Consider the following 57,671-nt stretch of genomic DNA (forward strand, 5'->3'; position numbering starts at 1 on the left):
ACGGGCGGCTCAGCCGGGTGCTCGAACGCGGAATCACCTTCTTCGACGCCATGCCGGCGCTGGTCCAGGAGGGGCTGTACCGCAAGGACGCCCCGCTGGTGGAGGTGTACTTCAACTACATGCCGCCGCAGGCCGGGGCCGCCGAGGGCCTTCGCGTCCTGCCGGCGGGCACCGGCTACTCCGACCTGGACCTGATGGTCACGGTGATGCCGGGCCTCGGGAAGGTGGGACTGGAGTACAACACCGACGTCCTCGACGACGCGAACTGCGCGGCCCTGGCCGAGGGCGTCCTCGCCGTAGCGGCGCGACTGGCCGACGCACCCGGGACGGTGGTCGTGGAGCGCGCGGCAGGCGCGTCCGCCGCCGGTTCCACCACCGCCACGGCCGGCCCGGCACCCGACGGCACCGTCGCGACGCCCGGCCCCCACCCCGCGCCCGCCGAGGCGGCCGGGGAGGCCCCGCACGGCGCACCCGTCACCACGCAGGCCCCCGCTCCCACCGCACGGGACGGCGCCACGGCCGACGGCGGCCGCCCGGCCGGCCAGATCGCGGTGGCGGCCACCTTCGCCCTCGGCAACCTCCCGGCCCTGCTGACGGTCGCCCTGGAGGACACCGGCGTGGAGGGCGGTCCCTACGACGTCGCAGAGGCGCCGTACCACCAGGTCCTGGCCGCCCTGCACGACCCGGAAGGCGTCCTCGCCCAGCCGGCCACCGCCGCCGGCCTGATCCTGCTCCGCCCCGGCGACCTGACCCGCTTCGCCCCGCAGGACACCGATCTGCTCGGCCAGCTCGCCGAGGAGTACCCGGCCGCGCTGCGCGCCCTCGCCGACCGCACCCGCACCCCGCTCGTCGTCGCCTTCCTTCCGGAGCGGTCGCGGGACGAGCGGCTGCGTGCCTGGGAACGGCAGGTGACGGAGCGGCTGGCCGACCAGCCGGGCATCGCCGTCCTGTCCGCCGACTCCTGGGCCGCCGACCTGACCGTCGACGGCGGGACCGGCCCCGGCGAGACCGCACCCGGCACCTTCGACGGCATCTTCGACCAGCACACCGACGACATGGCCCATCTGCCGTTCCAGGAGGAGTTCCAGGCGGTGGTCGCGCTGCGCCTCGCCGATGTGATCTGGAAGATCCGCCGCCGCGCGCCGAAGGTCATCGTGGTCGACGGCGACGAGACGCTGTGGAGCGGCATCGCCGGCGAGACCGGGCCGGAGAACGTCGACCTGACCGGCCCCCGCGCGCTGCTCGCCCGCCGGCTGCTGCAGTGGCGGGCGGCCGGTGTGCTGCTCGCCCTGGTCTCCAACAACGACGAGGAGACCGTGCACAGCGTCCTCGACCGGCCCGACAGCCCGCTGCGCCGGGAGCACTTCGCGGCCATCTCCGCGGCCTGGGAACCGAAGTGGACCAGGATCGCACGGATCGCCGAGGACCTGAACCTCGGCCTGGACAGCTTCCTCTTCCTGGACGACAACCCGGTGGAGATCGCCGGCGTGCGCGCCCAACTGCCCGAGGTGCTCAGCCTGACCTGCCCGCCCGCCGCCGAACTCGCCGACTTCGTGACCCGGTTGTGGCCCATGGTGCCGCGCGCGGCCACCACGGAGGACGCCTCCCGCGCCGAGTTCTACCAGCAGGAGCGGGTGCGCGACGCGGCCCGCGCCCAGATGGGCTTCGCGGATTTCCTGGCCAACCTCAAACTGGAACTGGACATCGAGCCGGTCGGCACCGACACGGCCGAACGCACCATCCAGCTCAGCAGGCGCACCAACCAGTTCAACCTCCGGCCCCTGCCGTTGGACGCCGCCCGGCTCGAACGGCTGCGTCAGGAGGGCGAGGTCTGGACGGCGACCGCACGCGACCGGTTCGGCGCGTACGGACAGATCGGCGTCCTCGCCGTCCGGCCCGACGACGGCGTACTGGAGGTCGTCGCCTGGATGATGAGCTGCCGGGTCCTCGGCCGGGGTGTCGAGGACCGGCTGCTGGCCTGGCTCGCCGACCGCGCGGACGCCCTCGGGTGCACGGCGGTACGGCTCGTGGCCGAGAACACGCCACGCAACATTCCGGCACGTCGGCTCGTCTCCCGCCTGGGCGGCGGCGAGGTCGACGCACCCCGGCTGGAGACGGCCCTGGCGCCGGAGCAACTCCGGGAGTTCCGTTCCTGGGACCTCGGATCGGACATCGCAGCGGAGGTCAGCAATGCCTGAGGCGGGCGGCGGCACGAGCCGCGACCGCAGTGTCAGCCGTCGGCCCGACGAGGAGGTGATCGAACGGCGCGGCCCCGGCCGCGGCCAGGCGGCCGACCTGCTGGCCCGCTTCCGCAAGTCGGCGACCGGCCCGGCCCCCGCCACGCCCCAGGCACCCCCCGGCCCGGTGTCGCAGACGCCGCCCGGTCCGGCGGTGCCACAGCCGGCGCCGGCCGGGGCGCCGCCCACCGCCGCCGGGCCGCTCGCCACGGCCATCGCCGGCCTCGCCGGCCGCTTCCTGCCGGACGGCGTGGCCGACCTCGACACGGACCTGTTCGACGCCGGTCTGTCCTCCGTGGACGCGGTGGAACTCGTCGCGCTCATGGCCCGCGAACTCGACCTGAGCATGAGCCTGGACGACGTCTTCGCGGACGCCCGCCCCCGGCGCCTGGCCCAGCGCGCCACCGGCACCACCGCGACGGCCGCCGCACCCCTTCCCGCGGCCTCCACGACCCCGGCCGACGCCGACACCGCGCCGGACGAGGACGTGCGGACCATCCTCGCCGACCTCGCGCTGGCCGACCGCCTGCCCTTCAGCCGGCAGGCCGAGCGGGTCCGGCCGCGCCGGATCCTGCTCACCGGCGCCACCGGATTCCTCGGCAGCCATCTGCTGCTGGACCTGCTGCGCCAGAGCGACGCGGAGGTGGTGTGCCTGGTGCGCGCGGCCGACGACACCGCCGCCGCTAAACGCCTCGGCCAGGCCCTGGCGGGCTACGAGCAGCCGTGGACGTTCGAGGTACGGCGGCGGGTCACCGTACTCGCCGGGGACATCCGGCAGCCGCGGCTCGGCCTGGCACAGGAGCACTGGGACAGCCTCGCCCACGAGACCGACTCCATCGTCAACGTGGCCGCCGCCGTGGACTTCCTGCGCGGCTATCCCTCCCTGCGGCAGACCAACGTACTGGGCCCGCTGCACCTCGCGGAGCTGGCGATGACCGGCCGGCCCAAGCCGCTGCACCACATCTCGTCGGTCGCCGTCTTCAACGAGGTCGGCATCGCCACGATGGCCGAGGACGACCCGATCGCCCACCTCGACCGGCTGTTCGCGGGCTACGACAAGTCCAAGTGGGCCGCCGAGGCCGCGCTGCGCCGGGCCCGCGAACACGGGCTGACCGTGACCTTCCTGCGGCCGGGCGCGATCGGCGGACACAGCCGTACCGGCGTGTACAACCCGAGCGACCTGAGTACGGGCCTGATCGGGGCGATCTCCCGCTTCCGCACCGTACCGGCGTTCCGGTTCCTGAACCTGGCGCCGGTGGACTGGGTCAGCAAGGTCGCCGCCGCCGTCGTCTGCGACCCGCGGGCCTGGGGCCGCAACTACCACCTGACCGGCCGCGCGGAGACCCTGCCGGAACTGGTCAAGGACATGAAGCTGGCCGGGATGAACGTCCGCACCACGGGCTGGCAGCAGTGGCGCGAGGAACTGCTGCGCCGCCAGGAGACCGACCCGGTGCCCGAACTCGACTTTCTGGCCCGCATCCTGAGCAGCCCGACCGCCGTCAAACTCTTCGAGGCGCTGATGTTCGGCCCGGCGGCCGACGCCGAACGCACCGAGGAGTTCCTGGCCCGCAACCGGCTGCCCCTGCCCGAACGCTACGGCTCCGAGGCACAGTTGAAGGCGTTCGAGCGGATGGCACGCGACGGCGTGGCCCGGCTGCCCAGCCGCGAGGACCCGCCGTACCTGTCGTTCCGGGAACGGATGAAGGGCCAGGTCGGCCCGGTCGGCCAGGCCGCCGACACCACCTGCCGGATGGCGTTCACGCTGTCCATCGCGAGCATGTACCAGGTCGTCCGGCACCGCAGGGTCGACGTCCGCGGCCAGGTCTTCTGCGAGCGGCTGCACGCCGAGCCGCTGACCGTGCTGGACGGCGAGATCTGGGTCCGCCCCGACGAGGGCGTACCGCACCGCCACGGCAACGACCACCCGCTGCTGCGCTACCGCCTGACCCTGGAGGACCGGGACGGCGGCCGGTGGTGGCTGGAGGGCTGGAAGACGGCCCGGGCCCGGCGCGACTTCTGGGCGCAGACCCGCACGCTGGAGATCACCGTGGGCCGCGAGGGCGAGCCGGCGAGCCTCGCCGGTGTGGTCCGGGTCCCGGGCCGCAGCTATGTGCCGGACCAGATCGACGGCATCCGGGTCGACCCGCGCCTGTCGTCGCAGGAGCAGCGGCTGGCCAAGCTCAGCTGGCTGTCGTGGTTCTTCGTCCAGGTCGGCATGGGGCTGGCGGAGCCGTCGATGCGGGCCGCCGCCGAACTGCTGGACCTGCGGCGGGACGCGATCGACCGGGACAAGGACAAGCTGCGGCGCAAGTTCAGGAAGCTGATGATCCAGAAAGAGGAGATCCGATGACGCTGAGGCCCCTCCACCACGCTCTCGGCGCCCGGGTCGAGGACATCCCGTTCACCGCGTCCGACGGCACCCGGCTCGGACTGACCCGGGTCACGGCCGGTGACGGCGCCGACCGGCCGCCCGTCCTGGTCCTGCACGGACTGACGGCCTCCTCCGACATGTTCGTCCTGCCCGAGACCCGCAACCTGGTCGACGTCCTGCTGGACGCGGGCTACGAGCCGTGGCTGCTCGACTGGCGGGGCAGCTGCCGGCTGCCGTACAACGAGGGCCGGGTGCGCTACACCTTCGACGACGTCGCCCTCTACGACATCCCCGAGGCCGTCTCCCTGGTGCGGCAGCACACCGACGGCCGTCCGCTGCTGGTCGTCGCGCACTGCATCGGCGCCCTGTGCCTGTCGCTGAGCATGACGGCCGGGCTGGTGCCGGAACTGGCCGGCGTGGTCGCGCAAGGAGTGTTCCTCACGCCGAAGATGTCCTGGAAGACCCGGGCCCGTCTGCACTTCGGCGGAGAGCTGCTGCGGTCCCGGTTCGCGCACATCCCCACCGACATCAAGAAGGTGGGACTGTGGTCGAAGTACTCCCTGCTGTTCGCGGAGGTGTCCCTCGGCGCCGAGTGCAAGGACCCCAACTGCCAGATCCTGCACAACGATTCGTGGGGCGTGGGCGGTTCGCTGTTCGTGCACGACAACCTCGACCGGCGCACCCACGACCGCCTCGCCGACCTGTACGGCACCGTGCCCATGTGGATCCTGCCGCACCTGCGCGGCATCGAACTGGCCCACACCGTCATGCGGTTCAACGACGCCGACGGCCGCTACGACGTGCTGCCGAAGAACGCGCTGGACAACGCCGACCGCATCGACGCCCCGCTGATGCTGCTGTCCGGGGACGAGAACCGCTTCTGGTACGACTCCAACAAGCTGTGCCACGAGATCCTCGGCCGCCGGCATCCGCGGCTCGACGTCCGGTACGTGGAGGTGCCGGGCTACGGCCACCTGGACACGTTCATCGGCCGGGGCGCCGCGCTGGACGTGTTCGGGCACATCGTGGACTTCCTCGACGAGTGCCGGCGGGCCGGCGAGCGCCCGGAACTCGTCCCCTCCGCCGGCTCGCGCGCGTAGGGGAGCCCGGTGACCTCGGACGACATCCTGCGGGGCGGTGCGCGGACCGGGACCGGTGCGGTGCTGCCGGTCATCGTCCTCGCGGTGTTCACGGTCCCGCTGTCGGTGTCCGGCACGGCCGTGTCGCTGGGCGACATCGCCCGCGACCTCGGGTCCTCCTCCCTGGGGGAGCAGTGGGCGCTCAACGGGTTCACGCTGACCTTCGCCTGCTCCACGCTGGTGTGGGGCTCCGTCGCGGACGTCCTCGGCCGCTGGCGGTCGCTCCTGGCCGGGCTGGTGACGTTCGGCGCGGGGTCGGCCGCCGGCCTGGCCGCGACCGACTACTGGATGCTGGACTCCGCCCGGCTGCTGGCGGGCGCGGGCGCGGGAGCCGTGTTCTCGGTGGGGTCGGCGATGCTGTCGTCGGTGTACACCGGTGAACGCCGCACCCGTGCCTTCGCCGTGCTGGGCTCGGTCGCGGGCCTCTCCCTGGCCTTCGGCCCGACGCTGTGCGGTGTGCTCACCCAGCTCGTCGGCTGGCGCCTGGTCTACGCGACGCAGTTGTGCTGCCTGGCCGTCGCCTGCGCCGGCATGCCGCTGATCCGCCGGGCCACGGCGCACGAACGCCGCCGCGCGGCCCGTGTCGACGTCGCCGGCGCGGTGCTCTTCTGCGCGGCGACGACGCTGCTGCTCGGCGGTCTGGCACTCGGTTCGGCGACCGGCTGGACCTCCTCGCCGTTCCTCCTGTGCACGGCCGCCGGCCTCGCCTGCTACGGCCTCTTCGTCCGCCGCGAATCCACCGCGCCGGACCCCTTGCTGAGCCTGCGCACCCTGCGCGACCGCCGCTTCTCCGCGCTGACCCTCGTCGTCGCGGTCTCCTCGTTCACCTTCACCAACGCGGTCGCCTACCTGCCGGTGTTCTTCCAGGGCGCCTACGGCTCCTCGGCGGGCGCCAGCGGCGCGTTCCTGATGTTCCTGACCCTGCCCGTCCTCGCCACCCCGCTGGTCGCCGGCCGCCTGGTGGCGGGAGGCACGGCCGTGGACAGGATCCTGGTCGCGAGCATCGTCCTGCTCGTCGCGGGCCTGCTGGCGACGGGCGCGGCCGCTCCGCGGGGCATGGCCTGGATGGCGCTTCCCATGGCGGTCGTCGGCATCGGCTTCGGGCTCCAGGCCGGCCTGGTCGACGGCGAGGCGCTGGCCCGGCTCCCGGAGAACGAGGCGGGCATGGCGGCCGGCTGGATCAACACCGTCCGCCTCGGCAGCGAGGCGATCGGAGTGTCCCTGTTCGGCTCGCTGTTCGCCACCTTCTCCGGTGACACAACGCACGCCTCCCGCCCGGGCTTCGCCTGGATCACCATCGGCTCCACGGCCCTCGCGGCGGCGGCCGGCGCGGCATCGATCCCCCTCCTGCGCCACCCCCGTTCGCGATCACGGTGACCGGCCCGCTCACGCGTAGTAGTCCCCCTCGGGCACGGTTTCGCCCTCCGGGTAGCCGTACGCGGCGTGGACCGTCGTGAACAGCGCTTCGTGAACGGCCCGCGCGGCGCCGATGAGTTCGTTGAACAGGGCCTTCATCTGGTCCTCGGTGCTCGTGTACCAGGCGTCGAAGTCCGTCCGGTCGCGGGCGTTGCCCAGATCGGTGTTCCGCTTCACGTCCCGGGCCACCTGGTCGGTGATGGTCGTGATGAGGTTCTCCCGGAGGGCCACCAGGGCCGCTCCGTTGTTCCAGTTCGGCGTGCCGCAGTGGCGCAGCGCCTCCCTCACCTGCGTGACGAAGGCGCCGTAGCGGATGGAGTTGGGGTCGTTGCCCTGCGCGTCCAGCGGCTCTCCGCGCGACGCGGACCGGAAGCGCTCGTTGTCGCGCAGTTCCGCCGCCAGCGTCGCCGCGTCGTTCAGGCTCTGCTTGTGGACCTGGTAGTTCCAGGTCGTGGTCGCCCTGCGCACGTTCTGCTCGTGGGAGAGCTGTCCCTGACCGTCGAGCAGGCCGATGCGGTCCGTGACCCGGCGGCTCAGGGTCGTACCGGCTTCCTTGGCCAGCGCGTCGAGGGCGTTGAAGATGTGCTCGCCCTGCGCGTGGGCGCCTCCGGCCGCCTTGGCCCGCTGGACGGTCGCGCCCACGTCCCGGCCCGTGCCGGCGGTCGCGCGCTGTACGGGCTCGCTCTGCCGCGGGGCCGGCGCGGCGAGGACGCGCGTGGCGTTGGCCTCGGCCTCGCGCTCGAAGCGGTCCGAGGGGTCGGAGACGCGCAGCCCGGCGCCGTTGTCGGTGGCGGAGACCGGGCCCTGCCGCTGCTGGATGACGTGGGTGAGTTCGTGGGCGAGGGTGTGCCGGTCCGCGCCGCCGTCGCCGATGACGACATGGTTGCCGCTGGTGTAGGCGCGCGCGCCCACCTCGGCGGCGGACGCGCGGGCCGCGCTGCCCGTGTGGACGCGGACGTCGGAGAAGTCCGCGCCGAGCCGCGCCTCCATGTCGGTGCGGACGGAGTCGTCCAGCGGCCGGCCGGACGAGCGCAGCACGTCGTGCACGGTGGACCGCTGGACGGCCGGGACGTGGTCGTGACCCTGGTGGGTGTCGCGCTGCTCCTCGATCATCCGCGTCACCGCCGCGTTGCCGACGGCGCGTTGCAGGGTTCCGGCCGCCTGAGGGGACATGCCGGCGGCCGGCCGCGTCACCGCCGGTTCCTGTCGTGTCGGGTGCGGCAGGCGCCGCTGACCGGCGTTCTTCTCCGGCTGTTCCTTGGCGTGCATGTCGGGACGGCCCCTCTCTGATCTTGATCGCCCTCTACCCCTACAGAGCCGCAACCCCGGAGGGAAGGTACGAAGGGGCATCATCGGGTGCACGAGGGACCGTCCGGATGGCGGTGCCGTGCGGCACCATTCGCCATGTGGCGGGTGGCGCGCGGGCCGTCACCGTACGACGCGCCACCGGTTGTCGGCCGTGCCGTCGTCCGGGGCCTGGACCGCGAAGGCCCCGATCGCGGTGGAGCCGTTCTGGACGGCGAGCAGTTTCCCGCTGTGCACGTTGCGGATCTTGCAGGTGCCGTCGCCCTGGTCGAGCAGGGTCCACCGGTGGTCGGCGGTGCCGTTGTCCGACCACTGCAGTACGGTGGCGCCGTCGGCCGTGGACATGTCCAGCACGCCGAGCACCTTGCCGCTGTGGACGTTGCGGATGCGGAAGGCGTCGCCGTCGGCAAGCAGCTCCCAGTCGTGGTCGGCGGTGCCGGAGTCGGACCACAGCAGGGCCCGGCCGCCGTCGGCGGTGGACATGTCCTGGATGCCCAGCACCAGACCGCTGGCCGCGTTGGCGAGGCGGACGGTGGCCGCGCCGCCGGTGTTCCAGTAGACGGTGTAGTTGTGGCCGTGCGCGTCGTAGAACGGGCCCAGGCCGACGGTTCTGCCGTTCGCGGTGGCGGTGAAGGCGAGCGCGGTGGAGCTGGTCCGCCGGACCGAGGAGGCGTCCAGGGCGGGCAGCGAAGCGAGCGCGGTGTCGCCGTAGTCGCCGGACAGGACGACCGGGCCGTAGGTGAGGGTGGCGACGGCGGGGTTGTCGTTGGCCGGCCGCAGCACGGTGCGCATGGGCAGGCGCACGGTGACGGTGTCGCCGGACGCCCAGGCACGAGTCAGGACGGCGTAGCTGCCGGGGGTCGTGGCGATGTTCTGCGCGACGCCGTTGACGCTGACGGTGGCCCCGCTGGTCCAGCCGGGGACGCGGATGCGCATCGTCCAGGTGCCGCCGGCGTCTCCGGTGACGCGCAGGGTCGTGGTGTCGCTCGCCGGGTACGACGTGGTCTGGGTGACGGTGATGCCGCGCTGGGTCCAGGTGAGCACCGAGGGCACGAACAGGTTCACCGTCAGCGTGGTGCCCGCGTGGAAGTAGACGGAGTCCATCAGCCGGGTGTGCATCTCCAGGCCCGTGCCCTGGCAGCACCAGAAGGTGGTGTAGTCGGTGCTCCAGGTGCCGCCGCCCCAGGCCGGCCCGACGCCTCGGCGGCCTCCGGGGTTGAGCGGGGTGAAATAGGTGACATGGCCGTGCGGGTCGGCCGGATTCTGCTGGCCGATCATCTGGTTCAGCCACGCCTGCTCGTAGAAGTCGAACAATTCGGCCCGGTCCGGCGTCAGCGCGTACAACTCCCGCGTGAGCGTCAGCATGTTCACGGTGTTGCAGCTCTCGCACGTGTCCTGCCGCAGATAGGCGGCGATGGCGTCCGGCGCGCGGAAGTGCTCCGCCTGGCTGTTGCCGCCGATGGCGTAGGTGTGCGCGTGGACGCAGAAGTTCCAGGCGTTGGCGGCGATGTCCCGGTAACGCGTGGTGCCCGTGGCCTTGTACGCGCGGGCGGCCCCGATCCACTTGGGCACCTGGGTGTTGGCGTGCAGTCCGGACAGCCGGTCCTGGCCGGCCGCCAGCGGGTCGAACACCGCGGCGTGGTCGAACCGCTGGGCCGCGGTGAGCCATCGGGTGTCGCCGGTCTGCTGGTACAGGTCGGTCAGGACGGCGTTCATACCGCCGAACTCCGTGCCCAGCATGGCCTGCATCTGCGCGGTGCTCAGCCGGCCGGTGCGCCGGTCGACCCAGCCGGCCAGGGCCAGCAGCACATCGCGGGCCTGCGTGCTGCCGATGAGCCGCCACACGTCCAGCAGACCGGTCAGGGTCTTGTGGATGGTGTAGTACGGCACGTTCCCGTTGGACAGTGTGCGCGCCTCCAGGGCGGTGAAGTCGGACTCGGGATAGCCGCAGAGGTAGCCCTCGCCGAACCCGGCGGCACCGTTGTTCGCCTGGCACTTGGCCAGCTCGGCGACCATGTACAGGGCCTTGTCCCGGCAGACGGTGTCCCCGCTCACCGCGTACGCCTGCGCCCAGGCGGTGAGGAAGTGGCCCTGGACATGGCTGCGGAAGGGGAAGTCGGGCGCCTCCCAGCCTCCGGTGGCGGCCGCACCGCCGGTGGACAGACGGTGGTTGGCGCGGAAGTTGTACAGCAGCCGGTCGACGTCGACGAACCGCAGATAGCTCTGGGTCCGGCTCTGGTTGTCCAGCCATCTGCTCGCGGTCAGTTTGACCTCGCCGAGCGCGAACGGGAAGACCTGGGCTCCGATGTCGGTCCGGGCCGGGGGGACGGCGGCCTGGGCGGCGGAGCCGCCGAGGACGGGCCCCGCGGCGGACATCGCCGCGGTGACTCCGGCGAGCTGGAGGAGACGTCGTCTGCTGACGGAGGGGGACATGGGTGCACCCTTTCGGTGAGGGCCCGTGCCGGTGGAAAGGCGCGGGTCCGCCGGCCTGGTAGGTGTCGAGCGACGCGCGTACCGCCTGCCGGCGGCGTGCGGGGAGTACCTCGTGAGCGGCGCCTCGGACGCCGCCCTGCCGAGCCGTTCACTGACCTCGCTGTTCGTGATATCGAACGCCGTTCGCGGAGTCGACGAGACCATAGTTGCGTGGCTGATGGGCCGTCAATGCGGCGGACGTCCCCAATCGCGCGTCCCTTCACGGCGGTCGCGGCCGAAGGGCGACGCGGGGCCGGCCGCCGGACGAAAGGAGGCGGCGAGGCGTCCGTGGCGCGCGTTCGGGCCGGCACGGCCATTGACGCGCCTCCGGGAACGCCTTACGGTCTGACCGGTTTCCCGAACCATGTTCGGCATACCGGGCCGACGTCTCCCTCGGTGCCCGGCCCGCCCGTGCCGACGTCACGTTCTCCGTCGGCTGCCGGCCGGGCCCGCATCCGTCACGTCGCGGTGCGGCCGCCCGGAACGCGGCACCGGCTCCCGAGCGGCACGGGCGGCACCGCGTCCGCCGCGGGGAGCCGGGGCGCAGGGGTGTGCGCCCGCGTCACCATCGGTGGTGGATGTGGGTGCGCAGGCGCCGGTCGTACAGCTCTTCGAGCGCGTGGAGCGTGGTGCCGGGCAGGGCGGGAAGGTGTGCGGCGGCGGCGTTGGCGCGGGCCTGGGCGGGGGTGCGGGCGCCGGGGATGACGGTGGTGACGGCGGGCTGCTGGATGATCCAGCGCAGCGCCGTCTGCGCCGGCGTGGCACCCTCGGGCGCGAGTCCGGCGAATTCGGCCGCGGCCGCGACACCGGTGTCGTAGTCGACGCCGGAGAAGGTCTCGCCGACGTCGAAGGACCGGCCGTGGCGGTTGTACGTGCGGTGGTCGTCTGCGGGGAACACCGTGTCGCGGCGGTAGCGGCCGGAGAGCAGTCCGGAGGCGAGGGGGACACGGGCGATGATGCCGACGCCGGCCCGCGCCGCCGCGGGCAGCACGCGCTCCAGCGGCTTGCGGCGGAAGACGTTCAGGATGATCTGCACGCAGGCCACGTTCGGACGGGCGATGGCGGTCAGCGCCTGCTCGCACGTCTCGACGCTGACGCCGTAGGCCGTGACGCGCTTCTCCTCCACCAGCGTGTCCAGGGCGTCGTACACCGCGTCGCTGGAGAACACGGGGGTGGGAGGGCAGTGCAGTTGTACCAGGTCCAGGGTGTCGACACCGAGGTTGGCGCGTGAACGGTCGGTCCAGGCGCGGAAGTTGTCGAGCGTGAACTCCTCGGGGACCTGAGGGGCGCGGCGGCCCGTCTTCGTCGCCACGAGGACCGCTTCCGCCCGCCTCGGGCCCAGCTCGCGCAGGAAGCGGCCGATGAGGCGTTCACTGCGGCCGTCGCCGTAGACGTCGGCGGTGTCGAAGAAGGTGATGCCGGCCTCGTGGGCGGAGTGCAGTACGGCCAGCGCCTCCTGTTCGCTCACGTCGCCCCAGTCGGCACCCAGTTGCCAGGTGCCCAGCCCGACGACGGACAGATGCCGGCCGGTTCTGCCGATCACGCGGTGCTCCATCCGGGGCGCGGGGGAGGCCAGGGTCATCTCAACCGTCCTTCATCTCGGGTGTGTGGCGTCGGCTCCCGAAGTCTGGCACAAATGTGCCTGCTGTAGACAAGATGTTGCCAAGATTCGTATCGTGCAGAGCGCCCGCCGTGCGGCGGGCACCGGTTCGGGGCCGTCGGGCCCCCGGGACGTGGAGGCTGTGCATGCGGATCAGCGGAGCGACCGTGCTGCTCACCGGGGCGACCGGCGGGATCGGGCGCGCCCTCGCTCACCGGCTCGCCGGCGAGGGGGCCAGGCTGGTGGTGACCGGCCGCCGGGAGCGGGCGGTCAAGGCGCTCGCGGACGAGACGGGCGCCCGGGCGCTGGTCGCGGATCTCGCCGACCGGGACCAGGTCCTCCGGCTCGCCGAGGAGGCGGCGGACACCGAGGTGCTGGTGGCCAACGCCGCCCTGCCGGCCAGCGGGGACCTGCTGGAATACACCACCGGGCAGATCGAGCGGGCCCTGGCGGTGAACCTGTACGCGCCGATTCTGCTGGCCCGCCACCTCGCGCCGCGGATGGCCGCGGCCGGGCGCGGACACCTCGCCTTCGTCGGATCGATGTCGGGCAAGGCCGCGACGCCGTACTCCTCGCTGTACACCGCCACGAAGTTCGGGCTGCGCGGTTTCGCGCACAGCCTGCGGCAGGATCTGGCCGTGGCCGGGGTCGGCGTGTCGCTGGTGCAGCCCGGGTTCGTGGGAGAGGCGGGGATGTTCGCCGACACCGGCGCCGAGGTGCCGAGCGGTGTGCGGACCGTCTCGCCCGCCGAAGTCGCCGCGGCCGTCGTCCGGTCCGTCACGGAGAACCGCGGCGAGATCAACATCGCTCCGGCGAGGCTGCGGTGGCGCTGCGCCGTCGCCGGGCAGTTCCCGGACTACGCGTCGCGGGCCCAGCGAGGGGCCGAGCCGTCGGAGTCGGTCCGCCGGATCGTGGCGGCACAGCGCGCCTCGCGCTGACCCGGCCCCTCGCCGGGAAGCAGGGAGCCGGAAGCCTTGCCCGGCCCGCCCAGCGTCACCGGCGCCCAGGACGTGCTCGACGCGCCGCACCGAAGGGGCCCGCCACGGCGGGCGTGCGCCGCGCCGTCCCGGCCCGCTCCGGTGCGCCCCGTCTCCCCCGGTCGCCCGAAGGCGTGTTTCCCGCCGGACGGACCCGAGGCGTGCCAGTGTGGCCTCGCCGGAGGGCACCGGTGGTGTGCCGGGCAGGGCATGCCGCGTCGCGGGAAGGGAGCGTGGGTGGTGGAGCCGCGGAAGGCCGCGCGAGACAGCATCACGGGTACGGACGACGACGCCTACCGAGAAGCCTTCGAGTCGTTCCTCGCCGGGTCGGACGAGAAGACCGTCACCCAGGCCTACCTCCGCCGGGTGGTGGACCGGCTGCCCGCGCGGCGGGTGTTCCTGGACATCGGCGCCGGCCAGGGCACGACGACGCGGTATCTCGCCCCGTTCTTCGAGCGCACGGTGTGCGTCGAGCCGAGCGAGCCGATGCGGCGGGCACTGGCGCGGGCGTGCCCGCGGGCGGAGGTGGTGGCCGAACCGGTCGGCGCGGCCCGGGTGGACGCGCGGGCCGATCTGGCCCTGCTGTCCCACGTGCTGTACTACATCCCGCGTGCCGAGTGGGCGGCGACGACGGCACGCGTCCTGGAGTGGGTGGCGCCGGGCGGGGTCCTGCTGGTGCTGCTGCAGAACCCGGACAACGCGTGCATGCGCATGGTGCGTCACTTCACCGGCCACCACTACGACGTACGCGAACTCGTCGGCGAACTGGCCGCCTTCCCGCCCGGCCTGGCCGGCCGCACCGAGCTGGACGTCGTACCCGCCCGGTACCGCGGTCGCGACCTGGAGGAGACCCTCGCGGTGGCCGGCTTCCTCCTGGGCGTCCCCGGCGCCCCCTCCGCGCCCCGCGAGGCGGTCGAGGCGTACGTACGCCGGCACTTCGGCGACGACGACGGTACGTACACCTTCCGCCACGACCAACACGTCCTGCGCATCGAACGCCCGGCACCGTGAACGGGCACCGGCCCGGACAGCCTCACCGCCCGCCCGCCCGCTCCTCCCCGCGCCGACGACGGCACCGCGCCGCGACGGCGGCCCCGGCCGCCCACGACGGACATGGTCGCGGTCTGTACGATCCCGCGGCGTCCCCCTTAGCGTCGAGTGGTTGGCCGACGAGCCCGGCAGCCCTGCCGGGGGAGGGAGGCGAGACATGACGGTCCTGTGGGGCGTGTCCTTCGACGCGACACCCCTGTCCGGAGTGGTCGTCGAATTCGCGAAGACCGCCCAGCACTTCCACGACCGGGGCTACGAGGTGCACCTCGACCTCGGCTACGACATCAAGGCGGACAAGGGACGGTTCTTCGTCCCGTACCGTGACGAGGCCCGGCTGCTGCCGCCCTGGATACGCCTGTCGCGATTACCGGCACTCGACACCGTCGCCGGCTACGACGCCGCACTGGTGACCGAGGTCCTCCAGGAAGTCGTGGAAAAGGGCGAGTCGCGGCTGCTGCCGCGGGTGGCGCGCGTCGCGGACGCGCTGTGCGAACGGGTGCTGTCCCTGTGGGAATCGCTCGGCGTCACCCGGGTGCTCGTGGAGAACGGCACCCTGCCCGAGAACATCATGGTCACCCGCGCCCTGCAACAGGCGATCGTCGCCTACGGCGCCCGGCACCGCCTGGGCCGCTATGTGCTGTGGCGCGACCACGACCTGATGTGGCAGAGCGAGCCGGGCAGCGGCAAGTACGGCAGCCCGCCGTACCCGCACGTCCCGCCGCTGCTCGACTCCGTCCACGTCCGCTATCTCGCACTGCACGAGCGGGCCAGGGCCCTCACCCGCGCCTGGGCTCCGCACGTACGCGACATCGACGTCCTGCCGAACGCGTTCCCGCACCGCGCGGCGACGGCCGGCCCGCACAACGCCACCTTCCGCGCCGACCACGCGATACCCGACGACGCCCGGCTGATCGCGCGCACCACCCGGATCATCCCGCAAAAGCGCATCGACCGCGACATCCACCTCGTCGCCCGGCTCGCCCGCACCATGGACGTCCGCCTGTTCGTGGCCGGCGACACCGAGGAGGACCCCCGCGAGTACCGGCGGCTGACCGCGCTCGCCGCCGCGCTCGGCGTCACCGACCGGATCGTCTTCGGCGGCTGGCTCGCCCCGGACCCCGACGCGGCCGGCACGCCCGCCGGCGGCGGCCCCTCCGTCCGCGACCTGCTGGCCCACGCCGACCTGGTGTCGTTCCTGACCTCCTACGACTACGACAGCTACGGGAACCCCATCGGCGAGGCCATCGCCGCCAAGGTCCCCTACATCACCAGCGCCTACGAGCTGTATCCGACGGTGTACGGCGACAAGGGCTTCCGCGCACCCGTCCTGCACGACGACCTGCCGACCCCCGCGTTCGTTAACGAGGTGGTTCAGCTGTTGAACGACGACGACCTGCGGTCCGCCACGGTGGAGTACAACCACCGGCTCGGCGCCCGTTCCTTCGGCCGGTCGACCGCGGCCGGCCTGCTCGACCGCCTCGTCCTCACCCCGATGGGCACCCGGACCCGGATGAGCGTCGTCCTCCCGGTGTACAACGAGGCCGCGCAGCTGACCGCCGTGCTGGAGTCGCTGTACGACCAGCGCGACGGCGACGGCCGGCTCGACCCGGAGCTGTACGAGATCGTGGTGGTCGACAACAATTCCACCGACGACACCGTGGCACTGGCCGAGCGCTTCGCGGCCGGCCATCCGGACCTGCCGCTGCACATCGTCCGCGAACCCGAGCAGGGCGTCTCGTGCGCCCGCCGCACCGGCATGCGGTTCGCCGCCGACCGCAGCGCCGGCCGGCCCGCCGGGGACGAGCGGTTCTACCTGGTCTCCGCCGACGCGGACTGCCGGGTGGACCCCAGGTGGCTGGCCACACTCCTGAAGGCGATGGACGACAGCGGCGCCGACATCGGCGTGTGCGACTACTTCTACCGCGCCGAGCACTTCGCGGACCGGCCCCGGCTGTGGGATGCGATCTCCCGCACCCTGCGCTGCCGCCAGGTGGCCTTCTCCCTCTTCGGCGGCTTCCCCGACGGCAAGGGCTTCGCCGTCGAACGCCGGGCGCACGACCGGGCGGGCGGCATCGAGATCTTCTACCAGGTGGAGAACGGCCGCTTCGTCAACCACCTCTCCGACGACTGGGACTTCGGCATCAAGGTGTCCGCGCTCGGCGGCAGCCGGGTGTACGTCCCGGCCTCCCGGGTGGAGATCAACCCGCGCCGGGTGGACCACGCGCTGGAGGAGGTGATCGAGGGCAAGGCCTACGGCTCGCACGGCACCATCGTCATGCGGGACATCCGCCCCGCCGCCGACGGCCGGCGAACCGCGCGGGTCCGGGACCTCACCGAGGACGAGGCGCGCCGCGCCTGGGAGTTCTCCATCAAGGACTTCACTCCCAAGAACCTCCTGCTGCCCGTCCTGCTCGACCCGGACCTGCTCTCCACCGCCCCGGTACGGGACTTCTTCGGCGCGCCGCTCGCCGACGCGCTGCGGCGACGCGTCGAGGAGATCGTCCACGAGATGCGCATCCTGGACTTCACCCCCATCCACCGCTACAAGACACCGTCGTTCCGCCTCTACTTCGAGTTCGCCGACCAGCTCTTCGAGCGGCTGCGGGCGGCCGTCGGCGACGACATCGGCGGCCCGCCGCCCCTGCCGCCGTGCCTGGCGGACGTCCCCCGCGAGCGGTTCCGGGAGTTCGTCGCCTACTACTGCGAGGACCGCGAATCCGGCGAGGCCCACGACTACTTCGGCAACGGAGGTGTCTTCTGATGACCGACCCCGCGCTGGCCTCCCTGCTGGCGGTGGACCCCGCCGCACCGGTCCCGGACGCCGTCCACGCCCTCGCCGCACCCGAGAACCGGCACCTGCTGGACTACGTCCGGGAGGACCCGTTCGGCGCCCACGTCTTCCCGGGCGACATCGAGGGCTACGACCCCGAGCGGTTCCTGGACGACCTCGACACCCAGCTGAGCACCACCGCGCCGATCCACCTCTGGGCGTACATCCCCACCTGCTCCTACCGCTGCCGGTTCTGCCAGTACCCGGTCGTCATCGTCAAAGGCCCCCAGGAGACCGTGGACCGGCGGGCGGCGCAGTGGGTGGACTGGAACATCCGGGAGGCCCGGCTCTGGCTGCGCAGGCTCCCGCACCTGGCCACGGCACCGGTGGGCGAGTTCAACGTGTTCGGCGGCACCCCGTCGCTGCTGCCCGCCGACCAGATCCGCCGGCTGCTCGACTTCTACCGCGAGAACTTCGCCTTCGGCCCCGGCACCACCGTACGGTTCGAGGGCGACCCCACCACCTTCACACCGGAGAAGCTGGAACTGCTCGCCGAACTCGGCTGCGGCAAGCTCTCCAGCGGGGTGCAGTCCTTCGACGACCACGTGCTGCGCCTGAGCGGCCGCGAACACACCGCCGCCGCCTGCACGGACTTCATCCGCCGGGCCAAGGCCACCGGCTTCGAGCGGGTCAGCGTGGATCTGATGTACGGCCTGCTCGACCAGACCGTGGACAGCGTCCGGCGCGATCTGGAGACCGTACTGGAACACGAGCCCACCGCCGTGGTGTGCACCAAGCTGCACCTGCGGGACTTCGCCGACACCCGCACCGGCGTCTCGGGCGTGCGGCCCGCCGCCTGGCAACTGCCGGAGTACCGAGCCCGGCTGGCGTCCCGGGGGCACCGCTGGCCCACGCTCGGCGAGCAGTACCAGATGCGGGAGATCCTCACCACCGGGCTGCGCGAGGCCGGCTGGACGGAGCATCCGACGATGTACTTCGCCCGCCCCGGAGCCGGCCCCGAGAAGTGGAAGTCCCTCATGGCCGACCAGGAGCGGCAGCGGCCCGAGGTCGCCATCGGCCTGGGCGGCAGCTCCAGCTGCCACCGCTCCGAGGCGATGACGGACGTCGACTGGCGGCGCTACGGCGACGCGGTACGGGCCGGGCGGATCCCGCTGGACTCCGCCACCGGGTTCACCCCGCGGGCCCGGGAGACGAGGGCCGTCACCATGGCGCTGTCCACGCTGCGCCCGCTGCGGGAGGACGTGCACCGACGGCGCTTCCCCGGCTCCTCGCTCTTCGCCCCCGGCCGACGGGAAGGCTTCGACTCCCTGCGCCGCCGGGGGCTCGTGGAGACCGACGAGGCCGCGGGCACGGTCACGTTGACCCCGGTGGGGGAGACCCTGGTGGAGGCGATCATCAACACCGAGCTGACCGCACGGCCGGACACCTGAGCCGTTCCGGTCAGCGGCGCAGGGGCCGGAAGAAGTCCCGGGTGTCGGCGACGAGGAGATCGGGCGCCTCCAGTGCCGCGAAGTGCCCGCCCCGGGTGAACTCCGACCAGTGCACGATGCGGTGCTCGCGCTCCAGCACGCTCCGCACGGCCGGGTCGCTGGGGAACACGGCGACACCGGTGGGCACCGGGGACCGCGGAGCGGGCCGGTCGGCGACCCGTTCCTCGTAGTAGATGTGCGCGGAGGACGCCCCGGTGCCCGTCAGCCAGTACAGCGTGGCGTTGGTCAGCAGCAGATCGCGGTCCACGGCGTCCTCCGGGAGCTTCCGGGCGGGATCGGTCCACTCCTTGAACTTCTCCACGATCCAGGCGAGTTGCCCGGCCGGCGAGTCGTTCAGGGCGTAGGACAGCGTCTGCGGACGGGTGCTCTGCAGGTCCGAGTAGCCCCGGCCCTCGCGCCGGATGCCGTCGGCGGCGGCGAGCCGCTCCCGCTCGTGGCCGTCGAGCGCCGCCAGTTCGGCGGGGCCAAGGTCGGGGAAGTCCAGCCCGCCGTGGATGTGGACGCCGACGACGCGTTCGGGCGCGTGCCGGCCCAGCTCGGGCGAGATGACCGAACCGGCGTCCCCGCCCTCGGCGCCGTAACGCCGGTAGCCCAGGCGGTCCATCAGCTCCGCCCAGGCGCGCGCCGTCCGGCCGTAGTCCCAGCCGGGTTCCGCCAGCGGCACGGAGAACCCGAAGCCGGGCAGCGACGGGGCGACCACGTGGAAGGCGTCGGCCGGATCGGCCCCGTGGGCGCGCGGGTCCGTCAGCGGGCCGATGACCTCCCGGAACTCCACCACCGAGCCCGGCCAGCCGTGCGTGAGGAGAAGCGGAAGGGCGTCCGGCTCCGGCGACCTGACGTGCAGGAAGTGGATGCGCTGACCGTCGATGTCCGTGACGTACTGCGGGAACGCGTTGAGCCGCGCCTCCCACGTCCGCCAGTCGTAGCCGTCGGCCCAGTAGTCCACCAGATCCCTCAGGTAGCCGACCGGTACGCCCCGGCTCCAGCCCGTCTCGGGGGTCGTCGTCGGCCAGCGGGTGCGCCGGAGGCGGTCGCGCAGGTCCGCCAGCACGTGTGCCGGGACGTCGATGCGGAAGTCGCTGAGGTTCGTCACGGTCCGCACCTCCTTTCCGGGTCTCTGGTGCCCCCGCGCGGCGGAAGTCATCGCCGGCCCCCGCATGTCTCACCCGCCCGGAGTGTCCGAATCCGCTCTTGTGCCGGGTTCGCGGCGCTGCCTACGTTGGATTTTGTGTCGCAGATGAACAAACCATCGGTCGCACCCTCTCCCCCCACCGCACCAACCCCCGAACAGCAGTTCCTGCGCTTGCGGATCGCGCTCACCCTGTTCTTCGCGCTCGGCGGCTTCCTCTTCGCCGGCTGGGCCATCCGCATCCCGGCGATCAAGGAGCAGACGCACGCGTCGCCCGCGTCCCTCGGCCTCGCCCTGTTCTGCATGACGGCGGCGGCCGTGGTGTCGATGCTGGTCACCGGCAGACTGTGCCGCCGCTTCGGCAGCCGCCGGATGACCATCGCGACGGCCGCACTGCTGTCCGCCACCGTCTTCCTGTCCCCCCTCACCCATTCCGCGCCCACACTGGGCCTGGTGCTCATCGTCTTCGGCGCCGCCTACGGAGGCATCGACGTCGCCGGCAACAGCGTCGCCGTGGAACTCATCCAGGCGACGGACCGGCCGCTCATGCCGGGCTTCCACGCCGCCAACAGCCTGGGCAGCCTGGCCGGAGCCGGACTCGGCGGGCTGCTGGCCACCTCCCTGACCCCCACCCGCCACCTGCTCCTGCTGGTGCCGGTCGGACTGGCGGCCACCGCGCTGGGCGGCCGCGTCCTGCTGTCGACCCCCACCCCGGCACGCCGAGCGGCCGGCGCGGCGCCGGCGACGGACCGGCAGGACCGGCCGGACACCGCCGGCCGGCGCTCCGCGCGGGTCCGGCCGGACGTCCTCGTCTTCGGTGTGCTCGGCCTGTGCGCCGCCTACAGCCAGGGCGCGCTCGACACCTGGGTGCCGCTGCACATCAGTGACGACCTCGACGGCGGTCCCGGGGCGGCGGCGGCCGGCTATGCGACGGTGACCCTGATGCTCGCCCTGGGACGACTGCTGGGAACCCGGCTGCTGGAGCGCCTCGGGCAGACCGCGGTCGTCACGGCCGGCGGGCTGGCGGCGGGGGCGGCCATGGTCGTGGCCGCGCTGTCGACGCAGCCGTGGCTGGTCTTCGCCGCACTCGCCGTCACCGGCCTGGGCCTCGCCAACATCTTTCCGGTGGCCATGGCACGGGCGGGCGCGGCGGGCGGCCCGGACGGCGTCGCGCTCGCCTCGACACTGGGCTACAGCGGAATTCTGGTCGCGCCGCCGTCGATCGGATTCCTGGCCCAGGGGCTCGGGCTGCCCGTCGCGCTCAATGCCATCGCCGTGATGATCGTCGCTTCGGGCGTCATCGCCTACGCGGCACGCAACAGGGGCGTGCCCGCCGCGCGCGGAACGGCACGCACACCCGTGGAGGAGAATAACCCCGCGTGAAAATCGAGTGAGCGCGCGGAGGAAATCCTCTGCGGGTTTCCCGTTTTCCGCGGCAGCACACCGGATATTTCGCGGCAGCAGAACCGGACCCGGCGGGGCGCCGCCCCGCCGGCGATTTCCCGGTGTTTCCGTGCCGTTTTCTCTTTACGCGAAGGCGTCGCCGACCATGCCCGCGCTCAGGGTGGCGCCGTCGGCGGGATCGATCAGCAGAAACGATCCGGTGCGGCGGGAGAAGGCGTAGTCGTCCAACGGCAGGGGTTCGGCGGTGCGCAGCCGCACCCGGCCGATGTCGTTGGCCGCCAGCAGGTCGGGCCGCGCCGTGGCGGAGAGGTCGTCCAGGACCAGCCGCGAGGGGATGTCCTCCACGATCGCCTTCACGGTACGGGTGGTGTGCTTCAGGAGCACCCGCCGGCCGGTCCGCAGCGGACTGTCGTGCAGATGGCAGACGGTGGCGGTGACCTCCCGGCGCAGTTCCGGAACGGCACCGGCCGGTGCGATCAGGTCGCCGCGCGAGACGTCGAGGTCGTCGGCGAGCCGGAGCGTGACCGACTGCGGTGCCCGTGCGGCGCTCACCGGCCGTCCCAGCAGATCGATGGCGACGACGCGGGAGGTACGGCCCGACGGCAGCACCGTCACCGGCTGGCCCACCCGGAACGTCCCGGCGGCGATCTGGCCGGCGTAGCCGCGGTAGCCGGGATGCTCGGGCAGGCGCGGGCGGATGACGTACTGCACCGGGAACCGGGCCGCGCCCTCGGCCGGGTCGTCGCCGAGCGGGACGGTCTCCAGGTGCTCCAGCACGGTGGGGCCGCGGTACCAGTCCATGGCCGTGCTGGGCTCGACCACGTTGTCCCCGGCCAGCGCCGAGACGGGGACGGCGGTCACCTCCGGCACCCCGAGCGACGCCGCGTACGCGCCGAACTCCCGGGCGATCCGGGCGAACACCGCCCGGTCGTAGCCGGCCAGGTCCATCTTGTTCACCGCCAGCATCACGTGCGGCACCCGCAGCAGCGCGGCGATCGCCGCGTGCCGGCGGGTCTGCTCGACCACGCCGTTGCGGGCGTCGACCAGGATGACGGCCAGGTCGGCGGTGGAGGTCCCGGTGACCATGTTGCGGGTGTACTCCACGTGGCCGGGGGTGTCGGCCAGGATGAAGCGGCGGCGGGCGGTGGCGAAATAGCGGTAGGCGACGTCGATGGTGATGCCCTGTTCCCGCTCGGCGCGCAGCCCGTCGGTCAGCAGGGCCAGGTCGGGGCCCTCGGGGCCCTGGGTGCGCGAGGCGTGCTCCAGGGCCTGGAGCTGGTCGGCCAGCACGGACTTGGAATCGTGCAGCAGCCGGCCGACCAGGGTGGACTTGCCGTCGTCGACGCTCCCGGCGGTGGCGAAGCGCAGCAGCGCGGCGGCCGGCAGCGGACCCGGTACCGGACCGTCGGCGGCAAAGGGGGTGGCGGCGGTGGTCATCGTGATCAGAAGTACCCTTCGCGTTTGCGGTCCTCCATGGCGGCCTCCGACAGCCTGTCGTCGGCCCTGGTCGCGCCCCGCTCGGTCAGCCTGGAGGCCGCGACCTCCGCGATGACCTGCTCGGCCGTGACGGCGTCGGAGTCCACCGCGCCGGTGCAGGACATGTCGCCGACGGTGCGGTAGCGCACCCGGCGCACCTCGCACCGCTCGCCGTCCTTCGGCCCGCCCCAGGCCCCCGGAGCCAGCCACATGCCGTTGCGGAGGAACACCTCGCGCCGGTGGGCGTAGTAGACGGCCGGCAGCTCGATGTCCTCCCGGGCGATGTACTGCCACACGTCCAGTTCGGTCCAGTTCGACAGCGGGAAGACGCGCACGTGCTCGCCGGGGGCGTGCCGGCCGTTGTACAGCTGCCACAGCTCCGGCCGTTGCCGGCGCGGGTCCCAGCCGCCGAACTCGTCCCGCACGGAGAACACCCGTTCCTTCGCCCGGGACTTCTCCTCGTCACGGCGTCCGCCGCCGAACACCGCGTCGAACCGGTGGGCGGCGATGGCGTGCAGCAGCGGCACGGTCTGCAGCGGATTGCGGGTGCCGTCCGGGCGTTCCCGCAGCTCGCCGCGGTCGATGAAGTCCTGCACGGAGGCCACGTGCAGCAGCAGTCGGTGCCGGGCCACCACCCGGTCCCGGTGGGCGAGCACCTCGGGGAAGTTGTGGCCGGTGTCCACGTGCAGCAGCGCGAAGGGCACCGGCGCCGGGGCGAACGCCTTCAGCGCCAGGTGCAGCATCACGATGGAGTCCTTGCCGCCGGAGAAGAGGATCACCGGGTTCTCGAACTCGCCCGCCACCTCCCGCAGGACGTGCACCGCCTCCGACTCCAGCGCCTGGAGATGGGACAGCGCGTACACGTTCCGTCCGGCCCCGCCCGTCTTCCCGGTGAGCAGCCGTGTTCCGCGGTCGTCGGTCATGCGAGTTCCCGTTCGGCGAGAAGGGTCAGCAACGAGCCGACGCTCTCGTCGACACCGCAGCCGTGCGCCTGGATGCGCAGGTCCGGTGCGACGGGCGGCTCGTAGGGGTCGTCGATGCCGGTCAGGCCGGTCAGCTCGCCGGCGGCCTGCCGGGCGTAGAGCCCTTTCACATCACGCTCGGCGCACACCTCCACCGGTGTGGCCACGTGGACCTCCACGTACGCGGTGCCGCTCGCCTCGTGACGCCGGCGCACCGCCTCGCGGCCCTCGGCGTACGGCGCGATCACCGGAACCAGGACGAGCACGCCGTTGCGGGCCAGCACCTCGGCGACCAGGCCGACACGCCGTACGTTGGTGTCGCGGTCCTCCTTGGAGAAGCCGAGGCCCGCCGAGAGGAAGCGGCGGATCTCGTCGCCGTCCAGCACCTCCACCCGCCGGCCGCGGGACTTCAGGCGCCCGGCCGCGGCTCTGGCGATCGTGGTCTTGCCGGCACTGGGCAGGCCCGTGAGCCAGACGGTGGCCCCGGGGTGACAGGTGCAGAAAGAGAAGGAGTTCACAGCCGCTCCTGAACTGAGCAGGGTGGGGCTTCGTGCCGGCGGCCGACGGCCTGCGGGGGACACGTGCCTCTCGCAGGTTAGGCACGCGGAAGACGGGCGAGGAACCACGGGAGAGTGGTTTCGGACATATCACGGATCCGTCGCGGACCGCGTGGATCGATCATCTCGCGGTAACGGGCAGAGCGGATTTCCTCGTTGAACGGATAAATAACCGCACTGCTTTTCAAGATCGATCGCCGGGTTGTGGTCCGGTCAGCTTGGCGGAATCGTCGTCCTGTCAAAGACCTTGTGTTGCGGGGGTTTGACCCCGGGTTAGCCTGAGAACACGTCCAAGGGGATCAGAACGCACCCCGGTAAATCGTCGTGTGCCGTGACCCGTAGTCCCGGTTTCCGGGATTTTCGGTGAAGACGGAGGCGTCCGTCGCACCTTCGGCACCCATGACGGACCGTCTCCAGCGTTGTCATCTTTTTTCATTGATCCGCCGTGCACCCGCCCGCGAGTCGAGGAACGAAGGTCATGAGTGGGATTGCTGCGTCACTGTTACCGAATCCGGCACACCGGTGGGACCGGGCGGCGGCCCAGGGTCTGACGGGCAGAGACGAGGTGCTGTTCCGCGCCCACCTCGTCGGCGCCGACCCGGCGCTGACGAAGGAGGGCGGCGGCAACTTCTCGGCCAAGGGCATTGCACCCGACCACCTCGGCAGGCCGACCGATGTGCTGTGGATGAGCGCCTGGGGCTGCGACGGCGCCACCACGACCGCAGACGACTTCCCGGCACTGCGCCTGGACGACCTGCGGGCCCTGCGCGACTGCGGCCCGCTGGAAGAGAGCGAGATGATCGACCGCGTCCTGGCCTGCGGTCTGCGCGGCGAACAGCCCCGTCCCGGCATAGAGACCCTCACCCACGCCTTCATCCGGGCCCGGCACGTCGACCACTGCCACCCCGACGCCGTCATCACGCTCACCTCCATTCCCGACGGACGCCGGCTCGCCGAGGAGGAGTTCGGCGACGAGGCGATCTGGTTCGACTACCGGCAGTTCGACATCGGCGTCGCCCGCGAACTCGCCGACCGCATCGACGCGCAGCCGGGCTGCCGGTTCGTCCTCCTGGCCAACCACGGCCTGTTCACCTGGGCCGACACCAGCGAGGAGTGCTACCTCAACTCGCTGGAGGCCGTCGCCCGCGCCACCAGCGCCCTGGACCGGGCGATCCACCGGACACCCGACCTCGGCGGCACCGCCGTCGAGGCGCCGCCGCGGGAGACGGCGACCGAACTGCTCGCCGCGATCCTCCCGCCGCTGCGCGGCGCGCTGTCCGCCGGAACACCCGGCCTCGTGCTGCACGCCGACCGCACCCCCGAAGCGGTGGCCTTCAGCTCCTCGGCACGCGGTCCCGCGCTCAGCCAGGCCGGCCCCGCCTGCCCCGACCACCTGGTCACCGTGGGATACCGCCCGCTGGTGCTCGGCCCGCTGCTCCCGCCCGGACACACGGCACAACCCCTCACTCCCGACGCCGTGGACGAAGCCGTCCGCGCCGTGCTGGAGGGCGTCGCACACCACCGCAAGTGGTACGACGGCTACTACGAACACCACATCACCGAGGCCGGCCGGGCGCTCGGCCGGCGCAGCGACGCCCCCCGGGCGATCGTGCTGCCCGGCATCGGCGTGGTGACCAGCGGCAGCGACGCGGCGAAGGCCAGGCTGTGCGCGGACCACTTCGGGCAGACCATGACGGTGGTGCGCGCGGCCGACGCGGCGGGCGGCTACACCTCGCTGAGCGAGGCCCAGGGAGCGGCCGACGAGTACTGGCCCCTGATGCGCTTCAAGCCCCAGCTCCGCTCCTCCGACGGACCGCTGGCCGGCCGCGTCGTCCTGCTGACCGGCGTCGACGACGACCGCACCGCCGCCCTCGCCGCCCTGCTGGCGGCCGAGGACGCGCACGTGGCGCTCGCGGGCGACGACCCGGCCCGGGTCACCGAGGCCGCCGACCGGATCGTCCGCCACCACGGTGAGCGCCGCGCGGTGGCGCTGACGCCCGCCGGCGCGGACCCCCGGGATGCGGTCCGCCGGGCGGTACTGGCCTACGGCGGCTTCGACGTGCTCGTCGACGCCACCGACTCCGGGCACACCGCCCCGGAGGCGCTGTCCGTGCTGGCCCGCCAGGGACTGGGCGGCTCGATCCTGCTGGCGGGGCCGGGCCGGACCGCCGGGGACCTGCGGTCACAGCTCACCAACCTGACACCGGAATGCCTGCGCCACGGCGTGTCCGTCCACGCCATGACGGACGCCTCCGAGGACGCCCTGCTGGCGGCCACCCTCTTCTTCACCGGACCCGCGGCCGGCGCCTGGCGCGGCACCGTCCTGGAACCGGCCGCGACGACGACCGGGGCGGAGGCTTCATGACCGGCCCCCGGAACACGGTGCGGCCCGCCTCCCTGGCCGGTCTGCTGCCGCCCGGCCGGCAACTGCTGGCCTCCTGCTTCGACGCCCACCACACCATCGGCGGCGGGCTGTTCGCCGTGGACCACACCGTCACCGAGATCGACCGCGTGTCCAGCACCGGCCTCGACCTGGCCGACGGGCTGCTCTACCGGTGCCTGTGGAGCGCCGAGGGCAGCCCGGCCGAACTGGTGGTGTACGACACGACCGGCGTCCTGCGCTACCACCGGCTGGACGACGTCTCCACCCCGCACGACATCCTCGTCTCGGAGGGACGGGTCCTGGTCGCGGCCACCACGCAGAACGAGGTGCGGTGCGTGGCACCCGACGGCGCCACCCTGTGGCGCTGGCGGGCGCCGGGCGAGACCGACAGCTGGCACCTCAACAGCCTGGCCCGCTACGGCGAACGGGTCGCGGTGTGCGGGTTCGGCCCGTTCCTGCGGCGCCGGGGCTGGGACGAGAACGGCAAGCCCGCCAGCGGCCGGGTGGTCGCACTGGACACCGGGGAGCCGCTGCTGGAGGGACTGCGCGCCCCTCACAACCCCTGGTACGCCGACGGCACCTGGCTCGTCTGCGACTCGGCGTCCGGCGAGCTGCTGGAGATCGCCGACGCCACCCGGAAGGTGACCCGCCGGCTCGCGCTGCCCGGCTGGCCCCGCGGACTGGCCGTCACCGACCGGTACGTCTTCGTCGGGCTGAGCCCGCACCGGCACGCCGCGTCCTCGGTGGAGACGGCGGCGGTCGCCGCGGTCGACCGGGCCGACTGGAGCCTGGCCGCACTGGTCGACCTGCCCGCGCGCGAGGTGTACGCCCTCGGCCTGGCGCCGACGGCCCTGGTGGCCGCGGCCCGGCGCGGATTCGGCGCGAACCGCACCAGGACGCACGAGCAGGGGCAACGCGGCCTGTTCGAACGGCTCGGCCGGCGCCCCGCGCGGCTGTGGGCCATCGGCGACCCGCTGCCCGAGTCCGGCCGCCGTGCCACTCTCCGCCCGGCCGAGCCGTCCGCCGGGGAGACCCGGGCCGAACCCGGCGCCCTGCTGACCCTGGAGTGCCTGGTCCGCAACGAGGGCACGGAACTGCTGACCCCGGCGCCGCCCCATCCCGTGCGCGTGGTGCACCGCTGGTACGACTCCGACGGCGCGGTCGTGACCACGGGCAGGAAGCCCATCAGGGCCGAACTGCCGCGCTCGCTGCCGCCGGACGACACCGCCCGGGTGCTCGTACGGGCCCGGGTGCCCGCCGAGCCCGGCCGCTATGTGCTGCGCCTCACGCTGGCCCAGGACGGCCACCCGCCGTTCGACGAGACCGACGCCTCGGGCGCGCTGGACCTGCCGGTCCGGGTGACGGCCGCGGACACCGGGCCCACGGCGCTCGCCCCGTTCGCGATCGGCGCCGCGCGGGTGCGGGCCGCCCGCGCGGCGGGCCCCTTCGTGGCGGACATGGTGCGGACGCTGCTCACCCGCCCGCCGGGCACTCCGGACGGCCTGGCCGCCGGGCTGGTCGCGGACCTGGGCCGGCCGGCGTTCGCCTCGGCCGTCGCCGACGTCCTGGAGTGCTCGCCGGACGCCCTGGAACACACCCTCGGCACCGTCCTGCCCGACCCGGACCACGTGCTGCTCACCGGCGCCGAGGCGGTGGCCCTGGCGCTGCGGCGGGCGGGCGTCATGGCCGTCTTCGGCGCGGACACCGACGGATCGCCGCTGCGCGACGCGTTCGCCGCGCTCGGCCGGTTCGTCGCGGCCGACGAGGGCCGGGACTGCCTGCTCCGGGCGGCGGGAGCCGGCCTGTCCTGTCCCGGCCGGGGAGCCGCCCTCCTGCGGTCGTCCCGCGGCCTGGCGGACGGGCTCGGCACGCTGGAGGACCTGCGCCGGGACGGCACCGGGGTGTTCGTCCTGGCCGAACTGCCGGAAGCGGCCGACGCGGACGGCGAACTCGTCCGCCTGGCCGGGAGGCTGGGCGGTGCCCGGCACGCCTGCGCGGCGGTGCCCGGGGAACCCCGGGAACGTGGCGTCGCCGTGGACGGCTTCGTCGCGGCACTGCGGGAGACGGTCCGGGACGTGCTGGACCCTCCGCACGGCCCCGTCCTGCTCACGCTGCCGTCCCAGGCGCTGCGCACGGCATGGGTGCCGCTGTCCGCGCTGCGCGCGGCGCTCGCCGCCGTACCGGCGCCGGGTGTCCCGGGACCGCTGCGGTCACTGGAGGGCGCGCTGCTGACGGCGGACCGGCTGGTGGTGCTCGCCGACGACCGCATGGCGGCGGTCCGGGGCGCCGGTGCCGCGCTGGACGCCTTCGCCCACCGCACCGGCGCCACGGTCCTGCGCGTCGGACAGCCGTGGGGTCCGGCCAAGGCGGAACCGGACAGTCCCGCACGCCTCGATCCCGCGTCCCCCGCCCACCGTGAGGCGGTACGGGAAGCTGACCTGATCCTCGCTCTCGGGGACGGCGGCACACGCACGGGCACCGCCGCGGAACCGGAGCGGGGCCGCCGGGTGCTGCTGACCCTCGACCCCACCACGGCCCGCGAGCACGCCCGCACCGGACCGTGGGAGGCGATCGCGGTCACCGACCCGGCCACGGCCCTGGACACCCTGGCCCGCGGCCACACGATCAGCGCGCCCCACACCGCCGCCACCGCGCCGGACACCGTCGGCTCGGCACCGGAACAGGGCGTCGACACCGGGTCCCGGTTCGCCGACCCCGCTCCACCCGCTCCCGGAACGACGGCCGCCGTCGCCGCCGCCGTCGCAGGTGCCGTGGCACGGGCCGGGGGAGGAGTCCTGGTGCTCGACGAGGAGGGGCTGCTCGGAGCGCGTACCGCGGGCGGCGTCGCGCGGGCCGTCGGCCTGGCGCTGGCCGAGCCGTCGGCGCGGGTGCTGTGCTGCGTGAGCCCCGAGGCGTTCACCGGGGGACTGCGGCATGTGGCCGCGGCCGTCGGGGAGTCGGCCCCGGTGACGTTCCTGGTGTGCGCCGCCGCCGAGACCCGCACCGGCGCACCCGGCGGCCTCGGCTGCGTCCAGGCCGCCGCCGCGCTGGGCGTACACACCCGGCGGACCGGACCGGGCGGCCGTACCCGCGGCGAAGGAGACGGAGCGACGGAGGAGGAGCTGCGCCGGACACTGGCGGCCGCGATCACCCGGCCCGGACCGGCACTGGTGGAACTCCTCGTGCCGGAGCCGCGGCACCCCACCGGACAGCCGCCGGCCTCCCGGACCGGCGAGGAGAACGGGCAGGTCCCCGGGCCCGCCCCCGTGACATTGGGAGCGCCCCATGCGTGAAGTGCCGATCGGACCGACGACCCTCGCCCCCTATCTGGACGCGCTCGGCCGGGACCGCGCGGAACAACTGCGCACGGCCGCCGACCGGACGAGGAAACTGCTCGACGGCCGCACGGTCTGGAACGTGAACTCCACCGGAGCGGGCGGCGGGGTCGCCGAGCTGCTGCACTCCCTGGTCCCGCTGTCCCGGGAGCTGGGCATCGACACACGCTGGCTGGTGATCGAGGGCGACACGGAGTTCTGGGACATCACCAAACGCCTGTGCACCCGGCTGTACGGCGCGCGGGGCGACGACGGGGCGCTGGGCCCGGCGGAGTCGGACCACTACCGGCGGGTCAACGCCGAGAACGCCGCCCGGCTCACCGAGTACGTGCGTCCCGGCGACATCGTGATCGTGCACGAGTCACAGCCCGCCGGGGTCATCCCCGCCGCCAAGGAGCGCGGGGCGACGGTGGTGTGGCGCAGCCACGTCGGCGCCGACAACCCGAACCAGCACACCCGCGAAGGACAGCGATTCGTCCGCCCCTTCGTGGAACGTGCGGACGCCACCGTGTTCCTCACCGCCCGCTACGTCACCGACTGGGCCCCCTCGCCCCGGGTCATTCCGCCGTCCATCGACCCGTGCGCCCCCAAGAACATGCCGCTCGACGCCGCCGGCACCCTCTCGCTCCTGTCCGCCGCCGGCATCATCGCCCCCGGCACCGGCACGGCCGCCGACGCCACGCTGCCGCTGACCGTGCCGGCGCCCGTGGGGCCGCCGGTCACCGTCCGCCGGCCCGCGGTGGTGCTGCGGCAGGGGCCGCCACCGCCCGCCTCGGTGCCCATGGTCGTCCAGGTCTCCCGCTGGGACCGGCTGAAGGACATGACCGGAGTGCTCAGGGCGTTCGTCGAGGCGGACCGCCCGGACGCGTACCTGTCGCTGGTCGGCGCCGACGTCACGGGCGTCTGCGACGACCCGGAGGCCGCGCTGATCTTCGACTCCTGCCGCCGCGCGTGGGAGGCGCTGCCCTCGCGGTGGCGCGGCCGGGTCCAGCTGGTCTGCCTGCCCATGGCCGACCTGCGGGAGAACGCGCTGCTGGTCAACGCCATCCAGCAGCACGCGAGCGTGGTGGTCCAGAAGAGCCTCGCCGAGGGCTTCGGACTCACCGCGACCGAGGCCATGTGGAAGTCCCGCCCGCTCGTCGCCAGCGACGTCGCGGGACTGCGGGAGCAGGTGACGGACGGCGAGCACGGCCTGCTGCTGCCCGACCCCACCGACATCGGCGCCGCCGCCGAGGCGATCCGGCGACTGCTCGGCGACCCCGGCCTGGCCGCACGCCTGGGCACCGCCGCACGCCGGCGGGTCGACGCCTGCTTCCTGCCCGACCGGCACCTGCTGGACTGGGCCCGCCTGTTCGAGGACATCGTGCTCACCGGGGAGGCGTGATGCGCACGCTGGGACACAACGGACCGGCCACCTCCGACATCGGACTGGGCTGCATGGGCATGTCCCAGTTCTACGGCGCCTGGGACGACGACGAGTCCGTACGCACGATCCACCGCGCCATCGACCTGGGCGTGACCCTGCTCGACACCGCCGACATGTACGGCCCGTACACCAACGAGGAACTCATCGGCCGGGCCGTGCGGGACCGGCGCGACCGCGTCCTGATCGCCACGAAGTTCGGCAACGTCAAGGGCCCCGACGGCCGGGTGATCGGCGTCAACGGCCGCCCGGAGTACGTGCGTTCCTCGTGCGAGGGATCGCTGCGCCGGCTCGGCACCGACGTCATCGACATCTACTGCCAGCACCGGGTCGACCGCGGCGTACCCATCGAGGAGACCTGGGGCGCCATGGCGGAACTCGTCCGCGAGGGCAAGGTGCGCCACCTGGCCGTGTCGGAGGCGTCGCCGGAAACCGTGCGCCGGGCCCACGCGGTGCATCCGGTGTGTGCCGTGCAGACCGAGTACTCGCTGGTCAGCCGCGACCCCGAGCGGGAACTGCTGACCGTGCTGCGCTCGTTGGGCATCGGGTTCATCGCCTACGCGCCGCTCGGCAGGGGGTTGCTGACCGGACGCTTCGGCTCCGTCGACGCCCTCGGCGAGGACGACTTCCGCCGCGGGCTGCCCCGGTTCCAGCCAGGCAACCTGTCGCACAACGCCCGCCTGGTGCGACGCGTGGAGGAACTGGCGCGCGGCCGCAACGTGAGCGTCACCCAGCTCGCACTGGCGTGGGTGCTCGCCCGGGGCGACGACATCGTGCCCATCCCCGGCACCAAGAACCGCGCCCGGCTGGAGGAGAACGTCGCCGCCGCCGCGCTGAAACTGACCGAGGACGAACTCGCGCTGCTCGACCGGATCGCTCCGCCCGGCAGCGCGGCCGGCGACCGCTACCCGGACATGTCCGGCGTGGACGTCTAGGGCCCGGGAGGCGGAGATGACACACGACGAGTGGTGGCGCGACGCGGTCCTCTACCAGATCTACCCCCGCAGCTTCGCCGACTCCGACGGCGACGGCATCGGCGACCTGCCCGGCATCGTCAAACACCTCGACCACCTCAACGACGGCACACCCGGCTCGCTGGGCGTCGACGCCGTCTGGCTGTCCCCCTTCTACCCCTCGCCCCAGGCGGACTTCGGCTACGACATCAGCGACCACCAGGCCGTCGACCCGGTCTTCGGCACACTGGCCGACTTCGACGAACTGGTCGAGCAGGCACACGCCCGGGGCATCCGCGTGATCGTCGACCTGGTGATGAACCACACCGCCGTCACCCACCCCTGGTTCACCGAGTCCCGCTCCGACCGCGCCAGCGCCAAGCGGGACTGGTACATCTGGGCCGACCCCGCACCGGACGGCGGACCGCCCAACAACTGGCTCAGCGCCTTCGAGCGGTGCGGCCCGGCCTGGACCCTGGACCAGGCCACCGGCCAGTACTACCTGCACAGCTTCACCCCGGGCCAGCCCGACCTGAACTGGCGCAACCCCCGCGTGCGGGACGCGATGCGCGCGGTGTGGCGCTTCTGGCTGGACCGCGGCGTCGACGGCTTCCGCATCGACGTGGCACACCGGCTGATGAAGGACCCCGAGCTGCGCGACAACCCGCCCGAGGTCGCGCACGCCCGCCGGCACGTCTCCCACCCCTCGGTGCGCCAGCGCAACCTGGACCTGCCCGAGGTCCACGACATCCTGCGCGACCTGCGCCGCACCCTCGGCGAGTACGGCGACCGGTTCGCGCTCGGCGAGGTGCCGATCAGCGACGACGCGCGGCTGGTGGAGTACTTCGGCGGGGACGGCATGCAGACCGCGTTCCACATGGCGTACTGGGAACAGCCGTGGCATGGCGAGGCGTTCCGCCGTACGGTCGACGGGCTCGCCGGCCGCATGCGGCCCGACGCGCTGCCGACCTACGCCCTGGCCACCCACGACATCTCCCGCACCGTGACCCGCTACGGCAGCCCGGAGCGGGCCCGGGTCGCGGCGATGATGACGCTCACGCTGCGCGGAGTGCCCTGCGTCTACTACGGCGAGGAGATCGGGATGCGCGACGCCCCGCCCCCGGCCGGCCGCGAACTGGACGTCGACGGCCGCGACGGCACCCGGGTGCCGATGCACTGGGACGCCGACGGCACCGGCTTCACCACCGGCGAGCCCTGGCTGCCGCCCGGCCCCGACCTCGCGGAGGTGAACGTGGCCCGGCAGGCGCGCTCACCGGAGTCGCTGCTGCACCTGTACCGGCGGCTGGTGTGGTACCGGCGCGGCTCCCAGGCCCTGCGGCGCGGCACGTACCGGTCGCTGGACGCGCCCGGGGACGCGTTCGTCTACCTGCGCTCCGCGCCCGGCGAACGCCTGCTGGTCGCACTGAACTTCACCGACCGGCCCCTCGCGGTGGCGCCCGGCGGACTGCCGCCGTCGGGCCGGGTCGAACTGTCCACCCGGCCCGACCGGGAGACCGGGCGGCAGGCGTCCCTGCGCCCGCTGACGCTCGCCCCGGACGAAGGCGTGATCGTACGGCTGGGGGACTCATGACGCTCTCCCACGGAGTGTCCCGGCGCACCAACTGGGCCGGTAACGTCACGTTCGGAGCGGGCACCGTGCACACCCCGTCCACGCTGGACGAGCTGCGCTCCCTGGTGGCCCGCAGCCGCCGGATCCGGGCCCTCGGCACCGCGCACTCGTTCAACGACCTGGCGGACTCCCCGGGCGATCTGGTCACCCTGGACGCCCTGCCCCAGACCGTGGAGATCGACCCGGACACCGCCACGGCCAGGGTCCCGGCCGGTGTGCGCTACGCCGAACTGACCCGCCACCTGCACAGCGGCGGATTCGCCCTGCGCAACCTCGGATCGCTGCCGCACATCTCCGTCGTCGGCGCCTGCGCCACCGGCACCCACGGCTCGGGCGTGGCCAACGGATGCCTGTCGACCGAGGTCTCCGGCATGGAACTGGTCACCGCCGACGGAGACCTGGTGACGCTGCGCCGCGGCGCGGACGACCACTTCGACGGGGCCGTGGTCCACCTCGGCGCCCTGGGCGTCGTCACCGCCGTGACCCTGGACCTCGTACCGGCGTACGACATGCTCCAGCACGTCTACGAAGACCTCGAACTGGACGCACTGGACGACCACTTCGAGGAACTGGTCGCCTGCGCCTACAGCGTGTGCCTGTTCACCGACTGGCGCGGACCCCGGCTGACCCAGGTCTGGATCAACCGGCGCGCCACCGACCCCGAACCGGCCGTCCCGGCCGCCCCCTGGTTCACCGCGCGGCCGGCCGACGGCCCCCGGCACCCGGTGTCCGGCCTGTCCCCGGACTGCTGCACCGAACAGCTCGGGCTGGCCGGAAGCTGGCACGAGCGGCTGCCGCACTTCCGGCCCGACCAGACTCCCAGCGTCGGCGAGGAACTCCAGTCCGAGTACATGGTGGACCGCGCTGACGCGGTCGCCGCGCTGCGCGCCCTGGACGAGGTGCGCGAGCAGATCAGCCCCGAGCTGCTGATCTGCGAGGTGCGCACCATCGCCGGCGACGGGCTGTGGATGAGCCCGTGCCACGGACGCGACAGCGTGAGCATCCACTTCACCTGGACCGCCCGCACCCGGCCCGTACTTCAGGCGGTGTCCGTCGTCGAACGGCAGCTGGCCCCCTACGCCGCCCGCCCGCACTGGGCCAAGATCTTCACCACGCCACCGCCGGCCGTGCGGTCCCTCTACCCGCGGCTGCCCGACTTCCGCGCCCTGACCCGCCACTACGACCCGTCGGGGAAGTTCCGCAACGCCTTCCTGGAGCGCGTCCTGGACGGCTCCTGACGGCGATCCGTCCCTGCTCACCCCCCACCCGCACCCCGCGGCCCACACCACCGGAGAATCGATGTCCGCCACAGATCACGACGTCTTTCGCGACCCGGCCCGTTACGACCGCCAGGACCCGCGGCGCACCGCGGCCCAGATCGCGCGGCGGGCCGGGGACGACCTGCCGCGCCTGGTGGGCCACCTGCTGGCCCGGGGCCGCCAGGCCGCCGCCGACGAGCTGTCCGGGGCCCTGGGCACGGGACCCGCGCACACCGAGGAACTGTTACAGGCCCTCACCCACGCGTGTCCCCCGCTCACCGGCGCCGAGGCCGTGGCCGTGGTGCTGGCCGCCGCCGGCACCCGGACCGTGTTCGGCTATCCCGGCACCAGCGAACTCGCCGTGTGCGACGCGATCGACCGCACGACGGGAATCGAGATGGTCAACGGGCGCGGCGACAAGGAGTCGGCGTTCATGGCCGCCGGCGCCGGCATGCTCCGTCCCGGACTGGCCGCCGCCGTCCTGCACGGCGCCCGCGGCCTGACCAACGCCGCCGGAGCCGTCGCCGACGCCCGCCGCAACGAACTGGGCACCGTCTACGTGGTGGGCCTGCCCAGCACCGGCTCCGCGGCCTTCCTGCCGCCGCACGGAGAGGACAACCTGCTGCCCGCCGTCGGCGAGTTCACCGACTGGTGGTGGCAGGCCCCGGCCGTGCCGGAGGAGCCCGCCGCCGCCCGGGCCGCCGCGACCGCCTTCGTGGCGCGGCTGCGCGAGGCCTGCCGCAGGGTGCAGCAGCCGCCGCACCGGCCCGTACTGTTCGGCATTCCCCAGGACGTCGCCGAGCAGCGCTGGATACCGGTATCGGCACTGGCCGACCCGCCCACCGCGCCCGCCCGTGCCCTGCCCGACCCCGACCAGGTCAAGGCCGCGGTCGGCGCCCTGGCCGCGGCGGACCGGCCGGTGATCCTCGTCGACGACTACGCCCTGCGCTTCGAGGGCGTCCGCGCGGGCCTGGACCAGGTCGGGCGCGCGCTCGGGGCGCCGGTGCTCCAGGTCCGCTACCGGCGCGGCCCGATGCTCTTCGAGCGGCTGCGCACCGAGGAGGTGTCCGGCTTCGCGGGCTGGCTCAACCCCTACAGCGACGCCCACAACGAACTGCTGGAGCGCTGCGACCTGCTGGTGACGGTCGAGGACCGCAACATCTACCCCCGCGTCGTCGGACCGCTGCCCGACTGCCCCAAGATCGCCCTGAACACCGACCCCGCCAAGGTCCTGAAGAACGGCTACCTCAGCCCCGGCGACCTCCTGGTACGGGCCGAGCCGGGCGCCACCCTGCTGCGGATGGCCGAGCTGCTGGAGCGGGGCGGGGTGCGGCGCGCTCCCTGGTACGGCCCCGAGGTCGCCGAGACCGCCCGGTTCACCCCGGAGCCGGCCGCGGACCACGTCGAACGCGCCCGGCAGGACATCACCGCGGCGATCGCCGGCCTGCTGACCGGCTGGCGCAAGCCGGTCCTCGTGGACGACAGCCAGATGTTCGGCGGGCTGCTGTCCGAGGGGTACGACCGCTTCCCGCGGGGCCTGCGCGTCTTCGGCGGCCACGGCGGCTTCGTCGGCGGCGGCATCCCGCTGGCGACGGGCCTGGCCGTGGCCGATCCGACGGCCGACGTGCTGTGCACGCTGGGGGACCAGGCGTTCACCAACTCCTTCCAGGGCCTGGTCGCGGCCGTCCAGCAGCGGGCCCGGATCACCTACCTGGTGTGCAACAACGGCCGGTCCGTGTCACTGACCAAGCAGGCCGCCGCGTCCGGACCGGACTGGTTCGGCTCGGGCCGCAGGCCGTTCCTGCACAACGTGGACGACTTCGACTACTGTCGTCTCGCCCGGTCCCTGGGCCTGACCGCCACGGCGGTGGAGGTGCCGGTCGGGGGCCCGCAGCCCGCGGTGTCCGCGGCGGTCGCCCGGCTGTCGGAGGAACTGGAGCGGGTCGCCGCGGCCGACGGCCCGTCCCTGCTGGAGCTGCGGCTGCCGTCGGAGCCCGCCGCGTGGCGGGGCATCTGGGTGACCCAGGGATTCGAGACGCAGAGGAAGGTGACCGTATGAGGGTCCTGCTGGTCGACAGCGCGGACGTCACGGACGTCGCCCGCGCGCTGGAACTCGGCCTCGTCCAAGGCGCGACGACCAACCCGAAACTGATGCGGGCCGTCACCGACAAACCCCTGGAACAGCTCACGGCCCTGCTCGGACTGGGGCTCACGGAGGCCTACTACCAGCCCACCGGCGCCTACGGACCGGATCTGGAGGCGGAGGCCGTACAGGCCCACGACATCGCGCCGGACCGTGTGGTGATCAAGGCGATGGCGACTCCGGAGGGAACCACCCTGGCCGCGGCCCTGGTACGGCGCGGCATTCCCGTCGCCCTCACCGCCGCACAGTCGGCCGCCGTCATGGTCACGGCCCTCGCGCTGGACTGCCGCGCGGTGATCCCCTACCACGACCGGGGACTGCGGGACCCGGAGGTCTCCGACTCCCTGGTCGCCGACCTGGTGGCGGTCCGCGCGCGCCGACCGGGCCCGGCGGTGGTCGCGGCCTCCGTCAAGAGCCCGCAGCAGGCGGTGGAGGTACTGCGGCAGGGCGCGGACGCGGTCACCGCGCCCCTGCCGGTGCTGCTCGCCCTCACCGGCCACCCTTCCTCCCTCGCCGCCGAGGCGGAGTTCCGCGCCCAGTACGGCAGCGCCTCGTGAGCGCGCCGGAGCGCACCCGGGCGCGCCGCACCAGGCTCCTGTCACCGGCGGCGCTGGCCCGCGACTACGCGGCGGTGCTGCTGGACCTCGACGGCACGCTCGTCGACTCCGGGGAGTCCATCGAGCGGGCGTGGCGGTCCTGGTGCCTGGCCTACGACGTCGACCCCGCGGAACTCGACGGGCTGCTGCACGGACGTACGGCCACCGACCTGATCGGACTGGTACGGCCCACGTGGTCGCCGGAGGAGATCGGGGAGTCGGCCCGTCACCAACTGCACGTCCAGGAGACCGACCCCCGGCCCGGCACGGCGATCCCCGGCGCGGCGGAACTGCTCGCGGCGCTGCAGGGCGCGGGCCCGTGGGCGGTGGTGACCGCCTGCACCCCGCTGCTCGCCCGCCACCGCCTGACCAGTTCGGGCCTGCCCCTGCCACCGTCACTGGTGTCCGCGCACGACACCACCCGCGGCAAGCCCGACCCGGAACCGTACCTGGTGGCGGCCGAACGGCTCGGCGTCGACCCGGCCGACTGCCTGGTGGTGGAGGACGCACCGGCGGGCGTCCGGTCCGCCCGCGCCGCGGGCTGCACGGTGGCCGCGGTCACCACCACCCACCCGGCCCATGACCTGCGCGAGGCCGACACCGTGATCGACGACCTGAGACACCTGGTCCTCACCGCATCGGCACCGGCCGGCACCTGACCCCCGAGCCGGCCGGGCCGCCCCGCCGTCAGGCGGGCCCGGCCCGTGCCGGCCATGGCGCCGGGCCTCTCCTCCCGCGTTCGACGGCACGGCCGTCAAGTCGGTCGGTGGAGCCGTCGTCCGCCGGCGCGGGCCACGAGCAGTGGCTGGAAGAAACCTGTCTCCTGAGGCATCCGCCAGCCGATGCCGACGAAGCCGGCCTCGGCCGCGAGGCCGGTGAGCCGGTTGTGGCCGAGTGCCCAGTAGGTGGTCCGGCGGGTTCGCACGCGCCATTCTCCGGCCGCCGGGAGAAGCTGGAAGTGCTCCAGGTCGTAGTGTTCGCCGTCGTCGTGCCAGTGCCAGAGCTGGAAGGTGACGGCCCGTCGTCCAAGGCCGGCGCCGTCGGCGGTCCGGTGGACCCGGGGAGGCGTCGAGGTGGGGCGGTCGCGCAGCAGGTCGTCGTAGGGGCGCGTGCTGACCAGCAGGAGGCCGGCGGGACGCAACACGCGGCGCATCTCGGCCAGAGCGGCCCGCACGTCCCGCTCCGTCAGCAGATGGGGCAGCGAGTTGTCGGCGCAGACGACGGCGTCGAACCGGCCGTCGGGAAACGGCAGCCGCCGCATGTCGGCGGCTGCCGTGCGCAGGCACAGGTGGTGACGGCCGGCCTCACGGGCGGCGCGGGCGGCGGCGCGCGGGCTGAGGTCGGTTCCGGTGACGTGATGCCCGTGCAGCGCCAGACCGATGGCCTGCGTGCCGATGCCACAGGAGCAGTCGAGCACCGTCGCCCGCTCCCGGCCGACGAGGGCGTCCAGAGCGTCCCCCTGCCGACGGACGCTCGCGTCCCAGTCCGCGTAGATCAGGTGGTAATCGTCGGCCAGTTCGTCGTAGAAGCGCGTCACCGACATCCCGGTCATGGCCCGAGGCTACCGCGCCTTGTGCTCCGGCGGCGGTGGGCCGGAGCCGGCCCGTACCGGGTGCGCGAAGGCGGTGCACTGTCGGAACGTATCCGGTGCGCTGCCGGGACACCGAGGCGGTTTCCCGCGAAATAGCCTGGCGGCGCAGCAGCCGGGAGCCGCCGGGCAGGGGTCCGGAGATCGCTCGGAGAACGCGCCGGGAACGCGGACCGTTCAATTCGGGCTCGGCGACCGCGCACCAACGTACGGGGACTTTCCGTGCGTTGCCACCGACCCGGACCGGACGTCGATGGCCGCTGCCGTCGACTCCGTTCATCCCGCAGGAGGTTGTCCCAAGGTGTCCACGATGCCCGTCGGTGGGCTTCTCGCCCACACCACCGACAACGCCGCCGACCTGGTCGTCCGCAACGCGAAGATCCACACCGGAGACCCGGCCCACCCGCAGGCCGGGGCGATGGCCATCCGCGACGGTGTCATCACGGTCGTCGGCGACGACAACGACGTGGCCTCCTGCGTCGGCCCGGACACCAAGGTGGTCGACGCCCTGGGCCGCCGCGTCGTCCCCGGACTCAACGACGCGCACCTGCACGTCATCCGGGGCGGGCTGAACTACGTACTGGAGTTGCGCTGGGACGGCGTCCCCACCCTGCGCCAGGGCCTGGAGATGCTGCGCGAACAGGCGGCGCGCACCCCCAAGGGCCAGTGGGTGCGGGTCGTCGGCGGATGGTCGGCCGAGCAGTTCGCCGAAAGACGGCTGCCGACCGTCGCCGAACTGAACGCCGCCGCACCGGACACCCCGGTGTTCGTCCTGCACCTGTACCAGGCGGCCGTGCTCAACCGGGCCGCGCTCAAGGCCGCCGGATTCACCCGGGCCACCCCCGACCCCAAGGGCGGCCAGATCGTACGGGGCCGGGACGGCGAGCCCACCGGCATGCTGCTGGCCGCCCCCAGCGCCCTCATCCTCTACTCCACCCTGGCCAAGGCCCCGGTGCTGGAAGGAGAGGACAAGAAGACCTCCACCCGTCACTTCCTGCGGGAACTGAACAGGTTCGGCCTCACCTCGGCGATCGACGCGGCCGGCGGCTTCCAGAACTTCCCCGACAACTACGGCACCGTCATGGAACTGGCGAAGGCCGGGCAGCTGTCGCTGCGCATCGCCTATCACCTGTTCCCGCAGACCGCCGGACAGGAGATCGACGATCTCGCCCGCTGGATCGGCATGGTCCGCCCCGAGGACGGGGACGCATGGCTGCGCCTCAACGGCGCGGGCGAGAACCTGACCTGGGCGGCCGCGGACTTCGAGAACTTCGCCCAGCCCCGACCGGAACTCGGCTCGTACGAGGCGCAGTTCGAGAAGGCCGTACGCCTGCTCATGGAGAACGGCTGGGGCTTCCGGCTGCACGCCACCTACGACGAGACGATCCGGCGGGACCTGGCGGTGTTCGAGAAGCTCGCCGCGGAAGGACTCTTCCCGGCCGGCAACCGGTGGCTGTTCGACCACGCCGAGACCGTCTCCGCGGACAGCCTGGACCGCATCGCCGCCCTCGGCGGCGCCCTGTCCGTGCAGAACCGGCTGTCTTTCCAGGGAGAGGCGTTCGTACGGCGCTACGGCCCCGGCGCCGCCGCGGACGCCCCGCCGATCCGGGCCATGCTGGACCGCGGCCTGACCGTCGGCGGCGGTACCGACGCCACCCGGGTCTCCACCTACAACCCGTGGATCGCCCTGCACTGGCTGATCACCGGCCGCACCGTGGGCGACCTCGCCGTCCGCCCGCCGCACAACCGGGTCGACCGTCAAACCGCGCTGGCCATGTTCACCCGTGCGGGCGCCACGCTGACCGGGGAGGAGGACGTCAAGGGCGTACTGCGCCCGGGCTTCCTCGGCGACCTGGCCATCCTGTCCGAGGACTACTTCACCGTGCCCGAGCCGGACATCGCACACATCGAGTCACTGCTGACGGTCGTCGGCGGCCGGATCGTCTACGCGACCGGCGAGTACGAGGGCCTCGACGAGGAACTGCCGCCGGTCAGCCCCGCGTGGAGCCCGGTGGCGCACTTCGGCGGCTACCAGGCGACACCCCGTGCGGGCCTGACCGGTGCCCGCCAGGCCGAACTCCTCGGCCAGGCCGTCGCCGAGTCGGAGCAGCACCGCCTCTGGCGCGCCCGGCGCGGCCCGGCCCCGGAGACATCGGGCATGTTCTCCGATCCTTGCTTCCTCTGACCCCGCGGGAGGGCCGGCCGCGGGCCGCCCTGTGGACCGAGGTCCGCGTCGTGCTGCCCGTGCTCGCGCGTCCGGCGGCGTCGGCCCGCGGGCCCACGAGCACGCCGTCCAGCGCATGGTCCAGGCCGGCGCGGTCCCGGTCACCCGGGCGCGGGTCCTCCTGGCACTCCGGCGCGACCGGGCACGCGGCGAGACCTGTCTGCCGGTCGTGGACGGGGGATCGGCGCCGCCCCTTGCCCGGCCCGGCCGGCGGACTGCTCGCGCGTCTGCCGCGCCGCCCGCCCACGGCGGCGGAAAGGACGCGGTAGGCACAGGCCGCCGCATGACCAAGGACCGAGCCAGGCCGTGGCCGTCCGGGGCATGCGTGGTGCCCCGGACGCTTCCACGGCCCTTACGGCCACGCGGGTTAGGCTCTTCTCCTCACGGTCACCGAAGAGGGGGGTTGCGGGGCATGAGCGGACTCGTGACGGCGGTCAGCAGCAACGGGGAGTACTCGTTCACCAAGCCGAACCGGGACAGCATCACGCTGCTCGCCGGGCTCGGTGTGGAGGGGGACGTGCACGCCGGCGTGACGGTCAAGCACCGCTCGCGCGTCGCGCAGGACCCCACCCAGCCCAATCTCCGCCAGGTCCACCTCATCCACGAAGAACTCTTCGCCGAGGTCGGTGAACGGGGCTTCGCGGTGGCGCCCGGCCAACTCGGCGAGAATGTCACCACACGCGGCATCGACCTGCTCGCCCTGCCGACCGGCACACTGCTGCGCATCGGCGACACCGCGGTCCTCGAAGTCACCGGCCTCCGCAACCCCTGCCCGCAGATCGACGCCTTCCAGCCCGGACTGCTGAAGCAGGTCGTCGGCCGCGACGAGGCGGGGAACGTCGTGCGCAAGGCCGGAATCATGAGCATCGTGCGGGAAGGCGGCGTGGTGCGCCCCGGCGACACCATCGAACCGCGACTCCCCGAGGGCCCGCACCGGCCCTTGACCCGCGTCTGACCTCTCCCGGTCCGGTCACGGCCCGGCCGAGGTGCCGGCCGTGGCGCGGGCCCGGTGGCCGTGACGTCCTGGTATGCCGTGCCGGGTCCAGGGACACCGGGTTCCCGACGTGGGTGGGTGCGCCGAGGCCGACGGTCAGGCTCGACCTGCCGGACCGTACGCCACACACGACGAACCGAGAAGGAACCCGGCGCACGGAGCCCAGAGGGACAGCCATGAACGAACCCGCCGCCAGGGGTCGCCCTTCGGTGCGTCGGCCATCTCGAGAACGGCGCCGCATCGCCATCCGCTCCGAGGACAGCCACCATCTCCCGGCCGGAGTCCGGCCTCGCAGGCATCTTCCTCCGCTCCGCCCGGTGGTCCGAACGAGACCGATCAGTAACTGTCGTAGCCGGGCTTGCCGTTCGGCCGGTAGACGCCGACGATGGTGCCGCCCTTCGTCGTCGAGACGCTGACCGGCTCCAGCGCGGTGGGGATCGCTCCGTCGGCGAACAGCCGCTTGCCGGTGCCGATGATCACCGGATGGACGGTCAGCCGGTATTCGTCGACGAGGCTGTGCCGCATGAGGGTCTGGACGAGGTCGCCACTGCCCACGACGTTGATGTTGCCGCCGTCGGATGCCTTCAGCTCGCGCACGGCATCGACGACGTCATCCCCCAGCAGCGTGGAGTTCTGCCACTCGACAGATGCCAGCGTCCGAGACGCCACGTACTTGTGCATGCTGTTCATCCGATGGGTGAACGGGTTGTCGGGATCGGCGGTCGGCCAGTACGACGCGAAGATCTCGTACGTCTTGCGGCCGAGCAGCATGGCGTCGGAGACCTCGTACCAGCCGGCGACAACCGTGCCGACCTCGTCGTCGGACGCCGGCTTCTGCCAGCCGCCGTACTCGAAGCCGCTCCGAGCGTCCTCGTCGGGACCGCCCGGTGCCTGCATGACACCGTCCAGTGTCAGGAACGTGCAAACGATGATTTTGCGCACGGTGCGCTCCCTTCGTCGACGGGTAGACCGCACACCTGCCGGAAACTCATCGGCGGGACTTCCCGCAGCGCGGCAACCTGCCAGCCCACGGGCGAGCAGATCCGGCGCCGGGCGAAGAAGAACCGGGTCGAGCTGTCTTTCACCCCGACCTGAGCGTCCTGGGCCAACCCGGTCGAGGTCCACTTCGGACCGTTGCGGCAATGCGGCGTCGCCACGGACTTCGCGGCGATGGGTGTCGCCGAGATCCTGCCGCACACCCATGACATCACCCGCGGTTCGAGCGTGGACCGGCTGCCGCCGGCACCGCTCTGCGCGGCCGTACTCGACCGACTGTTCCCCGACGCCCCGTCCGGTGGGCCCGTCCAGGATGTGGTCACAGCACTACTAGGGCGCTGTCCGGTGACGCGTGGCGAGCCGGTCGCCGAGTTCGCTGCGTGCGTACAGCACCGCTCGTCCGGCTCGGGCACGGGTGACGAGGCCGCAGGCGGTGAGGACGGCGAGGTGCTGGGAGACGGCGCTGGGGGTGACGCCGAGGACGCGGGCCAGTGATGTGGTGGTATCCGGGGCGTCGAGGGCGGCGAGGAGCGCTGCCTTCGGCCGTCCGATCAGCGCGGCGAGCGCGTCGGCGGGCGGCGCCGCCACCGCCTCCCACAGGGTGGCCACCCCGCGCGCCGGATAGTCGACGCGGGGCACCTCGCCGATCGGGGCCGTCGCCTTGCGGCCGAACAGGGTCGGGCACAGGGTGAGCCCGCCGCCGGCCGGTACCCGGCTGTGCGTGCCCATGGGATGCAGGCGCAAGACCCCGGACTCCCAGTGGACGTTGGGGTGCAGACCGGCGAAGAGGGCCGCGGCCCCGCCGTCGGCGAGCTGCTGCGCCCGGTACAGGATGTCCGCCTCCAGCACACCGCGCATCCTCGGCCAGTGCGGCTCCAGCGCCAGATGCCAGTACGCCTCCAGGGCGTCGGCGATCCGGTCGCGCAGTACGGCCGGGTCACCGCGCAGAACCGGTGGGACGCGCTGGTCGCGGTAGGCGGTCTCGATGTCCCGGCGGACGGTGGCCGGATCGGTGCGCCTGAGGATGTCCAGCTCCTCGGCCATGTCCGGTACACGGGTGCGGGGGCGGGGAGTGATGAAGTCCGGCAGCCAGCGCCGTTCGCTGACCAGGGCGTCCAGCAACTCGCCGTCCAGCACGGCCAGTCGGTCCCGGACCAGCCTGATCCACCGCATGTGCAGCGGGAAGTCGCCGGGATCGCGCAGCGCCCACAGGCTGTGGCAGGTCTCCTGCAACGGCGAGACGGCGAACCGGACACTGGCCAGGTCGTCCACCCCCAGCTCGATCTCGATCACCGTCCCCAGCCCCTCCCGCACCCGTCCGAGGATTCAGGCCCAGCCTAAATCCCTGTCGCCCGCCGGGCGAGGGCGGCTTCATTGGACGTCATGTTCCTGCCTCCACGCGGCCCCTTGCGGGTCTACGCCACCGTGACGTTCTTCGACTCCCTGGTCCCGGGCATCATGCTCGCGGGCGGCGTGCTGTTCTTCACCAAGGTCGCCCATCTGGGCGCGGTACAGGTCGGCAGCGGCCTGTCCCTGGCCGCGCTCGTCGGGCTCGCCGCGGCCGTGCCGGCCGGCCGCCTCGGCGACCGGATCGGACACCGCAGGCTGCTGATCGTCATCAGCCTGCTGCGCGCCCTGGTCCTCGGCGCCTACCAACTCGTCGACGGCTACGCGGCGTTCCTCGTCGTCGCCTGCCTCGCCGGACTCGCCGAGAGCGCGGTCGCCCCCGTCCGCCAGGCCTATCTCGGCACCATCACCACACCCGAGAACCGCGTGCGGACGCTCGCCTTCAACCGCGTCGTACGCAACATCGGCGCCACGCTCAGCACTCCCGCACTCGGCCTGGCCCTCGCCCTGGACAGTCCTGTGGCCTTCCGCGCCCTGATCGGCGCGGGCGCCGTGAGCGTGCTGATCGTCGCGCTCGTCGCGGTGCGCCTGCCCGAGACACCGGCGCCCTCCGCCGCGGCCGGTGCGGCCACCACCGGGCCGCGGCCGGCGCCGGGCAAGCGGGCCGGAGTCCTGCGCGACCGCCCCTACCTCGCCCTCGCCCTGCTCAACGGCGTGCTCATCATGCACATGGAACTCCTGGAAGTCGGCATGCCGCTGTGGGTCACCGGCCACACCCGGGCACCCGACTGGACCACGTCCGCGCTGCTCTTCCTCAACGTCCTGGTCGCCATCGGCCTTCAGATGCGGGTCGGGAACACCGTCACCGACGTGGGCTCGGCGGCCCGCGCGATGCGCCGCGGCGGCTACTGCCTGCTGGCCGCGTCCGCGGTGTTCGCCGCCACCGGAACGCTCGGCCCCCTGCCCGGCGCGCTCGCGCTGTTCGCCGCCGTCACCCTGCTGACCCTCACCGAACTGCTGCAGTCGGCCGGATCCTGGGGCCTGTCCTACGACCTGGCCGACGCCGCCCGCCTCGGCGAGTACCAGGGCGCCTGGAGCACGGGCACCCAACTCGTCCGCTCCTGCGGCCCGCTCCTGGTCACCCTCGCCCTGTCCTCCCTCGCCGAGACCGGCTGGCTCGTCATCGGCCTCGCCTACGCGGTGCTCGCGGCCTCGTCCGTCCCCCTGGCCCGCCGCGCGCACACCCGCACGGCCCAAGCCGCCGCGCAGCCACATCCACCGACATCGCACCAGCCCGCCCCCGCCCCGGCCCCGGCCGCCGGACCGCGGTGAGGCCGCCGCCAAGTCCCCGTCCTCCGGCCGGTAGTTCGGGGCAACCACTCGTACGGCGGTCCCGGCGGTCCCGGTGACGGAGGCAACCGGCACGGCGGCCGTGCGGCGCCCCTGGCGGTCAGCCGCCGACGTGCGCTCGGTGCGAGCCGGCGGGAACGGGTGAAAGCCGGTAGCCGCCCTCGTGGGTGACGACGTGTCCGGCGGTGGGCGGTGCGAAGTGGGTGCCCAGGAGCAGGGTCTCGGTGCCGGCGAGCGAGTCGAGGAGCGCGCGGCGGGACGCTTCGGAGCGTGCGGGGTCGATGTCGACGCAGGCGCCGATGGCGGGGTGGGCGAGCTGGACGGGATGGTGGACGCAGTCGCCGGTGATCAGGGCCGTCCGGCCGCGGCTGCTCAGTTCGACGGCGAGGTGCCCGGGAGTGTGTCCCGGGGTCGGGATCAGGCGCAGGCCCGGGACGATCTCGACGCCCCCGGCCGGGACCTCGACGAGGTCGAGCAGCCCCGCCCGCTCCACCGGGATCACGGAGTCGCGGAACATCTGCTCGCGCGGTGCGTCCATGTCGTACCCGGCCCAGAACTCCCGCTCGGTGCGGGAGGTGACGTAGCGGGCGTTGGCGAACGTGGGAACCCAGGCACCGTCCGCCTTCCGTGTGTTCCAGCCGACGTGGTCGGCGTGCAGATGGGTGAGGATCACCAAGTCGACGGATTCCGGCGGGAAACCGGCGGCCGTCAGGCGCCCGAGGTAGCCGGTGTCCAGGTCGTGCCAGGCGGGATTGGCCCGCTGCTTGCCGTTGCCGATGCCGGTGTCCACCAGGACGCGCCGCCCGCCGACGGCGAAGGCGAAGCTGTGGCTGTGAAGGCGCAGGACGCCGTCGTCGTCCGCGAAGTGAGGGCGTAGCCAGTCCTGTCCGGCGATGACGTCCGGGGTGGCGCCGGGCAGCAGCCACGGTCCGGTCGCGGGCGGCAGGAGAACCTCGTCGACGCGGTGGACGCGGACGTCGCCCACGGTCCAGGACGGAGTGGAGGTCGGGGGAGTGGTCATGATCGGTCCGTTCCGAGGAGCTAAACGCAATTCGTTTGCGTTAAATCACCGTAGGCCCTACAGTCCAGCTAACGCAAATGTTTAGCTTTTGGGTGTGGGTCCCCGTCCCGTCACCCCATCCGAGGAGAGAACACCCATGTCCTCCGCCGACCTCACCCCGCCCGAGGCGGCCCGCTGGGCCGCCCGCGCCGGGCTCCCGCTGGCCGCCGCACGCCACGCCGCCGTGGCGGCCACCGCCAACCACATCCACTCCGTCGTCGCGGTCCTGCGGGAACTGGACTTCGGCGACATCCCGCCCGCCCTCGCCTACCGCGCGGATCAGGAGACGAACGATGCGGCCGTATGAACTGTCGGTGAGCGCGGCGGCCGACGCCGTCCGAACTCGGCGGCTGTCTCCCGTCGAACTCGCGGACTCCGTCCTCGAGCGCGCCGAGCAGGTGGAACCGCGCCTCCGGGCGTACGTCGCCGTCGTCGCCGAGCACACCCGCCGGGCCGCGCGTGAAGCCGAGAACGACATCGCGGCCGGCCGTTACCGAGGTCCGCTGCACGGCATTCCCATGGGCCTCAAGGACCTGATCGACGTCGCCGGCGCGCCGACCTCGGCCAGTTCCCGGGTCAGGGCCGGCCACCGCGCGCAAGCGGACAGCACGGTCGCCGCCCGCCTGTCGGCGGCCGGCGCGGTCCTGGTCGGCAAGACCCACACCCACGAGTTCGCCTACGGCCTGACCACTCCGCAGACCGGCAACGCCTGGGACACGGGCCGGATCGCCGGCGGCTCCAGCGGCGGATCCGCCGTCGCCGTCGCCGCGGGCACCGCCCTTTTCGGCCTCGGCACCGACACGGGCGGATCGATCCGGGTGCCCGCCGCGCTGAACGGAGTGGTCGGTCTCAAACCGACCTACGGCCTGGTTCCCCGCCACGGCGTCACCTCGCTGTCCTGGTCGCTGGACCACGTCGGCCCGATCACCCGCACCGTCGAGGACGCCGCCCTGGTCCTGACCGCCCTCGCCGGACACGACCCCCGCGACCCCGCCTCCCTGACCACACCGGTCACCGACTACCGGCCGGCCGCGGACACGGACCTCACGGGGCTGCGCGTCGGCGTGCCCCGCACCTACTACTTCGAGCACGTCGACGTGGAGGTGGAGGCCGCCGTCCGGCACGCGATCGACCAGCTCCAGGCCCTCGGCGCACGCCTCGTCCCGGTCGAGATCCCCATGGCCCGCTACATCCGGGCCACCCAGTGGGGCCTGATGGTGCCCGAGGCCACCGCCTACCACGAGAGAACCCTGCGCACCGTCCCCGAGCTCTACCAGGCCGACGTCCGCGTACTCCTCGAGGCCGGCGAACTGGTCTCCGCCGGGGACTACTTGCGCGCCCAGCGCGCCCGCGCCCGCATGCGGCAGGAGTGGGCGCGCATGCTGCGGGAGGTCGACGTGATCGCCGCCCCCGCCGTGCCGATGACCGCCGTCAAGGCCGGCCAGGAGACGGTCACCTGGGCCGACGGCACCGTGGAAGGCGTTTCCGACGCCTACGTACGCCTGTCGGCCCCCGCCAACATCACCGGAGTGCCCGCCCTGTCCGTGCCGGTCGCCCAGGACGCGGCGGGCCTGCCGATCGGCATGCAGCTGCTCGGCAGGCCGCTCGGGGAGAGCGTGCTGCTGCGAGTCGGCCACGCCTACCAGCAGACCCGGCCGACGGCCACCCTCGCTCCGTCGGTCTGACCGCCTGCTCGAGCCCGCCTGCTCGGGCCCGCCTGCTCGGGCCCGCCTGCTCGGGCCCGCCTGCTCGGGCCCGGCCGCTCCGGCCGGGCCCGAGGAAAGCCACCGGGAGCGACCAGACGCAATGATTTCGCCTTAAGATGGCCGCATGAGCAGGCAGATGGTCCGTCCCGGCGGGCGCAGCGCACGCGTCCAGGCGGCGGTGCACGCCGCCGTACGCGAACTCGCGTCGGAGGTGGGCCGGGACGCCCTGACGGTTCCCCTGGTCGCCCAGCGCGCGGGCGTGACACCGTCGACGATCTACCGCCGCTGGGGGGACCTCCAGGAACTGCTGTCGGATGTCGCGGTGGAGCGTCTACGACCCGACGCCGAGCCCGAGGACCACGGTGCCCTGTCGTCCGACCTGACCGCGTGGGCCGAGCAGTTCCTCGACGACATGGCCTCCCCCGCCGGCCGCGCCTACATCCGCGACGCCCTGCTCGGCGACCCGGACGGCGGCAACGCCGGCCAGTGCTCCGCCTACGCCGCCGCGCAGATCGACGTCATCCTCGCCCGCGCCGCCGGACGCGGTGAGCGCACACCCGGCGTCGAGACGGTCATGGACCACGTCGTCGCCCCTCTGATGTACCGCATCCTCTTCCGTCCGGACGGGCTCGACACCTCCTACGCGCGCCGCCTCGTCACCGGCGTCCTCGGCCCGGACCGCGACTGACCGAGCGGCCCCGGCCGGCAGGCGCCGCGCCGGGCGGCCGGTGTCCCGATGTCCTCGCCGCGGGGAACCGCGAGGTACCCGTCCGGTCCCCACGGCTGCCCTGATGCCCCTGGTGCGCGGATCACCCGCCCCGGTATCCAGGAAGGAGTCGAGATCGCCATCAGATGAGGAACACGTGCACGAGCACTCCAGGACGAGGACGACCGGCACCGACACGAGCCGGGCGCCGGCCCGGCAGACCGCCGCCGGACCCCGCACGGTCGCGCGGAGCCTCGCGGCTCTGCAGGCGGTCGCCGGGAACGACGCCGTGGTGCGGATGCTGCGCCAGGCCGGACACCTGTCCGCCGACGAACACCGGCACGGCGCCGGCTGCGGGCACGACCAGCCCGCGGTACAGCGCTCCGCCGTCCATGATGTGCTGCGCGCCCCCGGACGCCCCCTGGACGAGGCCACCCGCCACGACATGGAGAACCGGCTCGGCGCCGACTTCTCCGATGTGCGGATCCACAACGACGCGGCGGCCCGCTCCTCCGCGGCCGAGGTGGGAGCGAGGGCGTACACCTCGGGCAGCCATGTCGTCATCGGGGACGGCGGCGCGGACCGGCACACACTGGCCCATGAACTGGTGCACGTGATCCAGCAGCGCCGGGGCCCCGTCGCGGGAAGCGACAACGGGGCCGGACTGCGGGTCTCCGACCCCGCCGACCGGTTCGAACGGGAGGCCGAGGCCACCGCGCACCGCGCCATGGCGGGGCACACGGCCGGGGCGCACGACGCCGGACCCGGTTCCGCGGCGCGCGCGGCGGACGGCGGACCGGCCGCCGTACAGCGGATCGTCAAGATCACTCCGGGCATGTACATGCGAGGAGTGAACGCCACCGAACAGACGGCCGCACCGCAGCTCCTGCGGTACCTGGCGATCGCGGTGCAGGACGAGGTGAGCCGCGCCCAGAACCTCGACCCCACGGGCACGTACGAGGCGGACCTCAAGGAGATCAGGCGCAGGCTCAAACCCGCCACCCTCGATGTGCCGGGGGCCCTCCAGCTGACCACCACGCTCGTCGGTGCGGTGAACAACCTTCTGGGGGACAAGCAGACCTACGTCGCCGACTACAACCCGCCGGACCACGAGGAGGGGCCGGGGGCCATGGTTCCGGTGCCGAACGCGGACACCCGGTACGCCACGGCGCCGAACACCGAGGAAACCGGCTACTTCCACTCGTCCCTGTCCAAGCAGACGGAGCCGTACTGGGGCAACGACGACACGATGCGGGAGAAGACCGGACGGTCGCTCGGGCCGGTCGTCGCCGCCGGAGCCCCGCAGGAGCAGCCCAGGCTCCAGAGCCACGCACGGGGCGGCGGGAACCTGCCGCTGACGCGGCTCACGCTGAAGCAGGCCGTCGACATGCTGCCGCGCCCGCTGCTCAACCTCATCTTCGACGTCCGCTACCAGTTGGAGGCACCGGACGCGGGACCGCGGCCCGTGATCGACGAGCGGACCGAAGCGCAGAAGGCGGCCCGCGACAAGAGCCCCAACCAGCCCGGAACCCTGCGCAGTTGGCATCAGGACGACTACGGCAGGCTGCCCGACAACGGCTTCGACCCGGCCAACGTCCCTCCGCACGCCCAGGGACTGCACGCCCACTACACCGCGCACTCGCAGTCCGGCGCGGGCTCATCGGTCCAGAACGCGGCCACGGCGCCGCGCGGCTTCGCCGAGTACACCGGCACGGGAAGCGACTGGGAGCACAACGTCAAGGTGGTGCTGGACTACATCGGCAAGCGCGTCTATCTGACCCTGACGCATTACCAGTACTGGGCACTGATCCCGCCCCAGAGCGAGGGCAAGCCGTACACGTTCTGGCAGGGACCGGGCCAGGACCTGGAAGCGGCCCGCGCGGAATTGGCCAATCAGCCGGGCGGCGCGGCCGGAATCATGATGAGTCCCTGGCTGGAAATCATGCTGTCCTGACCGCGCGCATTCGACCATTTATTTCGAGCCGGCCATGGGGGCGCCTTTTCCGAGGCGCCCCCATGTCACGCCGTGGTGTCAGTGAATGTTGATCGAGAGGATCTCGTGGATGTGGCCCGGGTTCCACGAGCTCCACTTCTGGAGGGTGACGGTTTCGAGCCGCGGATTGCTCAGCTCGCGCTGGTACTGCAGGGTCACGACGTTGTTCCCGGATTCGACCCAGTTCACGCCGTAGATGGCGACGGGCATCGAGCCGGCATTGGCGAAACAGAGCGTGTCGCGGCCCTCGTTGTTGTGGATTTCGAGGTAGCTGTTCTCGTTGCAGTCCGTACGGTTGATGGACGGCCCGATGGCGGAAGCCGTGGTGACGGAGGCCGTGGCAGCCGTGGCCGGCACGATCGTGGCGGCCAGTGCGGCCACGGAGACTGCGGCAATGCCGAGGGAACGGCGCACTGGAAGCTTCATTGTTTTCCTCTCGGAGGCGGGGCCGGAGGCTCTACCGTCGCACACGCTTCCATCTCGTCGAAAGCCTGCCTATCGGCCAGACCGACACGCTCGTGCACGCTCACACGCGCAGCGTGAGCGATCCCACGTTTGGCTCGCACAAAACCGGTATAGCCAGCTCGGGAAGGCAAGAGGACAACCGTATTCGGAGGGAAAGAGGGGGGCGGTATGAAGGAACGCTTCACGGTGAGCCGTGGACGTCACGTTGGTGATCAGGGACGACACAGGGACGGATCGGTGACAGGTGCCAGCCGAAAATCGTGGAACCAAAAAACTCCTTTTCCTATCGCATGCCGGAGTCCGGTCGGCCGTCGGCACCCGCACCGCATAGGGCCCGCATAGGTCTGCTATGGGACGAGCCGGTGGGCTGGGTGAACGCTTGTCAACAGGAGGGTGAAACCGTTGTCGGATCGACGGAGAAGACGTGCGCTCGCGACAGGGCTGGGCGCGGTGTCGGTGATGGTACTGGGGCTGGTGACGCTGCCCGCGGGACAGGCAGGCGCGGCGGCAGCGGCCTGCACCTGGCAGAAGGCCGTGTGGGATCTGCCCACCGGAACCGACGTGGGCAGGCTCGACGGCTATGACGGCGACCGCTGGGCCGTCGGCACCACGGGCACCCGGCCGTTGTGGGGCGAAGGCATCACCGACCCGCGGGGGACGCTGTGGGACAACGGGAAGGTCGCGCTGCGGGTCGCCGATGAGATCCCGCACTTCAGAGACGTGAACGCGGCCGGATCGATCGTCGGCGACACCATCGTCGGCGACAAGTTCGTCGCGGTCACCATCGACCACGACGGCACGACCCATCAGCTGCCGGGCAGCGCCACGTGGGACGGCTACTCCGCCGAACTCGTCAGTGACAACGGCGACATCGTCGGCAGGGCCACCAGCAACCTGAAGTCCCAGGTGGTGGTGTGGCCGGCCGGCGCTCCGGGCACCTACCGCGTCCTGCCCACCCCGGATGTCGGCTATCTGCATCTCCAGGACGTCGACAGCCAGGGCAGGATCATCGCCCAGGGCGATTCCGGCTTCGGCGGCGCGGTCTGGGACACCGACGGCCAGTGGCGCAAGCTCGCGTCGAACGGCACCCCGTGGGCCGTGCGGGACGGCCGCGTCGTCGGCGGTCTGAACGACACCAACGCCGCGGCCGAGTGGAGCGCGCGCGGCGGTCTCGTCCGCACCATCGGCGGCGGCGCCCTCGACGCCACGGCCATCGGAGGAAGCGGTACGGTCGGCGGCCACAGGTTCGTGAACTCACAGCTACGGCCGGTGCTGTGGCGCAACGGCGCGGTCAGCGACCCGCTGTCCAGCGTCGCGGCCGGTTTCGCCCTGCGCTGGCTCAGCGACGACGAACGCACCCTGGTCGGTGTCGAATCACGCCGGCCGGTCGAGTACGACTGCGGCTGATCCGGTGTGACACGGCCTTGAGCATCGTGTGCCGTACGACCGGACCGTACGGCACACGGTGCCCTGAGGCACGTCAGCGTCCGCTTCCGTGGTGCGGCGGAACCCGACCGGTCCCCGACCCACCACCGTGGGACGGGGCCGGCGGCCGCGGACCCAGGGGAGCGGAACGTTCCACCTCCGAAGTCCCGGGCACGTCACCGGAGTCGACTCGACCGTGGTGGCGGACGGCGAAGATCCAGCGGTTCGTCGCGAGGGCGTCGTCGTTCGGTTCCGGGCGGGGGCCGCGACCGTGCAGGGCGGTGAAGTCGTACGGCGTGCGGACGGTCACCGTCCAGCCCCGCGTGGCCAGTTCGCCCGCTGTGTCGGGACGGGGCGCGCTGTCGAACAGGCCGAGGAGGTCGATGCCGGTCCGCTGTCTGGCCGCCGTGTAGACCGGGCTGGTCCGCATCCGTGACGACTCGATGCCGTCCTTGATCTCGTAGGCCAGGGAGCTGCCCGCCGCGCTCAGCCGGTCGATCGTGGCGACGAGGCGGCGCTCGGCCGCCGCCGGGAGGTACAGCAACAGCCCCTCGGCGAGCCACGCGGTGGGCGCGCAGGCGTCGAAGCCCGCGTGCGGCAGCGCCTCGGACCAGTCGAGCCGGACGTCGGCCGGCAGGGTCCGGCGCTCGGCCGTGGGGACGGCGCCGGCCTGGTCGAGCACCGCCTGCTTGAACGCCAGCATCTCGGGGGTGTCCACCTCGTGCACCACGCAGCCCGGCGGCCACCGGAGGCGGAACGCCCGGCAGTCCAGGCCCGCGCCCAGCAGTACGACCTGCCGGACGCCCCGGCGCGCCGCATGGAGCAGATGGTCGTCCAGGACGCGGGTGCGCAGGCCGAAGTACCGGCCGAGCCGGCCCCACAGCGGGTCCGCCTCCCCGGCGGGCACCTGCCCGGGACGGACCGGCCAGTCGGCCGACACCGGCGCCGCGCGCACGAAGTGCTCCGCGAACGGGTCCCGGGCCAGTGCGTCCGGGCGATGGGTCTCGATGGCGCGGGCCGCGGCCACCAGGAGGGCGGTGCGGCCCACACCTTCGGCGACACCGGGGCTCAGTCCGGCCGTGCCGCCCGGGTTCGGTCCGGTGACGGGGCGCACGTCTCCTCCTCGGGTCGGTCCACGGGCGCGGTCCAGGCCCGCGGGTCGTCCGTGGTGGTGGTCCGGGCGCCGTAGACGACGCGCATGAACCGGAGCAGTGAGTCGTACGGCAGGTGCAGCGCGGTCGTGCAGTCGGTCAGGACGGTCACGTGGAAGCCCTTCTGGAAGGCGGTGCGGGCGGTGGAGTCCACGCACACGTCCGCGTACAGCCCGGCGAGGACCAGGTGGCTCACGCCCCGCGCGCCGAGGTACGTCCCGAAGCCGTCGGACAGGAAGGCGTCGAAGCAGGCCCGCTTGGTGAAGACCCGCTCGTCCGGGGCCGGGACGACGGCGTGGAAGCGGGCGCCCCACGAACCCTCCAGGCACTTGGGCCGCTTGCCGAGCGCACGGTCCCGCGACCGCCAGCTCGGGCCCTGGTGTTCGGGGTCGCCGGCGAAGCGCACGAAGACCACCTCCACGCCGCGTTCGCGGGCCAGGGCCACCGCCCGGACACAGCCGGCGACGGCCCGTTCCAGCGCGGCGGGGTCCTTGCCGAAGCGGGCCGGGGCCGCCGGGCCGGCGCAGAAGTCGTTCTGGAGGTCCACGACGACGAGGGCCGTCCTCCCCGGATCTCCACCGGTCATGGCCCACCGACCAGGGCGTCGTCCCTCGGTGTCCCGTCGGCCGGGGGTCTGTCGAGCAGGTCGAGCAGGGCGTCGACCACGGTGGTGGTGGAGTGCCGTCCGCCGAGGTCCGGGGTGCGCACGCCCCGCTCGTCCAGGGTGCGCAGGGCCTGCTCGGTGGCGCGTACCGCTCCGGGGCATCCGGCGTGGCGCTCCGCGACGCGTGCCGCCGCGCGGATCGTCGCCACCGGGTTGACGAGATCCTTGCCGGCGAGGTCGTCGGCGGACCCGTGGACCGTCTGGTACTCCACCAGGCCGGCCGGCCCCGCGTCGAGACAGACGTTCTCGGCGCAGCGGTTCTCCTGCCGCTCGGAGCCGAAGCGGTCGAGCAGCACGACGTGCATGATGTCGGCCCACTCGTTCCCCGCGACGATCAGCGTGCGGTCGGGCAGGCCGTGGGTGATCAGGTTGCGGTTGACCGTGTCCGGCTGGAACAGGTCGACGCGTATGCCGAGCCGGTCCGCGAGTTCGTCCACCCAGGCGTCGAGGGCGCCGTCCAGCAGATGGAACTTGTAGGCCATGACGATGCGGTCGAGGCGCCCGTCCGGCCACTCGTGCCGGGCCCGGCGCAGGGCGTAGGCGACCACGGCCTCGGTGATCTCCCGGCTGAAGGTCATGGTGCGGGTGACCTCGCCGGGTGTGTGCCGGTTGACCCCGGTGTAGAACCCCTGGGCCTGGTCCCGTATCAGCAGCAAAGAGCGTCCGGCGCCGGTGAGGAGGTCGACCTTCACGGAACGCAGCCGCTGCCGTACGAGATACAGGGACTGGGCGTTGACGGCGGTACGGAAGACCGCCCGAGTGCCCCGCGCGGCCAGGGTGCGGCAGAACCGTTCGTAGTGGTCGGCGTCCTGCGCGGTCAGCGCCCGGATCCGGTCCACGTCCCGTTCGGCGCGCAGCGAGAAGTACGAGTGGTACAGGCGCGGGGAGCGTTCGATCACCACGCCGTGCGGGTGCCCGGCGGTCAGCGCGCCGAGGACCCGCTCGAAGACCTCCGCGACCTCCGGGCCGGTGCCCCGGCCCACCGCCAGGCCGATGACGGGCTTCTCGGGGCCCGACTCGCCTGCGGGCGCGATGACTTCGGGAAGGGTCATCGGACCGTGCCCGCGGTGAGGTGGTCGCCGGGGATGCCGGCCTTCTCCGGACGGTAGTAGTCCCGGATGCCGTCCGCCCACGTCGTCGCGGCGACGCGGTCGCCGTCGACGGGCCGGAAGGCGTCGAACAGGGCCTCGATGTTGGGCCGTTCGAAGCCGATGGCCGTCATCAAGGAGGTGAAGTGGGGACGTTCCACGAAGCCGTCACCGTCCGGGTCGCCCATGGCGGCCAGCGCCTTCGCGAACTCGTCCACCGTGGCGTCGAACCGCTGCGGGTCGAGCACGATCGCGGTGAACTCCTCCGGGCTGATCCGTCCGTCGCCGTCGGCGTCCAGCTCGCTGACGAGCGTCTGCCAGTAGCGGCGGAAGGCGCCGAGCAGCGCGCTCTTCGCGCCGTCGCCGGCCTCGGGCACCGCCGCGATGACCCGCTTGCCCATCAGCTCGAAGTCGTCCGCCTCCAGCACGCCGTTGCCGTCGGCGTCGAACAGGGAGAAGACGAGCCGGACGCGGTCGTTGGCCTCGGTGGTGGGCATGGTGTGTCCCCTCTTGACGGTAGGGATGCTCGGCGGGCCGCCGGCGGAACCCGGTCCCGGCGGCCCGACCACTATCCGTTCGCCTCCGGCGCCCCGGCGCGGAAAGCAGGGCCCGTGCACACGAAGGAGGGGATTCGGCGGGCCGGCGCATGAAAGGTCACGGACCTGGGCAACCGCGGTGCGCCGGCGGGACGCGGGCTCACCGGCCCGATGGCCGGCAGGTGCGCCGCCCGCGCGGTCGGTCTCGCCGGCGCCGCCGCCCCGACGGCGCTTCCTCGGCCGAGTCCGGATCGGCGCGTCGCGAGCGACGGAAACCGCG

41 protein-coding genes and 1 pseudogene (1 of these 42 running past the window's edge) are annotated in these 57,671 nt (G+C 73.0%); 26 read left to right on the forward strand and 16 right to left on the reverse strand.

Translation table 11 applies throughout. The annotated features are described in order from the left end of the window. From SCK26_RS38100 to SCK26_RS35655, 4 genes and pseudogenes are all read left to right on the forward strand, one after another. Positions 1-2,198: pseudogene (locus SCK26_RS38100) on the forward strand (HAD-IIIC family phosphatase); its annotated part reaches 1,207 nt to the left of the window's first position; the annotation flags it as partial. Further along, complete coding sequence (locus SCK26_RS35645; protein ID WP_318205513.1) at positions 2,191-4,587, forward strand: thioester reductase domain-containing protein; 2,397 nt, start codon at positions 2,191-2,193, stop codon at positions 4,585-4,587. The pseudogene SCK26_RS38100 and the gene SCK26_RS35645, both read left to right, overlap by 8 nt. Further along, a complete protein-coding gene (locus SCK26_RS35650) occupies positions 4,584-5,708 on the forward strand; it encodes an alpha/beta fold hydrolase (RefSeq protein WP_318205514.1) in 1,125 nt (374 codons plus the stop codon). The genes SCK26_RS35645 and SCK26_RS35650 overlap by 4 nt, the downstream gene beginning before the upstream one ends. A gap of 9 nt (positions 5,709-5,717) precedes the next feature. Next, positions 5,718-7,124 (forward strand): MFS transporter, encoded by a 1,407-nt coding sequence (locus SCK26_RS35655; protein WP_318205515.1) that lies wholly within the window; start codon positions 5,718-5,720, stop codon positions 7,122-7,124. Positions 7,125-7,133: 9 nt separating this feature from the next. Here the strand turns inward: SCK26_RS35655 and SCK26_RS35660 are convergent, their stop codons facing one another. The 3 genes from SCK26_RS35660 to SCK26_RS35670 all read right to left on the reverse strand — a co-directional run bounded on the left by SCK26_RS35660 (position 7,134) and on the right by SCK26_RS35670 (position 12,495). Further along, on the reverse strand, positions 7,134-8,432 hold the full coding sequence (locus SCK26_RS35660) for a DUF4157 domain-containing protein (protein ID WP_318205516.1): 1,299 nt from the start codon (positions 8,430-8,432) through the stop codon (positions 7,134-7,136). A gap of 159 nt (positions 8,433-8,591) precedes the next feature. After that, positions 8,592-10,901 (reverse strand): beta-L-arabinofuranosidase domain-containing protein, encoded by a 2,310-nt coding sequence (locus SCK26_RS35665; RefSeq protein WP_318205517.1) that lies wholly within the window; start codon positions 10,899-10,901, stop codon positions 8,592-8,594. Between the two features lie 601 nt (positions 10,902-11,502). Further along, positions 11,503-12,495, reverse strand: coding sequence for an aldo/keto reductase (locus tag SCK26_RS35670; RefSeq protein WP_318206163.1), 993 nt, complete (start codon positions 12,493-12,495; stop codon positions 11,503-11,505). Positions 12,496-12,686: 191 nt separating this feature from the next. Here SCK26_RS35670 and SCK26_RS35675 point away from each other — a divergent pair, with 191 nt between their 5' ends. From SCK26_RS35675 to SCK26_RS35690, 4 genes are all read left to right on the forward strand, one after another. Next, entirely contained in the window at positions 12,687-13,478 is a 792-nt protein-coding gene (locus tag SCK26_RS35675) for an SDR family NAD(P)-dependent oxidoreductase (protein ID WP_318205518.1), read from the forward strand. A 276-nt stretch (positions 13,479-13,754) separates the two neighbouring features. Then, on the forward strand, positions 13,755-14,528 hold the full coding sequence (locus SCK26_RS35680) for a class I SAM-dependent methyltransferase (protein ID WP_318205519.1): 774 nt from the start codon (positions 13,755-13,757) through the stop codon (positions 14,526-14,528). Positions 14,529-14,724: 196 nt separating this feature from the next. Next, on the forward strand, positions 14,725-17,328 hold the full coding sequence (locus SCK26_RS35685; RefSeq protein ID WP_318205520.1) for a glycosyltransferase: 2,604 nt from the start codon (positions 14,725-14,727) through the stop codon (positions 17,326-17,328). Beyond that, positions 17,328-18,788, forward strand: a complete 1,461-nt coding sequence (locus tag SCK26_RS35690) for a radical SAM protein (RefSeq protein ID WP_318205521.1) — start codon at positions 17,328-17,330, stop codon at positions 18,786-18,788. Before SCK26_RS35685 ends, SCK26_RS35690 begins: the two co-directional genes overlap by 1 nt. A 10-nt stretch (positions 18,789-18,798) precedes the next feature. Here SCK26_RS35690 and SCK26_RS35695 read toward each other — a convergent pair whose 3' ends face one another. Next, the gene (locus SCK26_RS35695; RefSeq protein WP_412080814.1) at positions 18,799-19,950 is read right to left on the reverse strand and encodes an epoxide hydrolase family protein; all 1,152 of its coding nucleotides are present in this window, start codon (positions 19,948-19,950) and stop codon (positions 18,799-18,801) included. Between the two features lie 135 nt (positions 19,951-20,085). Here SCK26_RS35695 and SCK26_RS35700 point away from each other — a divergent pair, with 135 nt between their 5' ends. Next, on the forward strand, positions 20,086-21,360 hold the full coding sequence (locus tag SCK26_RS35700; protein ID WP_318205523.1) for an MFS transporter: 1,275 nt from the start codon (positions 20,086-20,088) through the stop codon (positions 21,358-21,360). 144 nt (positions 21,361-21,504) lie between these two features. On the opposite strand, the gene SCK26_RS35705 is transcribed toward SCK26_RS35700, so the two are convergent. The 3 genes from SCK26_RS35705 to cysC are packed head-to-tail and all read right to left on the reverse strand — an operon-like array spanning position 21,505 to position 24,337. Beyond that, entirely contained in the window at positions 21,505-22,818 is a 1,314-nt protein-coding gene (locus SCK26_RS35705; protein ID WP_318205524.1) for a sulfate adenylyltransferase subunit 1, read from the reverse strand. A gap of 5 nt (positions 22,819-22,823) precedes the next feature. After that, complete coding sequence (gene cysD, locus SCK26_RS35710; RefSeq protein ID WP_318205525.1) at positions 22,824-23,780, reverse strand: sulfate adenylyltransferase subunit CysD; 957 nt, start codon at positions 23,778-23,780, stop codon at positions 22,824-22,826. Then, positions 23,777-24,337, reverse strand: coding sequence for an adenylyl-sulfate kinase (cysC, locus tag SCK26_RS35715; RefSeq protein WP_318205526.1), 561 nt, complete (start codon positions 24,335-24,337; stop codon positions 23,777-23,779). Before cysC ends, cysD begins: the two co-directional genes overlap by 4 nt. Positions 24,338-24,854: 517 nt before the next feature. Here cysC and SCK26_RS35720 point away from each other — a divergent pair. From SCK26_RS35720 to SCK26_RS35760, 9 genes are all read left to right on the forward strand, one after another. Continuing rightward, on the forward strand, positions 24,855-26,741 hold the full coding sequence (locus SCK26_RS35720; RefSeq protein ID WP_318205527.1) for a class II aldolase/adducin family protein: 1,887 nt from the start codon (positions 24,855-24,857) through the stop codon (positions 26,739-26,741). Then, the gene (locus tag SCK26_RS35725) at positions 26,738-30,052 is read left to right on the forward strand and encodes a DUF4915 domain-containing protein (RefSeq protein ID WP_318205528.1); all 3,315 of its coding nucleotides are present in this window, start codon (positions 26,738-26,740) and stop codon (positions 30,050-30,052) included. The genes SCK26_RS35720 and SCK26_RS35725 overlap by 4 nt, the downstream gene beginning before the upstream one ends. Beyond that, positions 30,045-31,478 carry a glycosyltransferase gene (locus SCK26_RS35730; RefSeq protein ID WP_318205529.1) on the forward strand — a complete coding sequence of 478 codons (1,434 nt, stop codon included), beginning with the start codon at positions 30,045-30,047 and terminating at the stop codon, positions 31,476-31,478. The genes SCK26_RS35725 and SCK26_RS35730 overlap by 8 nt, the downstream gene beginning before the upstream one ends. Continuing rightward, the gene (locus SCK26_RS35735; protein ID WP_318205530.1) at positions 31,478-32,452 is read left to right on the forward strand and encodes an aldo/keto reductase; all 975 of its coding nucleotides are present in this window, start codon (positions 31,478-31,480) and stop codon (positions 32,450-32,452) included. The genes SCK26_RS35730 and SCK26_RS35735 overlap by 1 nt, the downstream gene beginning before the upstream one ends. A gap of 16 nt (positions 32,453-32,468) precedes the next feature. Beyond that, positions 32,469-34,061: an alpha-amylase family glycosyl hydrolase gene (locus SCK26_RS35740; RefSeq protein ID WP_318205531.1), complete on the forward strand. Its 1,593-nt coding sequence runs from the start codon at positions 32,469-32,471 to the stop codon at positions 34,059-34,061. Next, entirely contained in the window at positions 34,058-35,338 is a 1,281-nt protein-coding gene (locus SCK26_RS35745) for a D-arabinono-1,4-lactone oxidase (protein ID WP_318205532.1), read from the forward strand. Before SCK26_RS35740 ends, SCK26_RS35745 begins: the two co-directional genes overlap by 4 nt. Positions 35,339-35,399: 61 nt before the next feature. Further along, on the forward strand, positions 35,400-37,418 hold the full coding sequence (locus tag SCK26_RS35750) for a thiamine pyrophosphate-binding protein (protein WP_318205533.1): 2,019 nt from the start codon (positions 35,400-35,402) through the stop codon (positions 37,416-37,418). Beyond that, on the forward strand, positions 37,415-38,059 hold the full coding sequence (locus SCK26_RS35755) for a transaldolase family protein (RefSeq protein WP_318205534.1): 645 nt from the start codon (positions 37,415-37,417) through the stop codon (positions 38,057-38,059). The genes SCK26_RS35750 and SCK26_RS35755 overlap by 4 nt, the downstream gene beginning before the upstream one ends. Then, the gene (locus SCK26_RS35760; protein WP_318205535.1) at positions 38,056-38,757 is read left to right on the forward strand and encodes an HAD-IA family hydrolase; all 702 of its coding nucleotides are present in this window, start codon (positions 38,056-38,058) and stop codon (positions 38,755-38,757) included. The genes SCK26_RS35755 and SCK26_RS35760 overlap by 4 nt, the downstream gene beginning before the upstream one ends. Positions 38,758-38,852: 95 nt before the next feature. Here SCK26_RS35760 and SCK26_RS35765 read toward each other — a convergent pair whose 3' ends face one another. Continuing rightward, a complete protein-coding gene (locus SCK26_RS35765; protein WP_318205536.1) occupies positions 38,853-39,650 on the reverse strand; it encodes a class I SAM-dependent methyltransferase in 798 nt (265 codons plus the stop codon). A 346-nt stretch (positions 39,651-39,996) separates the two neighbouring features. Between SCK26_RS35765 and SCK26_RS35770 the strand changes: the two genes are divergently transcribed. After that, a complete protein-coding gene (locus tag SCK26_RS35770) occupies positions 39,997-41,871 on the forward strand; it encodes an amidohydrolase (RefSeq protein WP_318205537.1) in 1,875 nt (624 codons plus the stop codon). 451 nt (positions 41,872-42,322) lie between these two features. After that, complete coding sequence (locus tag SCK26_RS35780; RefSeq protein ID WP_318206164.1) at positions 42,323-42,865, forward strand: MOSC domain-containing protein; 543 nt, start codon at positions 42,323-42,325, stop codon at positions 42,863-42,865. A gap of 375 nt (positions 42,866-43,240) precedes the next feature. On the opposite strand, the gene SCK26_RS35785 is transcribed toward SCK26_RS35780, so the two are convergent. Continuing rightward, positions 43,241-43,846: a dihydrofolate reductase family protein gene (locus tag SCK26_RS35785; protein ID WP_318205538.1), complete on the reverse strand. Its 606-nt coding sequence runs from the start codon at positions 43,844-43,846 to the stop codon at positions 43,241-43,243. 384 nt (positions 43,847-44,230) lie between these two features. After that, entirely contained in the window at positions 44,231-45,214 is a 984-nt protein-coding gene (locus tag SCK26_RS35790; protein WP_318205539.1) for an ArsR/SmtB family transcription factor, read from the reverse strand. 69 nt (positions 45,215-45,283) lie between these two features. On the opposite strand from SCK26_RS35790, the gene SCK26_RS35795 reads away from it, so the two are divergent. Further along, a complete protein-coding gene (locus SCK26_RS35795) occupies positions 45,284-46,579 on the forward strand; it encodes an MFS transporter (RefSeq protein ID WP_318205540.1) in 1,296 nt (431 codons plus the stop codon). Positions 46,580-46,697: 118 nt separating this feature from the next. Here SCK26_RS35795 and SCK26_RS35800 read toward each other — a convergent pair whose 3' ends face one another. Continuing rightward, positions 46,698-47,618, reverse strand: a complete 921-nt coding sequence (locus tag SCK26_RS35800; protein WP_318205541.1) for an MBL fold metallo-hydrolase — start codon at positions 47,616-47,618, stop codon at positions 46,698-46,700. Between the two features lie 136 nt (positions 47,619-47,754). Between SCK26_RS35800 and SCK26_RS35805 the strand changes: the two genes are divergently transcribed. The 4 genes from SCK26_RS35805 to SCK26_RS35820 all read left to right on the forward strand — a co-directional run bounded on the left by SCK26_RS35805 (position 47,755) and on the right by SCK26_RS35820 (position 52,023). Next, a complete protein-coding gene (locus SCK26_RS35805; protein ID WP_318205542.1) occupies positions 47,755-47,964 on the forward strand; it encodes a hypothetical protein in 210 nt (69 codons plus the stop codon). Beyond that, a complete protein-coding gene (locus tag SCK26_RS35810) occupies positions 47,951-49,342 on the forward strand; it encodes an amidase (RefSeq protein ID WP_318205543.1) in 1,392 nt (463 codons plus the stop codon). The genes SCK26_RS35805 and SCK26_RS35810 overlap by 14 nt, the downstream gene beginning before the upstream one ends. A gap of 145 nt (positions 49,343-49,487) precedes the next feature. Beyond that, positions 49,488-50,051, forward strand: a complete 564-nt coding sequence (locus SCK26_RS35815) for a TetR/AcrR family transcriptional regulator (RefSeq protein WP_318205544.1) — start codon at positions 49,488-49,490, stop codon at positions 50,049-50,051. A 175-nt stretch (positions 50,052-50,226) separates the two neighbouring features. Further along, positions 50,227-52,023, forward strand: a complete 1,797-nt coding sequence (locus SCK26_RS35820; RefSeq protein WP_412080815.1) for a DUF4157 domain-containing protein — start codon at positions 50,227-50,229, stop codon at positions 52,021-52,023. A gap of 78 nt (positions 52,024-52,101) precedes the next feature. On the opposite strand, the gene SCK26_RS35825 is transcribed toward SCK26_RS35820, so the two are convergent. Continuing rightward, positions 52,102-52,488, reverse strand: coding sequence for a beta/gamma crystallin domain-containing protein (locus SCK26_RS35825; protein ID WP_318205545.1), 387 nt, complete (start codon positions 52,486-52,488; stop codon positions 52,102-52,104). A gap of 498 nt (positions 52,489-52,986) precedes the next feature. On the opposite strand from SCK26_RS35825, the gene SCK26_RS35830 reads away from it, so the two are divergent. After that, positions 52,987-53,934, forward strand: a complete 948-nt coding sequence (locus SCK26_RS35830) for a hypothetical protein (protein WP_318205546.1) — start codon at positions 52,987-52,989, stop codon at positions 53,932-53,934. Between the two features lie 73 nt (positions 53,935-54,007). On the opposite strand, the gene SCK26_RS35835 is transcribed toward SCK26_RS35830, so the two are convergent. Genes SCK26_RS35835 through SCK26_RS35850 form a run of 4 tightly spaced genes read right to left on the reverse strand, consistent with a single transcriptional unit; the run spans position 54,008 to position 57,352 of the window. Beyond that, entirely contained in the window at positions 54,008-55,066 is a 1,059-nt protein-coding gene (locus tag SCK26_RS35835; protein WP_318205547.1) for a class I SAM-dependent methyltransferase, read from the reverse strand. Beyond that, entirely contained in the window at positions 55,021-55,689 is a 669-nt protein-coding gene (locus tag SCK26_RS35840) for a cysteine hydrolase family protein (protein ID WP_318205548.1), read from the reverse strand. The genes SCK26_RS35835 and SCK26_RS35840 overlap by 46 nt, the downstream gene beginning before the upstream one ends. Further along, the gene (locus SCK26_RS35845; protein WP_318205549.1) at positions 55,686-56,819 is read right to left on the reverse strand and encodes an isocitrate/isopropylmalate family dehydrogenase; all 1,134 of its coding nucleotides are present in this window, start codon (positions 56,817-56,819) and stop codon (positions 55,686-55,688) included. Before SCK26_RS35845 ends, SCK26_RS35840 begins: the two co-directional genes overlap by 4 nt. Further along, positions 56,816-57,352 carry an EF-hand domain-containing protein gene (locus SCK26_RS35850; RefSeq protein WP_318205550.1) on the reverse strand — a complete coding sequence of 179 codons (537 nt, stop codon included), beginning with the start codon at positions 57,350-57,352 and terminating at the stop codon, positions 56,816-56,818. Before SCK26_RS35850 ends, SCK26_RS35845 begins: the two co-directional genes overlap by 4 nt. Positions 57,353-57,671 lie beyond the last annotated feature (319 nt).

The sequence above is a fragment of the Streptomyces sp. SCL15-4 genome (genome assembly GCF_033366695.1).
Taxonomy (GTDB): Bacteria; Actinomycetota; Actinomycetes; order Streptomycetales; family Streptomycetaceae; genus Streptomyces.

Excerpts from the sequence above, each read along its gene's own strand:
- SCK26_RS35665 (WP_318205517.1), bottom strand. The coding sequence starts at position 10,901 with ATGTCCCCCTCCGTCAGCAGACGACGTCTCCTCCAGCTCGCCGGAGTC.
- SCK26_RS35730 (WP_318205529.1), top strand. The coding sequence starts at position 30,045 with ATGCGTGAAGTGCCGATCGGACCGACGACCCTCGCCCCCTATCTGGAC.
- cysD (WP_318205525.1), bottom strand. The coding sequence starts at position 23,780 with ATGACCGACGACCGCGGAACACGGCTGCTCACCGGGAAGACGGGCGGG.
- SCK26_RS35825 (WP_318205545.1), bottom strand. The coding sequence starts at position 52,488 with ATGAAGCTTCCAGTGCGCCGTTCCCTCGGCATTGCCGCAGTCTCCGTG.
- SCK26_RS35810 (WP_318205543.1), top strand. The coding sequence starts at position 47,951 with ATGCGGCCGTATGAACTGTCGGTGAGCGCGGCGGCCGACGCCGTCCGA.
- SCK26_RS35845 (WP_318205549.1), bottom strand. The coding sequence starts at position 56,819 with ATGACCCTTCCCGAAGTCATCGCGCCCGCAGGCGAGTCGGGCCCCGAG.
- SCK26_RS35755 (WP_318205534.1), top strand. The coding sequence starts at position 37,415 with ATGAGGGTCCTGCTGGTCGACAGCGCGGACGTCACGGACGTCGCCCGC.
- SCK26_RS35725 (WP_318205528.1), top strand. The coding sequence starts at position 26,738 with ATGACCGGCCCCCGGAACACGGTGCGGCCCGCCTCCCTGGCCGGTCTG.
- SCK26_RS35745 (WP_318205532.1), top strand. The coding sequence starts at position 34,058 with ATGACGCTCTCCCACGGAGTGTCCCGGCGCACCAACTGGGCCGGTAAC.
- SCK26_RS35830 (WP_318205546.1), top strand. The coding sequence starts at position 52,987 with ATGGTACTGGGGCTGGTGACGCTGCCCGCGGGACAGGCAGGCGCGGCG.
- SCK26_RS35650 (WP_318205514.1), top strand. The coding sequence starts at position 4,584 with ATGACGCTGAGGCCCCTCCACCACGCTCTCGGCGCCCGGGTCGAGGAC.
- SCK26_RS35670 (WP_318206163.1), bottom strand. The coding sequence starts at position 12,495 with ATGGAGCACCGCGTGATCGGCAGAACCGGCCGGCATCTGTCCGTCGTC.
- SCK26_RS35780 (WP_318206164.1), top strand. The coding sequence starts at position 42,323 with ATGAGCGGACTCGTGACGGCGGTCAGCAGCAACGGGGAGTACTCGTTC.
- SCK26_RS35645 (WP_318205513.1), top strand. The coding sequence starts at position 2,191 with ATGCCTGAGGCGGGCGGCGGCACGAGCCGCGACCGCAGTGTCAGCCGT.
- SCK26_RS35815 (WP_318205544.1), top strand. The coding sequence starts at position 49,488 with ATGAGCAGGCAGATGGTCCGTCCCGGCGGGCGCAGCGCACGCGTCCAG.
- SCK26_RS35805 (WP_318205542.1), top strand. The coding sequence starts at position 47,755 with ATGTCCTCCGCCGACCTCACCCCGCCCGAGGCGGCCCGCTGGGCCGCC.
- SCK26_RS35795 (WP_318205540.1), top strand. The coding sequence starts at position 45,284 with ATGTTCCTGCCTCCACGCGGCCCCTTGCGGGTCTACGCCACCGTGACG.
- SCK26_RS35840 (WP_318205548.1), bottom strand. The coding sequence starts at position 55,689 with ATGACCGGTGGAGATCCGGGGAGGACGGCCCTCGTCGTCGTGGACCTC.
- SCK26_RS35705 (WP_318205524.1), bottom strand. The coding sequence starts at position 22,818 with ATGACCACCGCCGCCACCCCCTTTGCCGCCGACGGTCCGGTACCGGGT.
- SCK26_RS35675 (WP_318205518.1), top strand. The coding sequence starts at position 12,687 with ATGCGGATCAGCGGAGCGACCGTGCTGCTCACCGGGGCGACCGGCGGG.
- SCK26_RS35685 (WP_318205520.1), top strand. The coding sequence starts at position 14,725 with ATGACGGTCCTGTGGGGCGTGTCCTTCGACGCGACACCCCTGTCCGGA.
- SCK26_RS35700 (WP_318205523.1), top strand. The coding sequence starts at position 20,086 with ATGAACAAACCATCGGTCGCACCCTCTCCCCCCACCGCACCAACCCCC.
- SCK26_RS35850 (WP_318205550.1), bottom strand. The coding sequence starts at position 57,352 with ATGCCCACCACCGAGGCCAACGACCGCGTCCGGCTCGTCTTCTCCCTG.
- SCK26_RS35770 (WP_318205537.1), top strand. The coding sequence starts at position 39,997 with ATGCCCGTCGGTGGGCTTCTCGCCCACACCACCGACAACGCCGCCGAC.
- SCK26_RS35740 (WP_318205531.1), top strand. The coding sequence starts at position 32,469 with ATGACACACGACGAGTGGTGGCGCGACGCGGTCCTCTACCAGATCTAC.
- SCK26_RS35690 (WP_318205521.1), top strand. The coding sequence starts at position 17,328 with ATGACCGACCCCGCGCTGGCCTCCCTGCTGGCGGTGGACCCCGCCGCA.
- SCK26_RS35800 (WP_318205541.1), bottom strand. The coding sequence starts at position 47,618 with ATGACCACTCCCCCGACCTCCACTCCGTCCTGGACCGTGGGCGACGTC.
- SCK26_RS35720 (WP_318205527.1), top strand. The coding sequence starts at position 24,855 with ATGAGTGGGATTGCTGCGTCACTGTTACCGAATCCGGCACACCGGTGG.
- SCK26_RS35735 (WP_318205530.1), top strand. The coding sequence starts at position 31,478 with ATGCGCACGCTGGGACACAACGGACCGGCCACCTCCGACATCGGACTG.
- SCK26_RS35765 (WP_318205536.1), bottom strand. The coding sequence starts at position 39,650 with ATGACCGGGATGTCGGTGACGCGCTTCTACGACGAACTGGCCGACGAT.
- SCK26_RS35660 (WP_318205516.1), bottom strand. The coding sequence starts at position 8,432 with ATGCACGCCAAGGAACAGCCGGAGAAGAACGCCGGTCAGCGGCGCCTG.
- SCK26_RS35750 (WP_318205533.1), top strand. The coding sequence starts at position 35,400 with ATGTCCGCCACAGATCACGACGTCTTTCGCGACCCGGCCCGTTACGAC.